This window comes from Spongiactinospora sp. TRM90649 (assembly GCF_029382225.1).
GTDB lineage: Bacteria > Actinomycetota > Actinomycetes > Streptosporangiales > Streptosporangiaceae > Spongiactinospora.
In genome coordinates, this window is record NZ_JARLTC010000032.1 from 1 (window position 1) to 57,671 (window position 57,671).

Below are 57,671 nucleotides of genomic sequence, written 5' to 3' on the forward strand. Positions count from 1 at the left end.
CAGATCCCGATCGTCTCCAACCTGGACGGCTCACCGGTCGCCGAGTACACGGCCGAGTACTGGGTCCGTCACGTCCGTGGGGCCGTCCGCTTCGCCGACGGTGTGGCCGCGCTGCGCGCGAGCAACGTCGTCCGCCTGGTCGAGCTGGGCCCCGACGGTGTGCTGACCGCGATGGCGCGGCAGTCCATCGACGACGTGACCATCACGCCCGCCCTGCGCGCCGAGCGCGGCGAAGCCGAGACCGTGCTCACCGCGCTGGCCGAACTCCACGTCGCGGGCGCGGAGGTGAACTGGGCGGCGGTCTGTGCCCCCTACGGCGGCGAGCGGATCGATCTGCCCACCTACGCCTTCCAGCGGGAGCACTTCTGGCCCGAGCCGGTCGCCGTCGCGCCGCGGGCCGTGGCCGCCGCCGAGGAGGGCTGGCGCTACCGGATCAGGTGGAAGACCCTGGCCGACCCCGCCCTGCCGGTGCTGTCCGGCACCTGGCTGCTCGTCGCACCGCCCGGCGAGGAGGACGCAGGGGCCGAGTGCGTCCGGGCGCTTGAGGCGCACGGCGCGACCGTCGTCCCGGTCGGCGAGCCGGACGCCACCGCGTTGCGCGCGGCGGCCGGAGACGCGGAGATCGCCGGAGTCCTGTCGCTGCTCGCCCTGGACGAGCGTCCGCACCCCGAGCACCCCGTGCTGCCCACCGGGCTGTCCGCCACCGTGGCGCTGATCCAGGCGCTCGGCGAGGCCGGGATCGATGCGCCGCTGTGGGCGGCCACCCGGGGCGCGGTGTCCGTCGGCGGCGCCGAAGACCTCTCCACTACGGCGGGCGCGCAGGTCTGGGGCCTGGGCAGGGTCGCCGCGCTGGAACTCCCGAAGCGCTGGGGCGGCCTGATCGACCTCCCGGCGGACTTCGACGACCGGGCACGGACCCGGATCGCCGCCGCCCTGGCCGGAATCGACGGCGAGGACCAGCTCGCCGTCCGGCAGGCCGGGCTGTTCGCCCGGCGGCTGGCCCCCGCGCCCGCCGCCCAGGCGGAGGCGGCCCCGTGGACTCCCTCCGGGACCGTCCTGATCACCGGCGGCACCGGCGCGCTCGGCGCGCACGTGGCCCGCTGGCTGGCCGGACGCGGCGCTCCCCGGCTGCTGCTGACCAGCCGCAGCGGCCCGGACGCCCCCGGCGCGGCGGCCCTGGTCGCCGAACTCGCCGAACTGGGCGCCGAGACGGTCGTGGTCGCCTGCGACGTCGCCGACCGCGCGGCCCTGGACGCCCTGCTCGGCGAGCACAGCGTGACCGCCGTCGTGCACGCGGCGGGATCCGGCGACTTCGGCCCGCTGACGGAGGCCACCCCCGAACATCTCGCCGCCGTGCTGAACGCGAAGGTCACCGGCGCGGCGAACCTGGACGACGCCCTGCGCGATGTGCCGCTTGAGGCTTTTGTGCTGTTCTCCTCGGTTTCGGCCGTGTGGGGGAGCGGCGGGCAGGCGGCCTACGCCGCCGCCAACGCCTACCTCGACGCGCTCACCGCCCGCCGCCGGGCGCGCGGCGCCGCCGCGACCTCCGTCGCCTGGGGGCCATGGGCCGGGGACGGCATGGCGGGAGCCGACTCCACCGCCGACTACCTGCGCAAGCGCGGCCTGATCACGATGGATCCGGCGCTCGCCGTACGGGCGCTCGGGCAGGCGGTCGAGCGCGGTGACTCGTGCGTGGCCGTCGCCGACATCGACTGGGCCAGGTTCGTGCCCGCCTTCACGGCCGCCCGGCCGCAACGGCTGTTCGACGACCTGCCCGAAGTGCGGGTGACCCGGCGGGCCGCCGCCGGAGGGGAGGGCTCGCCGCCCTCGGAGCTGGCCCGCCGGATCGACGGGCTGTCCCCGGCCGACCAGCGGCGTGCCGTCCTGGACATCGTGCGGACCGCCGTCGCCGCCGTGCTCGGCCACTCGGGGCCGGAGGCCGTCGAACCGGGCATCGCGTTCAACGCGCTCGGCTTCGACTCCCTGACCGCCGTGGAACTGCGCGGCCGTCTCAACGACGCGACCGGGCTGCGGCTGCCCGCGACCCTCGTCTTCGACTACCCGACGCCCGCCGCGCTGGCCGACCACCTGCTCGCCGAGATCCTCGGCCGGAACGACGCGGCCGGCGAGGCCGTGACGGCGGCGGGTCTCACCGACGAGCCGATCGCCATCATCGGCATGAGCTGCCGCTACCCGGGCGGCGTGGAGTCGCCCGAGGACCTCTGGCGGCTGGTGTCCACCGGCACCGACGCGGTGTCGGGCTTCCCCGACGACCGGGGCTGGGACACCACGTCCCTGTACGACCCGGACGCCTCGGGGGACGGCACCTCCTATGTCGGGGAGGGCGGTTTCCTGCGCGCGGCCGGCGACTTCGACCCGGTGTTCTTCGGGATCTCGCCGCGTGAGGCGCTGGCGATGGACCCGCAGCAGCGGTTGCTGCTCCAGGCGTCGTGGGAGGTGTTCGAGCGGGCCGGGATCGACCCGACCGCGTTGCGAGGGAGCCGGACCGGCGTCTTCGCGGGCACCAACGGACAGGACTACCCGGCGCTGCTGGCCGGGGCCCGGCACGGCAGCGAGGGCTACCAGGGCACGGGCAACGCGGCGGCGGTCATGTCCGGCCGCGTCTCCTACACGTTCGGGTTCGAGGGCCCGGCGATGACGGTGGACACGGCGTGCTCGTCGTCGCTGGTGGCGCTGCACCTGGCGGGTCAGGCGCTGCGGAACGGCGAGTGCTCGCTGGCGCTGGCGGGCGGTGTGACGGTGATGTCCACCCCGTCGGCGTTCGTGGAGTTCAGCAGGCAGCTCGGGCTGGCCAGGGACGGGCGGTGCAAGCCGTTCGCGGCGGCGGCCGACGGCACCGGCTGGGGCGAGGGCGTCGGCGTGGTGCTGCTGGAGCGGCTGTCCGACGCGGAGCGCAACGGGCACCGCGTGCTGGCGGTCGTCCGCGGGTCGGCCGTCAACCAGGACGGCGCGTCCAACGGGCTCACCGCCCCGAACGGTCCTTCGCAGCAGCGGGTGATCCGGCAGGCGCTGGCCAACGCGGGCCTGTCGCCCGCCGACGTGGACGCGGTCGAGGCGCACGGCACCGGCACCAAGCTGGGCGACCCGATCGAGGCCCAGGCGCTGCTCGCCACCTATGGGCAGGACCGGGACGAGCCGCTGTGGCTGGGGTCGCTGAAGTCCAACATCGGGCACACTCAGGCGGCGGCGGGCGTCGGCGGCGTGATCAAGATGGTCATGGCCCTTCGTGCGGGCGTGCTGCCGCCGACGTTGCACGTGGACGAGCCGTCCCCGCACGTGGACTGGACCGAGGGCTACGTCCGCCTCCTCACCGAGCCCCGCCCCTGGCCCGAGTCCGACCACCCCCGCCGCGCCGGAGTCTCCTCCTTCGGCATGAGCGGCACCAACGCCCACACCATCCTCGAAGCCCCACCCACCCCCACGAACCTGCCAGAGGCCCTTCTTCCGACCGGTCTCACCGCCGCACCCGATGGCGGCCTCCCGGCCGAATCGGCCTCCGCTCCCGAGGCCGCTCCCACCCCGGCCCCCGCCCCTTCTTCCCCTTCGGCCGTATCCATTCCCCTCCCGTGGGTGATCTCAGGGAAGACCGCGGAGGCCGTCCGGGCTCAGGCCGTACGGCTCGCGCCGCTCGTCGAGTCCGATCTCGCCGATGTGGCGTTCTCCCTCGCCACCACCAGGGCCGCGCTGGATTCGCGCGCCGTCGTCTTCGGCCGTACCGCCGAGGACTTCGAGGCCGGGTTGCGGGCGCTGGCCGAAGGCGAGACCTCCCCGTCGGCCGTCACCGAAGGCCGGACCGCCTTCCTGTTCACCGGCCAGGGTTCGCAGCGCGCCGGGATGGGCCGCGAGCTCCACGAGACCTTCCCGGTGTTCGCGGAGGCGTTCGACGCCGTCGCCGGCCGGTTCGAGGGCGACCTGAAGGAGATCGTCTTCGGCGACTCCGATCTGCTGGACCGGACGCGTTACACCCAGGCCGGGTTGTTCGCCCTGGAAGTGGCGCTGTTCCGTCTCTTCGAGTCCTGGGGTGTCACCCCGGACTTCCTGCTGGGCCACTCGATCGGCGAACTGGCCGCCGCCCATGTCGCCGGGGTGATGTCCCTGGAGGACGCCTGCCGCCTGGTGGACGCCCGTGGCCGCCTGATGCAGGCCCTCCCCTCGGGCGGGGCGATGCTGGCCGTGGAGGCCACCGAGGACGAGATCGTCATCGATGACCGCCGGGCGAGCGTCGCGGCGATCAACGGTCCCACCTCCGTGGTGGTCTCCGGAGTCGTCGAGGCGATCGACGAGCTGGACACCCACTGGCAGGGGCAGGGCCGCCGAGTGAAGCGGCTCACGGTCTCCCACGCCTTCCACTCGGTGCTGATGGAGCCGATGCTCGCCGAGTTCCGCGAGATCGCCGCCACCATCGGCTACCGGCCGCCGGTCGTCCCGGTCGTCTCCAACGTCACCGGCGAGCAGGTCACCGAGTACGACGCCGACTACTGGGTCCGCCACGTCCGCGAGGCCGTCCGCTTCGCCGACGGCGTCGCCACCCTCCAGGCCCAAGGTGTCACCCGCTACCTGGAACTCGGCCCCGACGGCGTGCTCACCGCGATGGCCCAGCAGTCCATCGACGCCATCGACACCGCCACCCTCGTCCCCGCGCTCCGCTCAGGACGCGACGAAGCCGAGACCGCGCTCACCGCCCTGGCCGCCCTCCACGTCACCGGCCACACCCTCGACTGGACCGCCCTTCTCCCCGCCGCCCGCACGATCGACCTCCCCACCTATCCCTTCGCCAAGGAGCGCTACTGGCCGGAGCCCGTCGCCTGGGTGGGGGACGTCGCCTCCGCCGGGCTCGGGGTGACCGGGCATCCGCTGCTGGGCGCCGGGGTCGGGCTGGCGCACGCGGACGAGTACCTGTTCACCGCGCGCCTGTCCGCGCAGACGCATCCCTGGCTGGCCGACCACGTCGTGATGGGCAGGATCGTCGTCCCCGGCACCGCGTTCGTGGAGCTCGCGATCCGGGCCGGTGACCAGGTCGGCTGCGGCCACCTGGAGGAACTGGTGCTGCGGGCGCCGCTGGTGCTGCCCGAGAGCGGGGCCGTGCAGGTGCAGGTCTCGCTGGGCGCGCCGGACGACGACGGCCGCAGGGAGATCGCCGTGCACTCCCGCGCGCAGGACGCGCAGGCGGCCGACGGCTGGTCGGACCAGGAGTGGACGCACCACGCGTCCGGGTTCGTCACCTCCGTCGCCGAGACGGATCCGCAGGACCTGACGGCGTGGCCCCCGCCGGAGGCCGTGGCCGCGCCCGTGGACGACATGTACGACGCGCTGGCCGCCGCCGGCCTTTCGTACGGCACGGTGTTCCAGGGCGTCGTGGCCGCCTGGCGGCGCGATGACGACGTGTTCGCCGAGGTGGCGCTGCCCGAGCGGGAGCACGAGGCGGCGGCCGGGTTCGGTCTGCACCCGGCGCTGCTGGACGCGGCGCTGCAGGCGCTGGCCGTTCAGGTGCGCGACGCCGGGGCCGCCGAGGGCGGGTCCGGGGGTGGCGCGGGGCTGCCGTTCTCCTGGGCGGGTGTGACCCTGCACGCCTCCGGGGCGACGACCCTGCGCGTACGGCTCTCGCCCGCCCCGAGCGGCGACGGCGTGTCCCTCCTCGCGGCCGACGGCGCCGGCGCCCCGGTCGCCTCGGTGGAGCGCGTCGTGCTGCGGCCGGTGACGGGGGAGGGGCTGTCGGCACCCGCAACGAACGGGACGAACGGCCTCTACCACGTCGAATGGAGCCAGGCCGCAGCCCCGCAGCCGACCCCCGGGACCACCTGGGCGATCTACGGCCCCGACCCGCTGGACGCGGGCGCGGCCATCGGCGCGGACCAGGTGCCCGGCGAAGGACCGGCCCCGGACGTGCTGGTGCTGTCCTGCGCGGGCGAGCCGGACGCGACGGCCTCGGACGTGACCGCGCGGGCGCTTGAGCGGCTGCGCGAGTGGCTGGGCGACGCGCGCTTCGACGACTCCACGCTGCTGGTCCTGACCCGTGGCGCGGTGGCGGCCGACGCGGGCGACGACGTGACCGACCTCGCGGCGGCGGCCGTCCGCGGCCTGGTGCGCTCGGCGCAGTCCGAGCACCCCGGCAGGATCGTGCTGGCCGACATCGACGCGGCGGAGTCGTCCTGGCAGGCGCTCGCCGGTGCCGTGGCGCTCGGCGAACCGCAGGTGGCGATCCGGGCGGGGGCGCTGCTGGTGCCGCGCCTCGCGCCGGGCGACGCGGTGGCGGGGCTGGCCGTCCCGGACGGCGGCGCCTGGCGGCTGGATGTCAGCGAACGCGGCACCCTGGCGAACCTGTGCCTGGTCCCGAACCCGGACGCGGAGGAACCGCTCCAGGACGGCGAGGTCCGTGTGGCGCTGCGCGCGTCGGGCCTGAACTTCCGCGACGTGCTGAACGCCCTGGGCATGTACCCGGGCGAGGTGCGGCTCGGCGGCGAGGCCGCGGGCGTGGTGACCGAGGTCGGCGCGGGCGTCGTGGGCGTCGAGCCGGGCGACCGGGTCTTCGGCCTGTTCGGCGGGGCGTTCGGGCCGGTCGGGGTGACCGACCACCGGCTGGTGACCCGGATGCCGGACGAATGGTCGTTCGTGCAGGCGGCGGCGGTGCCGATCGCCTACGCCACGGCGTACTACGGCCTGGTGGACATGGGCGGCCTTTCGGCGGGCGAGACCGCGCTCGTGCACGCCGCCGCGGGCGGCGTGGGCATGGCGGCCGTGCAGATCGCCAGGCACCTGGGCGCGCGGGTGCTGGGCACCGCCAGCGCCGGCAAGTGGGACGTGCTGCGCGACCTGGGCCTGGCGGAGGAGGACATCGCCTCCTCGCGGGACACCTCGTTCCGTGACCGCTTCCCGAAGGTGGACGTGGTGCTCGACGCGCTCGCCAAGGAACTGGTGGACGCGTCGCTCGAACTCGTACGCCCCGGCGGGCGCTTCGTCGAGATGGGCAAGACCGACATCCGCGACGCCGCCGAGGTGGCCCGGCAGTACCCGGGCGTCGCCTACCGGGCGTTCGACCTGGCGGAGGCGGGGCCGGACCGGATCCAGGAGATCCTCACCGAGCTGGTCGCGCTGTTCCGGAGCGGCGGGCTGTGGCTGCCGCCCATCCGCACGTGGGACATCCGCCAGTCCATGGACGCGTTCCGCTTCATGAGCCAGGCCAGGCACGTCGGCAAGCTGGTGCTGACCATGCCGCGCGCCCTGGACCCGGCGGGCACGGTGGTCGTCACCGGCGGCACCGGGACGCTGGGCGGGGTGCTCGCCCGCCACCTGGCGCGCACGCACGGGGTGCGGGAGCTGCTGCTGCTCAGCCGCCGCGGCGCGGACGCGCCCGGCGCGGCCGAGCTGGTCGCCGAGCTGGCCGGGTACGGCGCGCGGGCGCGGGCGGTGGCCTGCGACGTGTCCGACCGCGCCGCGCTGCGGCAGGTCCTCTCCGGCCACCGGGTGACGGGTGTCTTCCACACGGCGGGCGTGCTGGACGACGGCGTGGTCGAGGCGCTGACCCCGCGGCGGGTCGCCGGGGTCTTCGGGCCCAAGGCGGACGCCGCGCTCGCGCTGCACGAACTGGCCGCCGAGCACGATCCTGACGTGTTCGCGATGTTCTCCTCCGTGTCGGCCACGCTCGGCAGCCCCGGGCAGGGCAACTACGCGGCGGCGAACGCCTACCTCGACGCGCTGGCCCGGCACCGAGCCGCGCGCGGTCAGGCCGCCCTGGCACTTGCCTGGGGCCCGTGGGACGTGGGCGGCGGCATGCTGGGCGCGCTCGGCGACGACGACCGGGAGCGGATCGCCAGATCCGGGTTCCCCGCGCTGACCGGGCACGAGGGCATGGCGCTGCTGGACGCGGCGCTGCGGTCGGCCCTGGCGGTCACCGTGCCGACCGGGCTGAACCGGGCCGTGCTGGCGGCCCAGGCCGACGACCTGCCCCACCTGCTGCGCGGCCTGGTGCGCGGGCCCGCCCGCCGTACGGCGAGCGGCGGCTCCGGCCGTGGCGCGGGCGGCGGCCGGGCGCTGGCCGAGCGGCTTGCCGCCGTGCCGCACGCCGAGCAGGCCGAGATCCTGCTCGACCTGGTGCGCGGCAACGTGGCGACGGTCCTGGGCTTCGGCTCGGTGGACGCCGTCGGCCCCGGCAAGGCGTTCAAGGAGCTGGGCTTCGACTCGCTGACCGCCGTCGAGCTGCGCAACCGCCTGAGCGCGGCGGCGGGCGTTCGGCTGCCCGCCACGCTGGTCTTCGACCACCCCAGCCCGGCGGCGCTGGCCGGCTTCCTGCTGGCCGAACTGGTCCCGGCCGCGCCGACGCCCGCGATGCTGGTGCTCGGCGAACTGGACCGGATGGAGGGCGTGCTGCCCGGCCTGCCCGCCGAGGAGCGGTCGCGGATCCGGGCCCGGATGGAGGCCCTGCTGGTGAAGTGGGCCGAGACGGCGGGCGGCGCGGCGGCGGACGACAGCGACCTCGAACTGGCGACCGAGGAGAACATCTTCGCGCTGATCGACAGCGAGCTGGAGATCTCCTGACCAGGGTGTTTTCACCCGCTGGTCGTGTCCGAAGTTTCTTGACGCTTCACCCAGGAGAGGGGACGGCCCTGTGCGCCGCGCGCCCGCAGGAGGCGGCGCACGGCTTCCCGCAGCTCCTGTAGCTCCTCGGGCTCGCCGAGCGGGGTGATGGCCGCGTGCCGTACGGCGCGCGGCCCGGACAGGCCGAAGGCGACCTCGACCAGCCGCGCCCAGGACCGCCCGCGCGGCACGGTGTGGACGCCGACGCCGGGATGCGCGGCCAGCCACTCCTGGACCTGGTCGCCGTCCCGCGCGCCCGGCCCGGCGTCGTCGCGGACGACGTGCGGCCGCGCCCCCGGATGCAGCGCCGCCACCCGCGCGAGGAAGTCGCGCGGGCCCTCCGGCGCGGCGGGCCGGTCCAGCGCGGCCAGGAGCGACGCCGCCCCGACCTCGGCCGCGCGCGCCGTGGCCGTGGCGTCGTCGGTCAGGTCGCCCACGACGACCACCAGGACGCCGCCGGACGGCCCGAGATGGAGGCCGGTGACGGCAGCGACCCCGGCCGGCAGGGGCGGCCGGACCGGCAGCCCTGGCGAGGGCGTGCCGGGATGGACGCCCCAGGCCCGCCAGATCCGCGCCACGGTGGCGAAGGACACGCCGAGATGCGCGGCCAGCAGCCGGGACGACCAGTGCGTCGCGCCCAGCTCGGGCGGCGGGTGCCCCTGCGCGGACAGGGTGGCGATCAGCACGTCGACCTCGTTCACCTTCGGCGGACGGCCGGCCCGGTCCGCGTCGCGCAGCGCGTCGACGCCGCCTTCGCCGTAGCGGGCCCGCCACAGCGCCACCGTGGGCCGGGACGCGCCGACCCGGCGCGCGATGTCGGTGTTCGGCACGCCGTCGGCGGCCAGCAGGACGATCCGGGCGCGCTTGGCCAGCCCGGACGGCACGCTCGGCAGCCTGGCCAGCCTGCCGAGGCGTTCGCGGTCGCCGTCGCGCAACGCTAGAGGAGCGGCGGTGGACATGGTTTCATTGTGACCCGGCCCGCACTGTAAAGAGACTTCCGACACGAAATCTAGGGGTGGGCCGCCCCGGACGGGATCTCTAAGGTCGTAATGGACCCGCATGCGGTGAGTCGTCTTCACGGAGCCTTCCAGGAGAGGTCTGACGATGTCGCACCAAGACACAGCAGTCGCACTCGACCCGATCGAGTTGACCGCTCCGGTCAATTCGGCTGTCCCGGCCGAGTCGACCACCGCGGGCCGGATCGCCGACCTTGAGGTCCGCCGGGACGAGGCGGTGACCACCGCCGAGCGGCGGGCCGCAGGACGCCAGCACGCCAAGGGCAAGCTGACCGCCAGAGAGCGGATCGAGCGGCTGCTCGATCCAGGGTCCTTCACCGAACTGGACGAGTTCGTACGGCACCGCTGCACCGACTTCGGCATGGAGCTGAACCGTCCCTACGGCGACGGCGTCGTGACCGGGCACGGCACGATCGACGGCCGCAGGGTCTGCGTCTTCTCCCAGGACTTCACCACCCTCGGCGGCAGCATGGGCGAGGCGTTCGGGTCCAAGGTGCTGAAGGTCATGGACCTCGCCATGAAGATCGGCTGCCCGATCATCGGCATCAACGACTCGGGCGGCGCGCGGATCCAGGAGGGGGTCGTCTCCCTGGCGCACTACGCCGAGCTGGGCATGCGCAACGTGCGCGCCTCCGGCGTGATCCCGCAGATCTCGCTGATCATGGGCCCGTGCGCGGGCGGCGCGGTCTACTCCCCGGCGCTGACCGACTTCACCGTCATGGTGGACAAGACCTCCTACATGTTCGTCACCGGCCCCGACGTGGTCGCCGCGGTGACCGGCGAGCGGCCCTCCTACGACGAGCTGGGCGGCCCCGCCGTGAACGGCGAGGTGTCGGGCAACGCCCACTACGTCGGCGCGGACGAGGACGAGGCCATCGGGTGGGTGCAGACCCTCCTCGGCTACCTGCCGGGCAACAACATCGACGCCCCGCCGGTCTACGGGCACGACGGCGCCCCCGAGATCACCGAGACCGACATCGAGCTCGACTCGCTCGTCCCGGACGCCGTCAACCAGATCTACGACATGCACGAGGTCATCCGCCGGATCGTCGACGAGGGCGACTACCTGGAGGTCCAGCCCGGCTTCGCCCGCAACATCGTCTGCGCGCTGGCCAGGGTCCACGGCAACTCGGTCGGCGTGGTCGCCAACCAGCCGATGGTGCAGACCGGTGCGATCGACATCGACGCCTCGGAGAAGGCAGCCCGGTTCATCCGGTTCTGCGACTCCTTCAACATCCCCATCCTGACGCTCGCCGACGTCCCCGGCTACATGCCGGGCGTCGACCAGGAGCGCGGCGGCATCATCCGCCGGGGCGCCAAGCTGATCTACGCCTACGCCGAGGCCACCGTGCCCAAGGTGACCGTCGTGCTGCGCAAGGCGTACGGCGGCGGCTACGCCGTGATGGGGTCCAAGCACTTCGGGTGCGACGTGAACCTGGCCTGGCCGACCGCCGAGATCGCGGTGACCGGGGCAGCCGGGGCCGTGCAGGTGCTGCACAGGAAGACGCTCGCCGTCGCCCCGGAGGAGCACCGCGCCCGGCTGGAGCGCGAGCTGGTAGACGAATACCAGCAGAAGTTCAGTAACCCGTATTTCGCCGCCGAGCGCGGGTATATAGACCAGGTCATCCGTCCCGCCGAAACACGGTTGCAGGTGGCCGAGGCGTTCTCTCTGCTTCGTGAGAAAAGGGAGTCGCCACCCATCAGGAAACACGGCAATATGCCACTGTGAACCTACCCCCGTAAAATAGGATCGAGGAGATCTGAGTGAATGTGAGGACCGATCCGACAGGTGGTACCACGACATCCGTCGGGGATGACAAGGAAGCCGCCCTCAAGGTCGTCGGACTGCTCAAGGTCTTCGGCGATTACACCGCGGTCAAGAGGGCGAACCTGACCGTCCGGCCCGGTTCTTTCTACGGACTGGTCGGTCCGAACGGCGCGGGCAAGACCACCACCCTGTCCATGGCGGTCGGCCTGCAGCGGCCCGACGAAGGCAGCTCGACGGTGTTCGGGGTCGATGTCTGGAAGGACCCGCTGGCGGCCCGGCGGCTGATGGGCGTGCTCCCCGACGGCCTCGCCCTGCCCGAGCGGCTCACCGGCCGTGAGCTGCTGACCTATCTGGGCCGGCTGCGCGGCCTCCCGGCCGCCACCGTGGCCGAGCGCGCCGACGAGCTGCTCGGCGTGATGGAGCTGGACGGCGACGCCGAGCGCACCCTGGTCGTCGACTACTCCACCGGCATGCGCAAGAAGATCGGCCTGGCCACCGCGCTGCTGCACGGCCCGAAGCTGCTCGTCCTCGACGAGCCCTTCGAGGCCGTGGACCCGGTCTCGGCGGCCACCCTGAAGCGGATCTTGAACAGGTTCGTCGCGGCGGGCGGCTCGGTGATCCTTTCCAGCCACGTGATGGCCTTGGTGGAGCAGCTCTGCGACACGGTGGCGGTGATGGCCAAGGGCAACGTGGTGGCCGAGGGCCCGCTGGACACCGTCCGCGCCGGCAAGTCGCTTGAGGAGACCTTCGTCGAGCTGGTCGAGGTGGAGATCGGCGGCGGGGAGGGACTGTCGTGGTTGGCGTCCTGATCAGCATGAAGGTGGCGCTGACGCGCCACTCGGCCACGGGGCCCAAGGCCACGTGGATGCTCACCGGCGCGCTGATCGGGCTCACCGTGGCCGCGGGGACGATCTCCGTGGCCACCTTCGAGTACGGTCAGCCGACCGCCCTGATGGACCTGCTCGGCGTGGTGCTCGCGATCTGGATGTTCGGCTGGATGCTCGGCCCGGCCTGGACCGGCCAGCCGGTGCTGCGCGCCTCGCACTTCTCGCTCGAACCGGTCCCGCGCGGACGCCTCGCGGTCGGCCTGCTGGCCGCCGCGTTCGTCGGCGTCGGCGCGTTGGTCTCGCTGGTGGCGTTCGCCTCGCTGGTGGTGTTCGGCGCCAGGCTCGGCGTCGTGGCCTCGGTCGTCGTCGCGGTGCCCGCGATGCTCCTGCAGCTCGTGCTGGTGGTGCTGCTGGCCAGGGTGACGGCCTGGATCTTCGGCGCGATGGCCAGGTCGCGCACCGGCGCGGTCATCACCGGCCTGATCACGGCCGCCATGCTGGTGGTCGCGCAGTCCGGCTGGCTGGTGTTCATCGCCGTGGACTCGGTGCTGGCCACCGGGTTCTCGCCGGAGGTCTCCCGGGTGCTACGGGCGCTGCCGTCGAGCTGGGGGCTGCTCGCCGTCGAGGCCGCCTCGCGGTCCGACTGGCGGATGGTGGCCATCTCGCTGGGCGGCCTGGTCGTCCTGCTCGGGCTGCTGGTGCTGCTGTGGAGCTGGATGCTCGGCTCCGAGGGCCTGTCACGCACGGTCGTGCGGGGCACGGCCGACAAGCGCGCCACCGCCCGCACCGCCACCGGCGCCGTATACCTCAAGGAGCTGCGCACCTGGCGGCGCGACGCGCTGCGCGTGCAGAACCTCGTGGTCGCCCCGGCGTTCGCGATCCTCACCGCGCTGCTGCCGCTGCTGTTCGACTCGACGTCCTTCCTGCCGTTCGCGGGCGCGCTCGCCGCGCTGATGGCCGCCGCCACCTGCGGCAACCTGTACGGCCAGGACGGCACCGCGCTGTGGCTGACGCTGATGACGCCAGGCACAGAACGCGCCGACGTGCGCGGCCGGCAGCTCGCCTGGCTCACGTTCGTGGCGCCGATCTCCATCGCGCTGACCGTCGCCGGCACCCTGCTCCACGGCGACCAGGCGATGTGGCCGTGGGCGCTGGCCGCCGTGCTGGCCACGCTCGGCGCGGGCTCCGGCCTGATCATGACCGTGGGGGTCGACCAGCTCGTTCCCGGACCCGACCCGCACAAGAGCAAGGACAGCCCGCTCGACCACGGCGACGTGACCGGGCAGGGCTTCGTGATGATGCTCATGGTGACGGCCCTGGCGCTGCCCGCGGTGGGCACCACGGTGGCCGGCAGCATGCTCGGCATCCCCGCCCTGCTGTGGGGCGGCGTCGGCGTGGCCGTCGTCACCGGACTGCTGTACTTCTGGTGGCTGGGCCGTTCGGCGAGCAAGCACCTGGCAGAGCGCGCCTCCGACCTGCTCTACCTGATGCGCTCGGGCAAGGAGCAGCAGGCCAGGGTGACCGAGGGCGCCTCGGTGCTGAAGACGATGCCCAGGCACCGCCGCGCGCTGCTGTGGGCGTGCTTCTTCATCGGCTGCATCGCGCTGTTCCCGCAGGGCCTGGTGCCGCTGGCGATGAAGGTGACCGGCGAGATCGCGCCGGTGTGGTTCCTGGCGCTGCACCTGCCCGACGTGTGGCAGTGGCCGACGATCGCGATCATGATCGCGCTCGGCGTGCTGGCCTTCGTCATCGCGGGTGGCATCTACCTCACCGAGACCCGGGCGATGCGGGCCAAGCTGGCCGCGGCCCAGGCCGAGCGCGAGGAGCACAACGGGAACAAGGAGCCGGTGCCGGCCTGAGGCGTCGAGCTCGCGGGCGGCTCCGGCGTTCCCGGAGACCACGAAGGGCGGCGATCCCGTGGGATCGCCGCCCTCGCCTTGTGTCACTTCTCCAGCCGCAGTGGCAGGTCGGTCAGCCCGCGCAGGTTGAAGTGCTCGTGCCAGGTCAGCCGGTCGGTGGCGAGCTCGATGGTGCGGTACCTGCGCAGCAGCTCGCTGAACACCGTCGAGGCCTCCAGCTTGCCCAGGACCGCGCCCAGGCAGTAGTGCGGGCCCGCGCTGAACGCCAGTGACTTCACGCCGTCCCTGGTCAGGTCCAGCCGGTCCGGGTCGGGGTACTTGGCCGGGTCGCGGCCCGCCGCGTCGAACAGCGCGATGACCGTCGCCCCCTTGGGGATGACGGTGTCGCGGATGCGGGTGTCCTCGGTCAGGATCCGCGCGGCGAGCTGCACCGGCGGGTCGAACCTGGACAGCTCCTCCATGGCCGTGCCCATCAGCGAGGGGTCCCGGCGCAGCGCGAGCATCGCCTCGGGCTGCTGGAGCAACGCGAGCATGCCGTTGCCGATCAGGTTGACCGTGGTCTCGTGGCCCGCGTTGAAGATGAGCAGGATGTTGGCGACGATCTCCTCGTCGGTGAGCTGGGCGCCGTCGGCGTCCCGCTGCATCAGCACCGAGAGCAGGTCGTGCTCGGGGTCGGCCTCGCGCCTGCGCCGCATGTGCTCCAGCAGGTAGGCGCGGAACTCCGGCTCCGCCTTGTTCATCGCGATCCGGCGCTCGGGGGTGACCGCCGGGTCGATGACGTAGCCGACCTTGTCGGTCCAGTCGCGGCACTTGGCGCGGTCCTCCGGCGGGATGCCCAGCAGCTCGCCCACCACCAGGATCGGCATCGGCAGCGCCAGACCGGCGATCAGGTCGACCTCACCGTCCCCCATCTCGTCGATGAGGTGGTCGACGACCTCGGCGATCCTCGGCCGCATGCGGTCGATGTTGCGCGGGGTGAACACCCGCGCGACCAGCCGGCGGATCCGGCGGTGCGCCTGGCCGTCCTGCATGAGCAGCCATTTGCTGGTGCTCTTCACGACCGGGCAGGTGGGGCCGCCCCTGATCATCGCCCACATCGGGTCGGCGGGGAAGTTGCTCGACGAGTGCGGCGAGCGCAGCAGCTCGTCGATGTCGTCGTAGCGGGTCAGCACCCAGTAGCCGAAAGGCGTCTGGTGAATCGGTTCGGTCTCCCTGAGCCGGCGGTAATAATCGAATCGGTCGGATTTCAGGGCCGGGTCGTTCAGATCGAAGAGAACAGTCATAGCAGTCCGTCCGTCACGGTCACCGGTCAGGCTTCATAAGGTGATCCGAACTATGATCCGGTGATTTCGATAAGCGGGAGTACCCCTACGCCACCACAGACTCCGCTATGCTCGTAAAGCATGCCTCCCGGCCCTCCGCCGCGCGACCCCTATTACCACCGTCCTGGGTGGACAGCGCGCCTGCGATAGCCGTTCGATAATGATTGGAAGTCGGCAGGACTTAGCGTCCCTATCGTCACCTCCAATAGGAGAATCGAGCACAGGGGGGCTGATCATGGGCCTGATGGAGAGAGACGAGGCATTCGCCTCCCTTGAACGGCTGGTGGCCGACGCGCTCACCGGCAAGGGCAGGGTGGCGCTGGTCACCGGTGCGGTGGGCACCGGCAAGAGCGAGCTGTTGCACGCCTTCGCCGAACGCGTCGCCGAGCTTGGGGCGCTCGCGGTGATGGCGACGGCCTCGCGCGTGGAGCAGGACCTCCCGCTGGGGGTCATGGGGCAGTTGATCCAGGACGCCCCGCTCACCGCCGAGGAGCGCGAGCGCGCGCTGGCGCTGCTCGCCGAGGGCGCGGCCTCGGTCGCGCACGAACCCGACGGGGACAACGGGGGCGAGATCCTCGAACAGGTCGACGCCCAGGTCGTCCATGCGCTCTGCACCGTCCTGCTGGAACTTTCCGAACGTTATCCGCTGGTCATCGTGGTGGACGACGTTCACCTGTCCGACCGGCTCTCGCTGCTCTGCCTGGCCTACCTCTCACGCCGCGTGCGGTTCGCCAGGGTCGCCGCCGTGTTCGGTCACTCCGACCATGGGCGGTACACAGAGACGATCTTCCAGACCGAACTGCTCCGCCAGCCGCACTGCCGGCGCGTCCACCTCGACCCGCTGTCCCCGGCCGGCGTCACCGCCGTGGTCGCCGAGCGGCTGGGCGAGGACGAGGCCGTACGGCACGGCTCCACCTGGTACGACCTGAGCGGCGGCAACCCGCTGCTGGTCGGCGCGCTGATCGAGGACCAGCACCCCGCGTCGCGATCCGGCGAGCCCGACGAACCCGTCGTGGGCGACCGGTACGGCCAGGCCGTCCTGTCATGTCTGCACCGAGGCGAACCGCAGGCCCTGCACGTGGCGCGCGGGCTCGCCGTCCTCGGCGATCCCGAGTCGCTGGGCATGCTGCTCGGCGTCGGCTCGGCCACGGTCTCGCAGTCGCTGCACTCGCTGACCGCCGCCGGGCTGCTGGCCTTAGGCGGCTTCCGTCACGAGGTGGCGCGCGCGGCCGTACTGGCCGAACTGGAACCGCGCGAGCGGATGGATCTCTATCGCAGGGCCGCCGAACTGGCCCACGACGCGGGGGCGTCGACCACCGACATCGCCGACCACCTGCTCCAGGCGGGCCGCATCGAGGCCCCCTGGGTCGTGCCCGTGCTGGAGGACGCCGCCAGGAACGCGCTGCGCGAGGGTCGGGTCAAGCCCGCCGTCTCGTACCTGCAGCTCGCCTGGCGCGAGTGCGCGGACGAGCAGCACCGGATGCGCATCATGACGATGCTGGTCCGCGCCGAGTGGCGGATCAACCCCGGCGCGCCCGCCGGGCACCTGGCCGAGCTGACCGACGCCATGCAGCGCGGCAACCTGCGCGGGAGCGACGCCGTCGTGCTCGCGCGGGCGCTGCTGTGGCATGGCAGGACGGTCGACGCCCGCGAGGTGCTGGAGGGCGTTAGCACCGCCGCCGAGGACGTGGACGGCGAGACCTCGACCGAACTGGCCGTGGTCAAGCCGTGGCTGCGCTGCACCTACCCGCCGTTCCTGGCGGAGATGCGCGGCTCCTTCGGCACGCAGAACCGCTCGGCCATCATCTCGGTCGCGGCCAGCCGCCGCCTGGAGGCCACCCTGGCGCTCGCGGAGGTCCTCACCAAGGGCCCGCGCGAGCAGCTCATCGAAGGCGTGGACCGCATTCTGCGCGGCTGCCGCCTGGACGAGATGTCGATGGACACCGTCGAGAGCGCGCTGCTGGCCCTCACCTACGCCGGGCGTCAGGACAAGGCGGTGCCGTGGTGCGACCTGTTCAGCGTGGAGGCGTCCTCACGCCACGCGCCGAGCCGGCAGGCGCGGCTGGCCGCCATCCGGGCGGAGATGGCCGTGCGCCAGGGCGACATGCCGGGCGCCGAGCACCACGCGCGGCTGGCCATGGAGATCATCCCGCTGACCAGCTGGGGTGTCGCCGTCGGCGGGCCGCTGAGCAGCCTGATCATGGCGGCCACCGCGATGGGCGATCACGACGCGGTCCACGAGCACCTGGACCAGCCGGTGCCGGACGCCATGTTCGAGACCCGCTACGGCCTGCACTACCTCTACGCCAGAGGCCGCTACAGCCTGGCGACGGACCATCCGACGCTGGCGCTGCGCGACTTCCAGCTCTGCGGCGAGCTGATCCGCAAGTGGGACCTCGACGTTCCCGGGCTGATCCCGTGGCGGGTGGACGCCGCCGAGGCGTGCCTGCGCTCCGGGCGTCCCGAGCAGGCCCAGCAACTGATCGAGGGTCAGTTGCGCCGCTGCGGCCCGGCCACGCCCAGGGTCCACGGGATGGCCATGCGGCTGCTCGCCGCGACCGGAGAGGTGCGCCACCGCCCGATGCTGCTGCGTCAGGCCGCCGAGCTCCTGCAGACCAGCGGAGACCGGTACGAACTGGCCAGGGCGCTGCTGGACCTCGTCGAGGCCTACCAGGCGCTCGGCGAGTACCGTCGCGCCGGGATGATCGCCGGACGCGCCCTCAGCGTGGCCAAGGAGTGCCACGCGGAGCCGCTGAGCAGGACTCTGTTCAGGGACGGCGGGGACGACAAGGACGACGCCGAGGTTCCGGCGTCCATGACCACGGTGCTGAGCGACGCCGAGCGCCGCGTCGCCGTGCTGGCCGCGGCGGGCTACACCAACCGTGAGATCGCCGGGAAGCTCTACATCACGATCAGCACGGTCGAGCAGCACCTGACGCGGACGTACCGGAAGCTCAACATCTCCCGCCGCGCGGACCTGCCGCCGAGCCTGGAGTTCGGCGGCGCCGTCACCACATGACCTGAACGAAGGGGATCGCGTGCACACACACGAGAAGATCGGGAGTCTCCCGACGCCCACCACCGCGCTGCCGGCCGAGACCATGCGGGACCGGGTCGCCGAGCTGGAGCTCATGCGGGACAGCGTCCAGTCGGGGCCCGATCCAGACGCGACGGTGAAGCAGCACGCCAAGGGCAAGCTCACCGTGCGGGAACGCCTCGACGTTCTCCTGGACAGCGATTCCTTCGTCGAGATCGAGGCGTTCCGCAGGCACCGGGCGACCGGGTTCGGCCTGGAGTGGCGCCGGCCGCACACCGACGGTGTCGTGGCCGGCTGGGGCAAGATCTACGGCCGTGATGTGATCGTCTACGCGCACGACTTCCGGATCTTCGGCGGGGCCCTGGGCGAGGCCCACGCGGAGAAGATCCACAAGGTGATGGACCTGGCGGAGTCCTCGGGCGTGCCGCTGATCAGCTTGAACGACGGCGCGGGCGCCCGGATCCAGGAGGGGGTGACGGCCCTCGCCGGTTATGGCGGGATATTTCAGCGGAATGTGCGGATGTCGGGGGCGATCCCCCAGGTCAGTGTGATGCTCGGCCCGTGCGCCGGTGGGGCGGCCTATTCTCCCGCCCTCACCGACTTCGTTTTCATGGTGCAGGGCACCTCGCAGATGTTCATCACCGGCCCCGACGTCGTGAAGGCCGTGACCGGTGAGGAGATCAGCCAGGACGCGCTGGGCGGTGCCCAGGTGCACGGCACCATGTCGGGAGTGGCCGGCTTCGTCTACCCGGACGAGATCTCCTGCCTGGAGGACGTCCGCTACCTGTTGTCCATGCTGCCGGCCAACTTCCAGGAGATGCCGCCGTCGATCGCCTCGTCGGACCCGGCCGAGCGGTCCGGCGACGCGCTGCTCGACCTGGTGCCCGCCGACCCGGCGCAGTCGTACGACATGGCGGCGGTGATCGCCGAGCTGGTGGACGACGGCGAGTTCTTCGAGTTCCACGCGGGCTGGGCGGGCAACCTGCTGTGCGGCCTGGCCAGGTTCGACGGCCACGTGACCGGGATCATCGCCAACCAGCCGAGCGTGCTGGCCGGCGTGCTGGACATCAAGGCGTCGGAGAAGGGCGCCCGCTTCATCCAGATGTGCGATGCGTTCAACATCCCGCTGGTCAGCCTGGTGGACGTGCCCGGCTTCCTGCCCGGCGCCGACCAGGAGCACAACGGCATCATCCGGCACGGCGCCAAGCTGCTCTACGCCTACTGCGCGGCCAGCGTGCCGCGGATCCAGGTGATCGTCAGGAAGGCGTACGGCGGCGCGTACATCGTGATGGACTCCCGTTCCATCGGCGCCGACCTCTCCTTCGCCTGGCCCACCAACGAGATCGCGGTGATGGGCGCGGAGGGCGCGGCGAACGTGGTCTTCCGCAGGGAGATCGCCGCCGCGGACAACCCCGTCGAGCAGCGCGCCAAGCGCGTGGAGGAGTACCGCACCACCCTCATGCACCCGTACTACGCCGCCGAGCGCGGTCTCGTGGACGACGTCATCGACCCGCGCGCGACCCGGGCCACGCTGATCAGGTCCCTGGGCCTGCTGCGCGCCAAACACGCCCACGCGCCGCAGCGCAAGCACGGAAACCCCCCGATGTGATGGACGAGAGCGAACTGAGCGTCGTTTCCGGCGATCCGACTGAGGAAGAGCTGTGCGCGCTGATCTGCGCGCTGTACCTGGTGGCGGGTCCAGACGAGGGCGAGCCCGCCCCCAAGAGACCCCCCGGCTGGAACTCCCGCGGCCGCGCGCCCCGCTCCTGGTCAACGCCGTCCCTCCTGCGAAGGCTCCCTTCATGAACCGTCAGTTGCGGAAAGTACTGATCGCCAACCGAGGCGAGATCGCGGTGCGGATCGCCCGCGCCTGTAAGGACGCCGGCCTGGTGAGCGTGGCCGTCTACGCGGAGCAGGACCTGGAGGCGACGCACGTCAAGGTCGCCGACCACGCCTACTCGCTGGACGGCCAGACCCCGGTCGAGACCTACCTGTGCGTGGACAAGGTGCTGGCCATCGCCCGGAGGTCGGGGGCCGACGCCGTCCACCCCGGGTACGGGTTCCTGGCCGAGAACGCCGACTTCGCCCAGGCCGTCATCGACGCCGGGCTGACCTGGATCGGCCCGCCGCCCGCGGCGATCAGGGCGCTCGGCGACAAGGTGGCCGCCCGGCACATCGCGCAGCGGGTCGGCGCGCCGCTGGTCGCCGGGACCAGCGAGCCGGTGTCCGGAGCCGCCGAGGTCACCGCGTTCGCCGCCGAGCACGGACTGCCGATCGCCATCAAGGCCGCCTTCGGCGGCGGCGGGCGCGGCCTGAAGGTCGCCCGCACCATGGAGGAGATCCCCGAGCTGTACGAGTCGGCGGTCCGCGAGGCCGTCACGGCCTTCGGCAGGGGCGAGTGCTTCGTGGAGCGCTACCTGGACCGGCCTCGGCACGTCGAGACCCAGTGCCTGGCCGACTCCCACGGCAACGTCGTGGTCGTCTCCACCCGCGACTGCTCCCTCCAGCGCCGCCACCAGAAGCTGGTCGAGGAGGCCCCCGCGCCGTTCGTCACCGAGGAGCAGCGCGAGCGGCTCTACCAGGGTTCCAAGGCGATCCTGCGCGAGGCGGGCTACGTCGGCGCGGGCACCTGTGAGTTCCTCATCGGTATGGACGGCACCGTGTCGTTCCTGGAGGTCAACACGCGCCTGCAGGTCGAGCACCCGGTGACGGAGGAGGTCACCGGGATCGACCTGGTCCAGGAGATGTTCCGGATCGCCTCCGGCGAGCCGCTGGGCTACGACGACCCCGCGCCGAAGGGCCACTCCATCGAGTTCCGGATCAACGCCGAGGACCCGGGCCGCAACTTCCTGCCCACGCCCGGCCCCATCACCGAGCTGCGCGCACCGGGCGGCCCCGGCGTGCGGCTGGACTCCGGCTACTCCGCCGGGCAGACGGTGCCCCAGGAGTTCGACTCGCTGATCGCCAAGCTGATCGTCACCGGGGCCGACCGCCGTCAGGCGCTCGCGCGGGCCCGGCGCGCCCTGGGCGAGTTCGTCGTCGAGGGGCTGCCGACCGCGCTGCCCTTTCACCGGGCCGTGGTGGACGACCCGGCCTTCGCCGGCGAGCCGTTCACCGTCCACACCCGCTGGATCGAGACCGAGTTCGCCACCGTCATCACGCCGCACAACCCCGCGGCGGCCACGGCCGAGCCGCCCGCCGCGCGGGAGCGGATCACCGTCGAGGTGGCAGGCCGCCGCCTTGAGGTGGTGCTGCCGGAGGGCCGGCGTCCCGGTGGGGGCGGCGGAGGGACGGCCAACGGCGCGCTGAAGAAGGCTCCGCGCCGCGCCGCGACCTCGGTAAAGCGCGCCACCGCGAGCGGCGACGCGCTGGTCAGCCCGATGCAGGGCACGATCGTCAAGGTGCTCGCCGCCGACGGCGACACCGTCGTCACCGGTGACACGATCGTGGTGCTGGAGGCGATGAAGATGGAGCAGCCGCTCACCGCGCACAAGGCGGGCGTGGTGGCCGGCCTGTCGGCGAGCATCGGCCAGACCCTCGGCAACGGGGCCGTCATCTGCGACATCAAGGACGCCTGAGCGGCGGGCCGATGAGGTCAGCGAACGTGGGCGGGCACGACGATGGCGGTGAGGAGCAGGCCGTTCTTCACCAGCCAGCGGCCGGTCAGGCCGGTCAGCTCGTGGCCGTCCACGCGGGGCCCGCCGCGCAGCAGCCGCGCCTCGAAGGTGCCCGCCAGCGGGCTCACGCTCACCTCGGCGTCCTCGAACCCCAGCCAGCGGCCGGTCAGCGGGAACCACACCTTGTAGACGGACTCCTTGGCGCAGAAGAGCAGGCGGTCCCAGCGGACACCCGGATGGCCGCGCCGCAGCTCGTGGATCATCTCCCGCTCGGCGGGGGAGGAGACGGCGGGCAGCACGCCGTTCGGCAGCGGTTCGTTGGGCTCGGCGTCGATGCCGATCGCGGCGACCTCGGCCGCGCGGCTGAGCGCCGCCGCCCGATATCCGGCGCAATGCGTGATACTTCCCACTAATCCCATTGGCCACAGCGGCTCACCGCGCTCGCCCCGCAGCACGGGTTCGGCGGTACGGCCGAGCAGGCCCATGGCCTCGCGGGCGCAGGCGCGGCCGGTGGTGAATTCCCGGCGGCGTTTGTCGACCGCTTGGCGGATCAGCGCCGCCTCCTCGGGGAAAAGGCGGGCGTCCGGCGGATCGGCGGTGGTGTCCACGGCCGCGACGGAGGGGGGCAGGATGATTTCGATCAAGCAGGTCCCTCCAAGCGCAGGGCTTTCCCGATTTCCCGGGCCACGCCCCGGAGGGGGGCCACGGGGTTTGCCCGTGGCACTCCACAGCTCGTCTTGACAGAGGGCACTGTCGGATCGTAGGGGATGCGGTTTTCCCGCGCACCAAGCGCCGCTCTGACCGCATTTCTGACCGAAGGTCAACGCGATTGGCGGAACCCGGGAAACGACTTACTCGGCTATCCGGGTCCGCATGATCCAGCGGAATACCCAGTGCCCGGCGTCGGTGTCCGCCACGCGCTCGAAATGCTCGTAGCCGGCGCCGTTGGCGATTTTCAGCCTCCCGTAGGCGGCGGCCTCGCCCTCGACGCTCAGGCTCCTCGGGAGATGGGCGGGACCGCCCTCCAGCACGACGTCCACCGGCCCGGCGAGCGTCGCGGCGTGGTCGGCGGCGGGGGCGGTGGGCGTGATGGTCTTTCTCATCAGCGGGGCACTCCTCGTCACCTGGGCCCGCCGGGGGCGGGAGGGATCTTTTTCCGCACTGCCATGGTGACAAACGCTGATATCCAGGCACATCCCCTATCCGCCCCTAAGCTCGGAGCCACTTTGGAACGGTGCCGGTCAAATCTTCAAGCGTTTTATGAGTTCTGTTCGCATTCGCTCACCTATCGGTGAGTCAATGTCCTCGGTGAGGGTGACCGCACTGGTCAGGGCTTGTGTGGCGGCCTCGCCGTCGCCCGACGCGCGATGGGCATCGGCCAGCAGCGAGTAGGCCCGTGCCTCGTGCAGGGTGGCCTTCATTGCGCCGAACAGCGCCACCGCCTCCCGGATGTGCGGGATGCCCTGGGTGGCCCGGTCGTCGGCCAGGGCCAGCTCGCCCAGCGCGATCTGGACCTGCCCTTCGACCAGGCGATGGCTGGCGGCGGCGGCCAGCATCAGGGCCTGCCGCAGCGCGCCCTCCGCCTCGCCGTACTCGCCGCGCTGCATCCGCGCCAGGCCCAGTCCGTGCAGCACGTACGCCTCGCCCGCGCGGTCGCCCATCTCCCGTACCACGCCCAGAGCCTCCTCGAAGGAGCCCACGGCGAGATCGAAGTCCTCTGACTGCAGATAGGTCAGGCCCATCCGGTGCAGGACCTGCGCCGCCACCCGCCTGCCGCCGCTCTCCTGACACAGCCGCAGGGCCTCGGCCAGCAGCTCCTTGGCGCCGTCGAAGTCGTCCTCCTCCAGCCGGAGCTGGGCGATGTTGTGCAGCACGTGCGCGGCGGCGATCAGGTCGCCCCTGGATCGGAAGATGTCCAGCGCCTGCTCGTAATAGGCGGCGGCCTCCGCGAACCGGCCGTCCATCCGGTCGAGCAGGCCGATGTTGCGGATGACCAGCGCTATCCCCTGGTCATCGCACACCTCGCGGAAGAGCTGGAGCGCGGCGTCGAAGTGGCTGCGCGCCTCGTCGAAGCGCTGCTCGGCGATGTGCAGGTGCCCGAGCGAGTACAGCATCGCGGCCTGCCCGCGCTTGTCCCGCGCCTGGTGGGCCGCGGCCAGCGCGATCTCGTGCGTGTCGCGCCAGTCGTCGAAGTAGACGCGTGATTCGAAGAGCGTGACGGAGGTGATGGCCAGGTCCCACGAGAGGGCGGACAGCCCGGCCTGGGCGGCCTGGCGGATGCCGGAGACCAGGGTCAGCCGCTCCCGTTCGTACCAGACGAGCGGGTTGCTGACGAGCTGGTCCACCAGCTTGCCGGGCAGCGGCCAGCGCACCGCGTCGCTGTAGACCTGGGCGAAGTCGCCGCCGTACTCCTTGCGGTGCGCCGCCTCGGCCAGGAACAGCAGCGCGCCGAGCACCCGGCCGAGCGCGGCGCTGCGCTCGGCGCTGGATTCCTCGGCGGCGAGCCGCTCTCTGGCGAACACCCTGATCAGGTCGTGGAAACGGTACTGGCTGTGGATGCCGTGGCCGACCCCGGTGGTCTCGATGAGCTGGGCGTCGGCCAGGTCGTCCAGCAGGTCCTGGGTGTCGTCCAGCGGCTCGTCCAGCAGGGCGGCGCTCACCCACGCGGAGAAGAGCTGGGCGTCCAGGATGGCCAGCCTGCGGAACAGGCGTCTGGCCTGCTCGCTGGTGCTCTCGTAGGTGAGCGAGATGCTGGCCCTGATCCCCATCTCGCCGTGCTTGAGTTCGTCCAGCCTGCGGGTCTCGTCCTCCAGCCGGCCCGCGAGCTGCTCGATGCTCCAATGCGGCCGCGCCGACAGCCTGGCCCCGGCGATCCGTAGCGCCAGCGGGAGCTGCCCGCACAGTTCGGCGAGGTTGGCGGCGGCGTCGGCCTCCGACTGCACCCGCTCGGCCCCGGCGATCCGCGACAGCAGGTCGATGGACTGGTTGACGTCGAAGACGTCCACGTCGACGTGGATGGCCCCGGCCAGCCCGGCCAGCCTGCTGCGGCTGGTCACGATGACCGCGCACGCGGGGTTGCCGGGCAGCAGCGGGACCACCTGGCCCTCGTTGCCCGCGTCGTCCAGCACCACCAGCATCCGGCGGTCGGCGAGCAGGTCGCGGTACATCTCGGCGCGCTCGTCCAGGGTGTCCGGGATGGCGCTGCCGGAGACCCGCAGGGCGCGCAGGAAGCGTTCGAGCACCTGCATGGGGCTGATCGGCCGGGAGGCCGCGCCGTGCAGGTCGGCGTAGAGCTGGCCGTCCGGGAAGCGGTCGGAGACGCTGTGCGAGGTGTGCACCGCGATCGTGGACTTCCCGATGCCGGCCTTGCCGGCGATGACGATGACCGGCACGGCGAAGCGGGAGCGATCCTCGGCGGCCAGCACGAGCTGCTGCCGGATCTCCTCGACCTGCTTGGTCCTGCCGGTGAAGTCGGCGATGTCGGTGGGCAGCATGTGCGGGACGTTGCCACCCGGCTGCGGAGGGCGCGGCTCCTCCTCCACCGGCTGCGGGGCCGGTGCCGGGTCGGGCGCGGGCGCCTGTTTGACCGGGACGGCGAGCCGCTCGTCGGAGGTGAGGATCGCGTATTCGAGCCGCTGCAGGTGCTCGTTGGGTTCGAGGCCGAGCTCGTCGATCATGGTGCGCCGCGCGGTGCGGTAGACTTGGAGGGCCTCGGCCTGCCGTCCGGACCGATAGAGCGCCAGCATGAGCTGCCCGCGCAGGCGCTCGCGCAGCGGATGCTCCTCGACCAGCTCGGTCAGCTCGCCCACCAGATCCTGGTGCCTGCCGAGTTCGAGTTCGAGCTCGATGCAGTCCTGCTGGGCGGCGATGCGGTTCTCGGTGAGACGGCCCGCCGCCGACTGCACGAGCCTGCTCTCGATGCCGTCGAGTACCGGCCCCCGCCACAGTGACAGCGCCTCCCGGTACTGCCGTGCGGCGTCCTCGGCGTCGCCGGTCTCGCGGGACTGCCTGGCCCGCTGGAGCAGCGACTCGAAGCGGTGCGCGTCGATCTGCTCGGCGCCGGCCTGGATGGCGTAGCCCTGGGAGTGCGTGGAGATCAGGTCGTTCACGCCGTGCTTGGCGAACATGCGGCGCAGCGCCGAGATGCAGATCTGCACCTGTGACCGGGAGGTGGTCGGCGGGTTGTCGCCGTAGATGGCGACCATGAGCCGGCCGATGGTGACGATCCTGTTGGGATCGAGCAGCAGCAGGGCGAGAACCGTGCGCTGCCGAATGCCTCCCAGATCCAGCCGGCGGTCGCCGACGGCGACTTCAAGAGGACCGAGAACGCGAAACTCCACCCGCATCTCCCCGCAGAAGACTCACCCCGCCCCCGCGGGGTCCCCCGCACTGTCGCGCTACGCGGGACAAGCTCCAGGTGCTGTCAAGGAAGGTGTTCCTGCGATGCGGTCAGCCGCGGATACCAATGCGTAACGTACAGTTCCTTTAGCCGCAAACCTACCGCTTTCGCTATCTGGCGTTGCTGTGTGCGCAATCGTACAACTTGTGTGGTTTGAGATCCAGTGGAACTAAGTGCTGGTTTTGTTACTGGATCCCTGTCACCTTCCAGGCGGTAACGAGCCCCGGCCGGTAACATCCACGAAATCGGAAGTTACCCATATGTACGGCGAGACGTGGTAGGGGAGCGTCTCGCGGCTCTCCCGACAACGCCAACGGCCGGAGACGATGGTCTCCGGCCGGTGATGTATGCCCCCGTCAGGGCGTCGCGCAGGGGATAGGACATCAGCCCCAGGGGGTGCCGTCGGACGGCGAGAGCGTGGGGCCGGTCGGCAGCGGCGAGGGGGTCGCGACGACCACGATGTCGGCCGCTGCGGGCGTGACGGCGAAGGCGGCACCCGCCGTGACACCGCCGATGGCGAAGACGGTGGAGGCGACGATCTTGAAGATCCGGCTGTCGGTGGTGTGCTTCATGCTCTGCTCCTGATCCCCGTCGCGGTCCGGGCGGCGGCCGCGGGCTTCGTTTTCCTGCTGACCACGAACCTAGGAGCACCCGCCATCCGGTCGTTATCGGTTCGCTTCTGACCCGCCATCAAACCCTTAAGGGGTGGTTCCGGTCCCGCTCCGATAGCGCGTCGAAGGTGATCCGATAACCGGCTCTGCCAGTCTGTGCGCACGCGGGACGGGCCCGCCTCGTGACATTTGTTGATCATGGATGGGTGTCCTGGACATGAGCATTACTGCGCAGGCGTTGGACAGCGTTTACGGCCGGACGGCCGCCGGTCTGCGCGCGCGGTTGGAATCCGTGGTGGACGGTGTGTGGCACACCGTCGCCGCCGCGGAGACCGATAGCGAGGGCTACATCATGGAATGGCACGCGGCCAGGTTGGATCGGGGCCTTTATCGGATCGTCTTCGACAGCGACCACTATTTCGTGGGGCTGGGCATGAATGCGGCCTACCCGGAAATCACCGTGATGTTCAGGATCTTGGACTCGGTCGATTCCTATCAGATACAGGTGACCATGTCGCCGTATTCCTATTCCACGTTCTTCGGTTCCAACAGTTGACGGGCGGTATGAGGTCACGCTGCGGCTGACCGCCCGTCAGGCAGAGAAAGGGAACTACCGGTGAAACAGAAGTCGAACGCGGTGGGGCGCTACGGTGCGCCACCGCCGATACCGTTCCCGAATCGCCGGTGGCCGGGCAACGCCATCACCTCGGCGCCGCGCTGGCTCTCCACCGACCTTCGTGACGGGAACCAGTCGCTCGCCAGCCCGATGGACCTGGCGCGCAAGACCACCATGTTCGACCTGCTGGTGCGGATGGGCTACAAGGAGATCGAGGTCGGCTTCCCGGTGGCCAGCCAGGACGACCACGCCTTCCTGCGCTCGCTGATCGAGAACGACCTGATCCCGGACGACGTGCGGATCTCCGTCCTGGTGCAGGCCCGCGACGAGCTGATCAGGCGCACCGTGGAGAGCCTGGCCGGCGCGCCCCGCGCCACGATCCACCTCTACAACGCCACCTCGCCGCTGTTCCGCCGCCTGGTGTTCGGGATGACCAGGGACGAGTGCAAGGACCTCGCCGTCCAGGGCACCCGGCTGATGATGAAGTACGCCGACAAGACGCTGGCCGGCTGCGACCTCGGGTTCCAGTACTCGCCCGAACTGTTCAACGACACCGAGCTGGACTTCTCCCTGGAGGTCTGCGAGGCCGTCATGGACGTCTGGCAGCCCGGACCCGACCGGCCGATCATCCTGAACTTCCCCACGACGGTCGAGCGCAGCACGCCCAACGTGTTCGCCGACCAGATCGAGTGGCTCGACCGGCACCTGTCCCGCCGGGAGCACCTGTGCCTGTCGATCCACCCGCACAACGACCGGGGCACCGGGGTGGCCTCCGCCGAACTGGCCCTGATGGCCGGCGCGGAGCGGATCGAGGGCTGCCTGTTCGGCAACGGCGAGCGGGCCGGGAACGTCGACCTGGTCACGCTCGGCATGAACCTGTTCAGCCACGGGCTGGACCCGGGCATCGACTTCTCCGACATCAACGCCGTGCGCCGGATCGTGGAGCACTGCAACGGGCTGGCCGTGCACCCCCGCCACCCCTACGTCGGCGACCTCGTCTACACCGCCTTCTCCGGCTCCCACCAGGACGCCATCAAGAAGGGCTTCGACGCCCTCGAACGCGAGGCCGCGCGGACCGGCACGCCGGCGCGGGAACTGCCCTGGGACATGCCGTACCTGCCGGTGGACCCCGCCGACGTCGGGCGGACCTACGAGGCCGTGGTGCGGATCAACAGCCAGTCCGGCAAGGGCGGCGTCGCCTACGTGATGAGCGCCTGGCACGGCATGCACCTGCCGCGCGACCTGCAGATCGACTTCGCCCAGGTGGTGCAGCGCCGCGCGGACGCCGAGAGCATGGAGATCGCCACGGACCGGGTCAAGGACCTGTTCGACGCCGAGTACCTGTCGCCGACCGCGCTGCCGCTGCCGCTGACCTTCGGTCCCACCCCGGTGGCGGCCGTGCTCCACCTCGACGACGGCGGGTTCGACGTCGGCGGCGAGCGGATCGACCTGGTCGAGGCGCTGCGCGCCACCCTTGCCGGGCGGGGCGTGGACGTCCGCGCCGTGCACCGCACCGGGATGGACACCGGCCTGGAGCGGGCCGAGGTCGCCGTGTACGCCGAGTGCCGCCTGGACGGGACCGTCTTCTGGGGCGCGGGCGTGGACCGCGACGTCGAGGTCGCCGCGCTGCGCGCGGTGTCGGCGGCCGTGGACCGGGCGAGCGGCGCACGCCACGTGCCGCGTGCGCGCCGTCCCGTGGGCGAGCCGGTCGGCACGCTCGCCGCGCGCAACGGCCGTCCGATGGCGACCGCCGTCCGCTGACCGGGAGGGACGAAGGACATGCGGAAGATCCAGCTCAGGAAGCCCCGGCGTCCGGGGCGCGATCCCCGCGAGCAGACGCCCGACCTGCGCACCCCTTCCGGCCGCCTGCTGCGGTTCTGAGCGGCGCGCCACCCATGACCCTGACCACCGACGTTCGAAGACGGAGTGACGATGACCACCACTGACGACGACCTGTGGATCCGGCGGTTCCACCCGGCCCCCGACGCCGGGGCCCGCCTGGTGTGCCTTCCGCACGCCGGCGGCTCCGCGAGCTACTACCATCCGGTCTCCGCGGCGCTGTCGCCCGCCATCGACGTGCTCGCCGTGCAATATCCGGGCCGCCAGGACCGGCGTGCCGAACCATGTGTGGAGAACATCGAGGAATTGGCCGACGGCATCGTCGGGGCGCTGCGCCCCTGGACGGACCGCCCGTTCGCGCTGTTCGGCCACAGCATGGGCGCGGTCCTCGGATTCGAGGTGACCCGGCGGCTGGAGCGCGAGGACATCGCCCCGCTCATGCTGTTCGCCTCCGGACGGCGGGCGCCGTCCACCCGCCGCGCGGAGAGCGTCCACCTGCGCGACGACGACGGGCTGGTGGCCGAGCTGAAGCGGCTCAACGGCACCGACAGCAGTGTGCTCGCCGACGAGGAACTGCTGCGCATGGTGCTCCCCGCCACCCGCAGCGACTACCGGGCGATCGAGACCTACGCCGGTGACCCCGGCGCGGTGCTGAACACCCCCATCACCGTGCTGACCGGCGACAACGACCCCAAGACCACCCTGGACGAGGCCCGCGCCTGGTCCGGGCACACCACAGGTGAGTTCGAGATGCGGGTCTACCCCGGCGGCCACTTCTTCCTGACCAGGCACGCCCGGCGGATCAACGCCGAGCTGACGCGCTTCTTCGCCGAGCGGAAGAGCCTGATCTGATCCTGATCTGATTCTGGTCTGATCCTCTGGCCGGGCCGCCCGCCGCCCCCGCAAAAATCATGGCGGCGGGCGCGCGCGGACGGCCCATCCGGGGGAAGTCTGGGTAGGGGGGACACGCGCCCGAGAGGGGGTCCGATGAGACCCGAAGATCCCAGCAGGCCGGTGGCGACGGGTTACGACGGATCCGCGGCGGGGGAGGCAGCGTTGCGCTGGGCTGTCAGGGAGGCCCAGCTTCGTTACGCTCCGCTACTGATCTTTCACGCATGGCAGGTGCCGCTGCCCCGGCTCGCGAGCGACCCGCCGGTGGTGGCGGCGGTTCGTCACTCGGCCGAGCTGGTCCTGCGGCACGGCGTGGAACTGGCCCATGACATGGCCGGGCGGCTCCAGGTCCAGCCCCGGCTCGAACGCGGCACGGCCGCCGGGGCGCTGCTCATGGACGCCTGGGCCGCGCAACTCGTGGTGCTCGGCACCAAGGCCGGGAACGGAAACGGCGACGGCGGGCCGGAGCGGATGCGGCTGGGCTCCACCGCCGTCCACGTCTCCTCGCACGACCCGCGCCCGGTGATCGTCGTCGGGCCGGGGGCCGTGCCGCCCAGGCGGGTCGTGCTCGTCGGGGTGGGGGAGGAGCCGTGCTCCCGGGCGGTGGCGTTCGCCTTCGAGGAGGCGCGGCTGCGGCGGTGCGAGCTGCACGCCGTACAGACCTGCGCGGCCGGGGAGGAGACCTGGCGCGAGACCGGCCGCCGGTTCCAGCGGATGATGGCGCCCTGGTGTGAGCGCCACCCCGAGGTCCAGGTCTACACGCGGGTGGACCAGCGCCCGCCTGTCGAGGCACTGGCCGCCGCCACCGGCGGATCCGCGCTGGTCGTCGTGGGCGAGCCCGCCGCGCCCTCCCTCGGCGCGGCCACCCAGGCGGTCATGCACGGCACCTCCCATCCGGTCGCGGTCGTCCACGGCACGGCCCGCCCCTGACGGGGTGGTTCACAGGCGCGGTGGCGGGTCGGCCCCGGCTCCCCAGGGGGCGCAGGCCACCGGCTCGTGGTCGCGGACGGCGAGGATCCTGGCGAACTCCCGCTGTCTGGCCGCGAAGCCGTGCACCAGCATCACCTCCCGCGCCGCCACCTCGTCGGCGACGTCGAGCAGGCCGCGCTTGTCGGCGTGCGCGGACAACCGCATCATCTCGATCCGCGCCTTCAGCGGCACCTTGCGCTCGACGCCGTTGTCGTCGAGCGTGAGGTGCCCCGCGCTGCCCTCGGCCAGCCTGAGCAGCCGGGCCCCGCCCGACTCCTCGTCCTGGTAGCCGGACAGAAACAGCGCGCCGTTCGGCTCGGGCAGGATCCGCGCCGCCCACTGCACGGCCGGGCCGCCGGTCATCATGCCCGAGGTCGTGATCACCACGCCGGAGGTGAACCGCTCGAAGTCGGCCGGGCGCTCGGCGCGGGCCACCGCGCCCCGGAAGATGCGCAGCGGGACGGCACGGTCGGCGGTGATCCGCTCGAAGGCGTCGGCGACGTCGGCGGCCATGCCGTCCAGCAGCACCGGCACGTGCGGCAGGCGGTCCTGGAGGATCAGCGCGATCTCCTGGGCGCGGCCGAGCGCGAACGCGGGCAGCAGCACCCGCCCGCCCGCCTCGTAGACGTCACCGACCGCCTTGACCAGGTCGGTCACCCTGGCGTCGCGCGGGCCGTGCGTCTCGGCGCAGCAGGTGGACTCCAGGACGAGCAGGTCGGGCTCGCGGGCCGACGGGGGGATCGTGTAGCCGTCCACGGTCTTCTGCCTGAAGCCTGATATGTCGCCCGAGATCACGACCCGCTGGTCTCCGGCGCGCAGCACCACGCCCGCCGCGCCGAGGATGTGACCCGCCGGGAACAGCTCCACGGTGAGGTCGCCGACCCGCTGCGGCGAGCCGTACGGGATCTCCTCGCAGTTCCGCGTGGCGGCGTCCACCTCGGCGCGGCCGTACAGGGCCTCCGCGCCGTCCGCGCCCCACTGGCGGTACGTGCGCTCCCGCCTGATCATCAGCTTCGTCGAATCCGCCCACATCACCGGCATGAGCCGGGCCGTCGGCCCGGTCGCCAGCACCCTCAGCCCCGGAAAGCGCCCCACCAGCGCCGGGACGTATCCGCAGTGGTCGGTGTGGGCGTGCGTCACCACCACCGCGTCGATCGGCTCGTCCAGCGCCGCCTCGATCTCGCGCGGCGGCCGGGCCGGGTCGCCCGGCCGCAGGCCCGCGTCCACCAGCAGCCGCGTATCGCCCGCCTCCACCAGCACGCACGACCCGCCGATCTCCGTGTCGCCGCCCAGCGGCACCACCCGCAGCGACCGCTCGCGCACGAGCGGCATGGTGAGCGGCACCGTCGGCAGCTCTACGGACGGCTCCGCCTCCTCCGGCGGGGCGACGATCGCCTCGACGGCCGTGACCAGGGCCTCCGGCGTGATGCCCGCCGCCGAAGCGGCCTGCCCGGCGAGCGGCGTCTCGCCCTCATCCGGCTGCCGCAGCGCGGCGAGCAGGCCGGTCGCGGCGGTATGGGGATCGTCGAGCCGCCGCCGCAGCGTGGACACCTGGGCGTCCAGCTCCTCGACGCGCCGCTCGGCGTCCGCCAGCGCCGTGGTGATCGACCGCAGACTGGTGAGGGCGTGCTCGTGCCGACCGTTCGCCCGCTCCAGCCTGCCGCGCAGCTCGTTGGCCTTGTCCTGCTGCCGCCGCAGCCGGACCTGCTGGGTCCGGTCCTCCCGGTGCAGGTACTCAGCCAGCCGCAGCCCCGCCCGCACCACCTGATCGTCGGCGGCGAGCACCAGCGTGGCCATCGCCTGCACGTCGGGCTGGTCACGGCGGATCCGCAACTGGTCGCGGACCCGCTCACGCAGCTCCCCGACCCGCATCAGCGCGTCGATCAGCATGGTGCGCTGCTCGATGGCGAACCGCTCGACATCGTGCCCCGCGTGCGCGAACGCCGGGCGCGACAGCACCACCCGCGCCGTGGCCTGGAGGATCGGCAGCAGCGGATCCGTGCTCACCGGCCCGCCCCCAGCCGCCGGGTGGCGGCGGTCAGCACGTCCTCGCGCTCCAGCCGGCCGTCCGGACGGGGGACCAGCGCGCCCAGCATCCGCAGCACCTCGACCAGATCGAGCGGCGAGGCGAACCCCTCGGCCCGCAGCGCCGCCTCCGACAGCGGGTGGTCAGGCTCGTCCGCCCCCGCCAGCGCGAGCAGGTCGGCGAGCGTCTCCGGGCTCTCCGCGATCTCCGTCTGCGCGGCCAGCAACCGCCAGGCCGCCCCCAGCGCCGCCCCCGCCAACACTCCCGTAGACCGAACGAACTCCCCAGGACACGCCTCCACCCTCCCGCTCTCCCGGCCGCTCTCCCGGTGGGGTTCGCAGTCGGTCTTGGTGTCGGGTTCGCGGGCGGAGCCGGGCCTGGTGAGGTCGGTGACGGCGGCGCTGATCAGCGTCGGCCAGCCGCCGGTGGCACGCAGGAGCTCGTGCTGGGCGGCCTCGTCGGTGAGGTCGGGTTCCTCCTCCAGCATCCACTGGCGGATGGTCCGCCGGTCGAAGCGGCACAGTTCGGTCACCTGAACGGCGGCCCACGCCTGCCGGGCCGCGGGCGGCCACAGGACGGCGTGCTCCGGCGGTGCGACCAGCGCCACCGCCAGGGTCCCCTTCCGGGACGCCGAGAGCGCCGCCGTCGCCTCGCGCAGCAGCGCCTCGGCCTCGTCGGCACGCCGTCCGGCCAGCTCGACCACGATCACGTCGTGCCCGGCGCTCTCGCCGGTACGGCGGCGCGCCCGCTCGAACGTCAGCTCCCGGCCGACCCGCCAGACCCGCGCCTGGCGGTGCCGTTCCGCGGCCTCGGCCAGCGCCGCCGCCACCCGGTCGATGCCCAGCGCGGCCGAACCCGTGACCAGATGCACCGCGTCGTGCGGGCGCAGCAGCCGCGTCACCTGCTCGCCGGTCAGCGGCGAACGCTCGATCCCGCCCAGATGGGATGAACGGTAGGAGCGCGCGTCGAAGGAGCCCGGCTCCTCGAAGCCCTCCGCCCGCTCCAGCACCGCCTCGATCTCGCCCGCCCCGCCCAGCAGGCTCAGCACGTGCGGCGTGCGCAGCCGGTAACGGCCGCCGTCGACGGCCAGCACGCCCAGGTCGACGCACTCGTCGAGCAGCCCAGGGAAGACGTCGCCGGTCGCGTCGCGAAAGCCCTTCGGCCACCAGCCCGCGCACTCGGCGCGCAGCTCGCCCGCCGTCATCGTGGCGTCGGCCCCCGCGTCGAGCGCGTGGAACGCCACCGTGTAGGTGATGACCTTGTAACGCTTGTCCAGGTTGAGCGTCCACTCGAACCGGTCGCGGAACCCCTTGGCCACCTTGGCGTCCCGCCAGACCGCGTCCACGTCGGCACGCGTGATCGGGTACGGCGGCGCGGTCCGCGCCACCGGCATCCGACGCAGCCGCGTCAGCAACGCCCCGGCGAACAACTGGATCAGTGCCGGGGCGTTGTTCGCCTCCGCGATCACCCGCGCCGCCGACGCCGGATCGAACCGCAGCCCCAGCGCGGCCAGTGGCCGGGTGAGCAGGTCGAAGGCGTCCTGCGGGTCCAGCGGGCCGATCGCCACAGGCGCGCCGAGCTGCGCGAACGGCTGGTTGGGCAGGCTCTGGAACCGGGCCGTCCGGTGCAGCCCGGCGAAGACCACCTTCACCCGCCCGCCGGTCTCCGCCATCAGGTCGCGCAGCGCGGTGACGTTGGCGAACGAGGCTCCGGCGGCGTCCCCGTCGAGGAAGGCGTCCGCCTCGTCCAGGAGGATCAGCACCTGCCGGGCGGGGTCGCCGTCGATCCAGGTCTTCACCTCCAGGCGGATCTCCGCCGGATCGGTGCTCGTCCGGGCGCTCTCCGGCAGGATCCCGGCCTCGGCCAGGTGCGCCGCGAGCACCGGCCAGATCGCCGAGACCGGAACCAGCCTGCCGATCTGCTGGACGGTCTCGAAGATCACCCGGTGGCCCGGGTCCGTCCGGCCGAGCCGCCGGACGGCCTGGCGCAGTAACGCGGACTTGCCGAGCTGCCGCCCGCCGTACACGAACGACGAACCGGTGCGCCCGACGACCTCGGCGAGCTGCTCGGAACGGCCGTAGAACATCTCCTCCGGCACGTCGCCGGCCGGGGCATAGGGGTTCGCCGAGCCGAACGGGGCCAGCAGCCCGACCGTGGTGGTCCAGCTCGCCTCCGGCAGGCAGGCCAGGTAACCGATCAACGCGTCGTCGAGCACGCCGGTCACCGGCGCCGGCCGCTTGCGGGACGCGGCGGCGAGCTGACGGCGCTGCTCGGCCGAGAGCACGCCGAAGTACAGGACGAGGACGGTCTGGTCGCCCGGCTGGTCCCGCAACCACTCGACGAGCTGCTGCGGCCCCGGCGACCGCCACACCAGCAGCACGCGCAGCCGGTCGCCCGACGGGCTCATCCGCGACCCGAACGCGGGCAGCACCGGGTCGTCGTCGCTCCGCACCCGGTGCAGTTCGACCCAGCTCCGGTCCGGCTCCTTGCGGACCCCGCCATACTGGGTCCCCTCCAGGCCGATCATCCGCAGCAGCGAGGCGATCGCCGGTTCGCGTACTTCCGCCGGTTTGGGGCCCTCGGCCAGCTCCTGCCACATGCCCAGACCGGCCGCCGCCGCCGTCCTTCGGCTCTGAGGGAGGCCGGACGGCGACAGCCCGCAGCCCGCGAGCAGCGTGGCCAACTCCGGATCGGCGACGCCGGAACCGGCGTGCAGCGCCCGCTCGATGCCGCGCAGCCAGGTCTCGCCCTGCTGCGGGCGTTCGCGTGTGGAGGCGTCGTCGAAGGCCTGGGGGAAGCGGGGGAAGAACCGCGCCAGGTGATCGACGGCGTCGCCGGACGGCTCGGGCAGGTCCTTGCGCTCGCGGGCCTGGGCCATGAACTCCCGCGCGGTGATCAGGTCGCCCCGCTCGGCACACGCCCGGATCCGCCCCGCCACGGCCGCCACCGCGTCGCTCTCGGCGGCGAGGGCGGTCAGGCGTCCGAGCACGCGGGCGATCTCGGCGTCGCGGATGGCGTGCGCTCGCCGCTCCAGGTCGCCGAGGGCGCGGTCGATCACGCCGAAGTCGTCACGGCGGTCGTCGCCGAAGGCCCGCAGTTCCCCGGTGAACGTGGTCACTTCGGTCTCGGGCAGCACGCCGTCTCGGTGCCACTCGGCCAGCCGGTCGGTGATCGCCTCGATCCGATCCCGGAGGTCGTGCCGGGCCTCGTCCACCAGCTTGTCGCGCCGCTGCCGCAACTCGGCCGCCAGCCTGCGGTCACGCCAGGCCAGCACGGCGAGCAACGAACGGGTCCCCTCGTGGTCGCCGAGGCGCGCGCGGGCGCTGAAGGCCGCCCGCCAGTCGCGCCGCTCGGCCCGGCACAGCGGGGCCAGGTCGGTGGGGGAGGGCGGGGTCAGGGGGGCGAGCGTACGGGGTTCAAGGCGTAGCGAGGGGCACAGCAGGAGGTCACCGTTCAGCACCTGCACGACGGAGGGTTCGGCGGTGGCCAACGGCCCGCCGTCCACCAGCCGCATCGCCTCCCCGACCAACACCGCCACCCCACGCGCCGCCGCCCCCAACGCCATCCCGGCATCCAGGTCGCAGGTCATGCCCCACGCCGCCACTTCTTCCTGCGTAGCCCCTGCCCGTGCCGCCGCCTCCTGGGCTGCGGCTTCCTGCGTTGCGGCTTCCTGGGCCGTCGCATCCTGTGCCGCGGCTGCCTGCGTTGCGGTCTTCTGGGGCGCGGCTTTCTGGGGTGCTGGCTCCGGTGCTGCTGTCGCCTGTGTGGCCGCTGCGTGCGTCGCCGCTTGCTGTGCTGCCACATCCTGCGTCGCCGCGTCCTGGGGCGCTACTGCCTGTGCCGATGCGTCTGCCCTGCTGGTCGTGCTTGTCGCATGGTTCACTGTCGCGCTCGACGCCATCCCAGGTGCCGCGTCGTGGGCCGTGCCGCACGTGGCCGCTTTCTGCGTTGTGGCTCGGTGGGTCGGTGCCTTCTGTGCTGCCGTTGACCGGGGTGGGGCCTGCGGTGCCGTTGTGTCCGCGCTGCTCGTCGTGCGGTGTGCTGTCGCGCCTGCCGTCATCCCAGGTGTCGTGCCGCACGCCGGCACCCTCAGGGGGGCCGTACCGGCCGCTGTGTTCTGTGGTGCCGCCTCGGAGGGGGTGGACAGTGCGCGGAGTTCGGCCTCGGCGCGGGCGCGGTGGCGGGTTACCGAGGTGCGCAGCTCGTCCAGAGGCTTGACGGCCCATGCCACCTCGGCGTCGGCCGCGCGCAGCGCCTCCAGTTCGTGCGTCGCCGACACCCAGGCCGTCACGAGGTCGAAGGCTTTGCCGATCTTGTCCACCAGCTTGGCGCGCGCGCCTGAGTGGATGCGCCCGCCCGGACGGTTCGCACGGCGGATCTTGGCGGTCGCGTCGATCATCCGCTCTACCGTGTCGCCGGTACGTAACCGGTCGAGTTCCTCGGCGGCGTCCGCTGCCCGGGCGGTGTCGCCGCGTGCCGCGATGCCCAGCAGACGGCCGAGCGGCTCGTCCTCCTGGAGCAGCGTCTTCCACACCTCGGTGGCCAGCGCGTACTTGATCGTCTGGGTCGGGCTCTCGGCGAGGAACCGCTCCGCCGCCTCGGCCGCGGCCTCCTGACCGGCCGCGGCCTGCGCGGTGTTCCGCATCCGGACGGACAGGTCGGGCACCAGGTAGGCTCCCGTGTGCGCCATCTTGGCGAACGCCTCGCCCAGCGCGGTGAGTCCGGGGTACGGCGAGATCGCGGGGGCCAGGTCCTCAAGGAGCCGGGCCGTCTCGGGGGTCGGGTTCACCAGGCCCGCCCGGAGGGCCGACGCCCAGGCGAGCAATCGGCCGGACGGGTCGTCGGCGAGCGCCTGTGCCGTCACCGTGGTCGCGGCCTCGGCGTAGGCCGCCGACAGCCGTCCGCCGAACTCGCCCATCTCGGCCGCGATCGCGGCACAGCGCCGCGCTGCGACCTCCGCCTCGGGCCGTCCGGCCGCCTGCCGCATCCACGCGGCCAACGCGAACTTCCCACCCCGCACCGCACATGCCTCTGCCCCCACATCCCCTGGTGCCCCCGCCCGACCGTGCCTCGCGCCATTCGCCGAAGCTCCTCCGGCTGCGTCGCCGCCGCCGGTCCCCCCTGAGACCTTCCCGTCACCTGCCGCCTGGAGTGCCTCTCCGGGGGCGTTGCCGGTCGCGCGTTCGCGTTCCGTCTGGTGCGCGTCCCTGCTCGCGGTGCGGGTTGCGTGCCGCTCGGTGCCGCTGCTGATCGTGTTCCCGTGTCCGTTGTGCGTCGTACGCCCGGCTACGGTCTGCGGTGCGTCCCCGCCTGCGGTGTGGGGCAGGCGTTCGGTAGGCGTCTCGTTCGTCGTCTGCTGTGTCTGTGGAACCTGCTGGTCGTCGGCGCCGTCGCCGCGCCGTTCGTGTTCGGGGCCCCCACCCTCCATCCCGCCCCCGGCGACGCCGTTCGTGGCGCCGCTGCCGACTCCGGTGCGGCCCCCGCCGCGTCCCCGGGTCGTTGGTTCTGGTGGGTGTGCGTAGACCTCGGCGAGGAAGGCGTCGAGGTCGGCCAGGTCGGGGGGCGGTGGTGCCGGGGGTGGGACGCATGGCCGGTCGGGGACCGTGAGGAGTCCTTCGGCGGCGGCTCCGGCGATCGGCGCCCATCGGCCGGGGGCCTGTTCCCTGAACCGCTCCTGGAGGCTGAACCTCTCCAGGAACGCGTCGGGGGCGCCGCCGAGGTTGATCAGGTCGGCCAGGGTGTCGAGGCCGGGCGCGCCGCAGCGGGCGCCCTCGCGCACCTCGCTGAGCAGGTCTTCGAGCATCGGCGGGCCGGTGACGTGCGCCAGGGCGAGGACCCTGTGCTGCTGGGAGAACATGGACGCCGCCCGGTCGAGGGCCTGGCCGACGGCGTCGGCGGTCGCCTCGGGGAGCGGTGCACCGGACGCGGACTCGGCGCGTGCGCGCAGCGCGTCGAAGTCCTCCGCGAGCCGGAGCACCGCGCGCAGGTCGGCGTCGGCCGGGCGGCGCTCGGTGGCGCACGCCTGCCGTACGCGCTCGGCGGATCCCGACGCGTCCGCGAAGCGGGCGCGCACGCGGCTCAGTTCCTCGCGCAGTTCGCCGAACACGGCGGTGTCGTCGTACACCGGGGCTTCCGCTACGGCCGGTACGACCGCAGGTACGGCCGGTACGGCGGCGGCCTGCGGGGCCGCCTCCCGGGCGTCGCCGGGCACCTCGGGCACCTCGGGCACCTCGGGGGCGGCGGTTACCGGGGACTCCGGTACGGCAGCCGGTGCCGCCTCCTCCCGTTCGTCCTCCGGCACCGGAGCCAGCGCCAGGGCGCGCAGTTCGGACGGCGAGATCGGCGCCTCGGGCAGGTCGGCCCTCGATTCGCGCAACTGCCCCCAGGCATCGCGAATCACCGTGGCCACCTGTGGCCGCATCCGTTCGGCCGAAGGAACGAGCAACCCCAGGGCCACCGGCGACAGGGCGTGGTCGTGCCGGAAGATGTCCATCAGGACGAGATCGACGAACTCGTCTGACAGGCCCTCCATGCTCTTCAGGGCCTCGGCGACCCTGGGGGCCGAGGTCAGGGCCTCGGCGGCGGTGTCTCTGTGGAGGAGATTGACGCAGGCCTCTGCGGAGAGTCCATCGGCGTTGTCGAAACCCCGGCTAAAGCGGGTACTCAGCGCACATATAAGTGAAGAGCCCCTTTTCTTGTCACTTCCGCGCAGTGTCCGGGTAAGAGTGATCGCGGCCATTTTACTGATCGTGCGCATGTCACGAAGCCGGACATGGGCCAGGATCTGCTTTCGATCCGCCTGCGTATAAGCTTGATCGGCGGAGAGTAAGTCGTCCGGGCCGATCCTCCCCACCACCTCGGCCAGCACCAGGCCGACGTCGGCGAAGGCCGGCAGCGCGCCCACGGCGCCCAACGGCACGGCATGGCGCGGACCGGACTTGTCATCCTTCCCCATACTGTGCCGAACCATCAGATACCTCCGCTAGCACAATGCCACCCACATGGTAGGGGGAGAAGGTCATGAATCCTTCATAAAGCAAGGAATCAGGCGCTGTACTTCGGAAGTCTTATCCAATAGAAGGTGCCGCTGACCATGTCAGGGTAAAAGCGGGTCCGTATTGGGGAATATAAGCGTGCTGTGAAAAAAAGGATGGTCGTGTCCCGACGTTTCGGTCGGGACACAACCCAGGGTGCGGTGTGGTATTTCAGTCCGGACGACCCGTGTCAGACCTTCCTGCCGACCCCGCAGAACTGATAGACCTCATCCGGAACCCCGAACGGCGACTCGCTCGGCCGCCACAGCGAGCACGAGACGACCCCCGGCGGGAGCAGTTCCAGGCCGTCGAAGAACCGCGTGAGCCGTTCGCGGTCGCGCAGGCACATCTGGGCGACGCCCGCCTCGTTGCCGATGCGCACCGCCTCGCGGGCGGCGTCGCCGTTGACCTCGGCGGTTGGGTGCGCGATCGCCAGGTGGCTGCCGGACGGCACGGCGTCCAGGAAGCGCCGCACGACCGCGTCGGCCTGGTCGTCGTCGGTCACGAAGTTGAGGATGCCGAGCATCATGATCGCGACCGGCCGGGAGAAGTCCAGGGTCGCCTTGGCCGCTTCGATGACCGCCTCGGGTTCGCGCACGTCGGCGTGGATGTAGTCGGTGCGGCCCTCGGGGGAGCCCACCAGCAGCGCGCGGGCGTGGGTGAGCACCAGGGGATCGTTGTCCACGTAGACGATGCGGCTCTCGGGCGCGATCGCCTGGGCCACCTCGTGGGTGTTGTCGGCCGTGGGCAGGCCGGTGCCGAGGTCGAGGAACTGCCGGATCCCGGCCTCGCCCGCGAGGTAGCGGACCGCGCGGCCCAGGAACAGGCGGTCGGCGCGGGCGGAGTCCACGATGTCCGGGATGACCTGCCGGATCTGGTCGCCCACGGCCCGGTCCGCGGCGTAGTTGTCCTTGCCCCCGAGCCAGTAGTTCCAGACACGCGCGGTGTGCGGGATGTTCGGATCGAGTTTGGGAGGCGGGGCGTGCTGCTCGGCCATGGTCGTCTGTCCCTTCGGGCCGGGTCTGTCCCGTGCTGGGCACAGCTTTTCACGGGACCCCCACGAAGATGACCTTGACAGTCGGCGACTTAGATCACGATGTCATGCCATATAGCGCTTTGGTGAGAAATTCCGGTGCACATGAATACCCTTAGTGCTCCTCCGGTACAAAGCCCTCGCCAGGCCGATGGGCGCGGCGCCCATGAGCCGCATGATCTGGGCGAACAGCCAGACCTTCGCCCGGGTGGCGGGCACGAGCCGCTCTGCCATGGTGACGGCGAACGCGCGGCTCCCGCGCACGTAGTCGGCCAGCTCACGCTCGTAGGCGGCGAACGCCCGCGCGGGGTCGCCGCCCGCCGCGTGCAGTTCGCCCGCGAGCACGTACGCGCCCGCGACCGCCAGGCTGGTGCCCCCGCCCACCGCCGGTCCCGGGCAGTATCCGGCGTCGCCCACCAGGCTCACCCGGCCGCGTGACCAGGTGTCCATGCGGAGCTGGGTGATCGAGTCGAAGTAGAAGGCCTGGGTCGCGTCCGCCTCGTCGAGCAGCCGGGGGATCTCCCAGCCGAGGCCGGCGTAGTGCTCGCGCAGCAGCTCCTTCTGGCGCTTCACGTCGCGGTGGTGGTAGTCCAGCGGGGACGGCGTGCGGAACAGGAACACCGCCCTGGCATCGCCCATGCGCCGCGCGCCGTACAGGCCCACCAGCCGGTTCGGCGCGGACATGGTGATCATCCGCCCGTCCAGGCCGAGGTGGTTGGGCACGGACGCCACGGCGATGTACCCGCCGATGAACGCCGAGTACCGCTCCTCCTCGCCGAACACCAGTCGGCGCACGTTGGAGTGCAGCCCATCGGCCCCGATCACCAGGTCGAAGTCACGCGCCGCCATCCCCTCGAAGGCGACCCGCACGCCGTCGCCACGGTCGTCGATGGACGTGATGGAGTCGCCGAAGACGTACTCGCAGTCGTCGCGGGTGGCGTCGTAGAGGATCTCGCTCAGGTCGTCGCGCATGATCTCGACATGCCGCCCGGGGGTGGCTCCGAAGAGCCTGGACAGGTCGAACTCCACCTTGTCCGCGCTGCCGTGCCGCAGCATGGTCAGCCGTTCGGTGCCGGTCTCGCGGGCCTGGATCCGGTCGAGCAGGCCCATCCGCTCGACGATGTCCACGGCCGGGGCGAACAGATCGACGGCGTGCCCGCCGGTCTTGCGCAGCGCGGGGGCCCGCTCGACGACGGTGGGGCTCATGCCGCAGCGGGCCAGCCAGTAGGCCAGGACGGGGCCGGCCACGCTGGCCCCGGAGATCAGAACGCGCATTCTCCGCCTCCTTACTTAACGATAGGTAAGCACATCGGGGAGCGGGATCTCAAGGGCTTACTTAACGTTAGGTAAGCGATAGGCTGTCGTCGTGGCGAGATCCGGGTCCTCCGACACCAAGGCGCGCATCCAGCAGGTCGCGCGTGAGCTGTTCGCGCGCCAGGGCGTGCAGCAGACCAGCCTGCGCCAGATCGCCGAACGGCTCGGCATCACCAAGCCCGCGCTCTACTACCACTTCGCCTCGCGCGAAGACCTGCTCAACAGCATCATCCAGCCCCTGGTGGACGACGTCGAGGCGTTCCTGGCCGAGCGCGAGCCCGCCGGGCGGCAGGAACCCCGGCGGCTGCTTGAGGACTACTTCGACCTGATGTACCGCAACCGGGAGATCAGCACCATGGTGGTTCGCGAGCTGACCGCGCTCGCCTACCTCGACCTGGGCACCCGGCTGCTGGACTGGCGGCGGCGGGTCAACGCGCTGCTGGTGGGCCCACAGCCCGACCTGGAGTCCGAGGTCAGGGCCGTCGCGGCGGTCGGCGGCCTGGTCGACTGCACCGTGGCCTTCCCCGACGTGCCCGCCGACCGGCTCCGCCCGATCGCGGTCGGCACCGCCTGCGCCGCCCTCGGGATCGACTGATCCGCCCCGCCCGGCGGACGGGGCTAGACGGGGCTATACGTAACTCGTCCGATGCGTCATCGCGGACGTCGGTCTACATTCCGGGCGTCGAATCCCGAGGTGAGGTCATATGCGCAAGCTGACCGTGCTGCTGTTATCGATGTCCATGCTCGCCACACCTGCCGTGGCCCAGGCCGCCACCGGGGCCGCCATCGCGGATCCCCCGCCTCCGCAGGTCGTCTACCAGCGCGCCGATTTCGCGGGCGGCGCGCACGAGGGGACCGCCGCCAAGCGGACCCTGGCGTTCCGCAGGCCCGTGGGCAGCGCCGAGTACACCGACGCCCTGGGCACCCGCGTCTGGGAGTACGCCCGCTGGACGAGCCCGGAGCACGCCGTCGGCTTCCCGGCCACCGAGCTCGTGGCCTCCTGGACCGCCGACACCCCGCCGGGCACCTGGATCCAGGTGGACATGCGGGGCACGGCCCCCGACACCAAGTGGTACATCCTGGGCCGCTGGGCGGAGGGCGACGCCGACATCCGCCGCACGTCCGTGCGCGCCCAGGGCGACGCCGACGGCAGCGTCTCGGTGGACACGTTCGTGGCCGCGAACGGCAGGCCGATCGACTCCTACCAGTTGCGCGTCAGCCTCTACCGCAAGCCCGGCCAGTCGCGCGGGCCCGAGATCCGCACGCTCGGCGCGATGGCCTCGGCGGTGGGGGAGCGGCCCGCCGTACCGGTCAGTCCGGGCGGCGGCGCGTGGGGCGTGGAGCTGAACGTCCCGCGCCGCTCGCAGAACGTGCACGAGGGGCACTATCCGGAGTGGGACGGCGGCGGCGAGGCGTGGTGCAGCCCCACCTCGACGACCATGGTGCTCGGCCGCTGGCACAAGTGGCCGAGCAAGAAGGACACCGCCTGGGTGAATCCGGCCGACCCCGACCCCGAGGTCGACTTCGCGGCCAGGTACACCTACGACTACACCTACCAGGGCGCGGGCAACTGGCCGTTCAACACCGCCTACGCGGGCCGGTACGGCCTGGACGGCTTCGTCACCAGGCTGCGCTCCCTCACCGAGATGGAGAAGCTCGTCAAGGCGGGCATCCCGGTCATCACCTCGCAGTCGTTCCAGGCGAGCGAGCTGCCGGGGGCCGGTTACAGCACCAACGGGCACCTGATGGTGGTGATCGGGTTCACCCGGTCGGGCGACGTGATCGCCAATGATCCGGCCTCGCCGGACAACGACGCCGTCCGCCGTGTCTACCCCCGCGCGAACTTCGAGAACGTCTGGCTGCGCAGCACGGGCAGCGGCGGCGTCGTCTACGTGATCCACCCGCCCGGCCGCAAGCTGCCGCCGACCACCCCGGGACTGCCCGCCAACTGGTGATCGGCGGTCACGCCCCGGCGACCGTCAGGGCGAACGCCGCCAGGAAGCCCACCACCAGGATCAGCCCGATCAGCAGATGGGCGTCCTCGAACGCTACCGGGACGGCCCGGCGCCCGGGCCGTCCCCTTTCGTTGTACACCAGAACGCGTCCAGGGCGTCCACCAGGTGCTTCTCCTCGAAGGCGAAATGCGCCTCCAGCTCCTCGATCAGGCCGTCCAGGTCGGCCAGTACGGTCGAACCTGCTGACCACCACCTCCGCCGTGGGGGTGACCCTCCTCGCCGCGCTGGCGGCCGAGGCGGTCGGGCTGCGGTTTCTGCTGTTCGGCCCGTTCGCGCTGGTGGCCTTAGAGGTGGCCGTGCACGAGGTGTGGTGGCGGCGCTGGTGGGGCGCGGCGCCCGGGGCGCTCGCCGGGCTGCTGATCTACTTCGAGGGACGGCTGATGCTGGCCGAGGTCCTGCCCGCCGAATGGGCCGGTCACATCGCCTACGTCACGGCTTGGGCGGTGTTCGCCGCCGTGTTCGCGCTGGCCTCCCGCTGGCCGCGCACCGCGTTCCCTGTCCGCCTAGCGGGGGTTATGTGTGCTTGGTGGGGGAATAGCGGTCCTGGGGGTGCGCTATGGGGGAGTGGCCGAGCCTGCGGGTGGACGAATGGGCTCCGACCCGCGAGACGCTGCACATGTGGGCACAGATCATCGGCAAGGTGCGCCTGGCGCAGGCGCCCATGGTCAACCACTGGTGGCAGGTGCCGTTGTACGTCAGCGCCCGGGGGCTCACCACGTCGGCGATCCCCTACGGCGACCGCGTCTTCGACATCGAGTTCGACTTCAACGACCACGTGCTGCGGATCCGGTCGGGCGACGGCCGCACGGGTGAGATCCCGCTCGCGCCCACCCCGGTCGCGGAGTTCTACGACCAGGTCATGCGGATGCTCGCCGAGCTCGGCCTGGAGGTGCACATCCTGCCCAGGCCGAACGAGGTCGAGCCCGCCATCCCGTTCGCCGAGGACTACCAGCACCGCTCTTATGTGCCCGACCAGGCCCACCGCTTCTGGCTCCAGCTCGTGCAGGCGCACCGGGTGCTCAGCCGGTTCCGCTCGTACTTCATCGGCAAGGTGAGCCCGGTCCACCTGTTCTGGGGCGCGATGGACCTCGCCTGCACGCGGTTCTCCGGGCGCACCGCGCCCAGGCACCCGGGCGGGGCCCCCAACGTCGGCGACTGGGTGATGGTCGAGGGCTACTCCCACGAGCTGAGCAGTTGCGGCTTCTTCCCGGGCGGCGGCGAGGAGGGCGCGTTCTACTCCTACGCCTATCCCGAGCCGGAGGGCTACGCCGACTTCCGGGTGCGGCCCAAGGAGGCCTACTACAGCACCGACCTGGGTGAGTTCCTGCTGCCCTATGAGGTCGCCCGCGCGTCCGACGACCCCGACCAGACCGTGCTCGACTTCCTCCAGGACACCTACGCGGCCGCGGCCGACCTGGCCGACTGGGACCGCGCGACCCTGGAGGACGATCCGGCCCGCCGTGCCGCGCCACACTGAGAGGACGCGGAGCCGCCCGCGAGGGGCGGCGGAAAAGGAGAACAGATCTTGTTCGGCAACACCAGGGCGTTCAGCGGTTTCGCCGTCGATGACATCGCCAAGGCCAAGGGCTTCTACGCCGGCACGCTCGGACTCGACGTGACCGAGGAGCACGGCCTGCTGCGCCTGCGGCTGGGCTCGGGGGCCGAGGTGCTCGTCTACCCCAAGCCGGACCACACTCCCGCGACGTTCACCGTCCTCAACTTCCCGGTCGACGACATCGACACCGCGGTGGACGAGCTGACCGGCCGCGGCGTCACCATGCTGCGCTATCCGGGGTTCGAGCAGGACGAGCGTGGCGTGATGCGGGCCGGAGGGCCGTACATCGCCTGGTTCACCGACCCGGCGGGCAACGTGCTGTCGGTGCTGCAGGACCGCTGAGGCTCAGCGCTCGCGGGCCCGCTCGACGATGGACGCCAGGCGGGGCCGGTGCGCGCCCGGCCAGTAGGCCCGGCCGCACGACCGGCAGCGGGCGAAGGAGTCCTGGGTGCGCCTGGTCCCCGGCTCCAGCAGGTGTTCTACCACCTGTTTGGCGACCGGGACCAGCGTGCCGTTGCACGCCGTGCAGCGGGTCCACGGCGCGGTCTCCGGGGCGAACCGGTCGAGCACGTCGGCGAGCTGGTCGTCGGGACGGTGGCCGCGCACGTAGGCCCCGGCCCACAGCCTCCTGCGGCGCAGCAGGCCGCGGTCGCGGGTCAGCAGGATCCGGTGCCCGGCGTTGGCCTCCTCCACCAGCTCCTCGTCGTCGCGGTCGTTGTGGTAGACGGTGTCCACGCCTAGCACCCGCAGCCGCCTGGCGAGCGTGCCGAGGTGGACGTCCAGCAGGAACCCGGCCGCCTCCACCCGCTGCGGCCGGTCCACCGGCCCGACCTCGACGTTCTCCGGACCGGACGGCCGGTACGACGGCGGCTCGGCCCGTCCGTCCACGAGCAGCGTGCCGATCTCGGTCAGCGGCACCCCGGCGGACTCCACCAGATGCCCGAGTGTGGAGGTGCCGTCGGCGCGCACGGTGACCTCGCCCGCACGCCGTACGCGGGCGGCGAGGAACAGTCGTAGCTCTTCGGAGAAGCGCAACATGACCACCTCCCCACTATGACCCTTTCCTCCGTCAGGTGCGGGCGGCGGCCCTCACGCGGGCACCTTACCTGGCCGCCCTCGCGCGGACCACGGCCGACGACATCGACTACGCCGGGATCGTGCTCTTCGGCCCGCGCGGCCCGGTGACCAGGCTGACCAAGCGGTTCGCGCTGATGGCCGGACCGCTCACTCCGCGCAGGCGCGGCGCAGCCGCCGCAGCCCTTCCGGGATCCGTTCCGTGGGGATCGCGCCATAGCCGAGCACGAGGCCCTGCGGGGTGCGTCCGTCCGCGGCGTAGCCCGCGAGCGCCTCGGTGTGGACGTCGAGTTCGCGGGCCCTGGCGCGGACCCGCTCGACCGGCAGGTCCGGGGCCGCCAGGGCGCACACGTGCAGGCCCGCCGCCGAGGGCACGAGGGTCAGCCGGTCGCCGAAGTCGGCGCGCAGGGCCGAGGTGATCAGCTCGTGCCTGGCCGCGTAGACGCGGGTCGCCCGCCGGACGTGCCGGGGCAGCTCGCCGTCGTCGATGAAGCGGGCGAGCGCGCCTTCGGCGGTGGGGTCGCCGTGCCGTCCGGACAGCAGCCGGGCCATCAGCAGCGGCCCGCGCAGCGAGCCGGGCGCGACCAGGAAGCCCAGGCGCAGCATGGGCAGCAGAGTCTTGGAGAAGGTGCCGACGTAGATCACCCGCCCGGCCCGGTCGAGGCTCTGCATCGGCTCCAGCGGACGCTCCGAGTAGCGGAACTCGCTGTCGTAGTCGTCCTCGACGATCACCGCGTCGTGCCGGTCGGCCCAGTCGAGCAGCGCCGTCCTGCGGGCGAGGGACATCGGCGTGCCCAGCGGGAACTGGTGCGACGGCGTGACGTAGACGACCCGGGCCGCCGGCGGCAGCGCGGCGACGTCGAGCCCCTCGGCGTCCACGGGGACGGCGGCGACCCGCGCCCCGTTGCCGGCGAACACCAGCCGCGCGGGCGGGTAGCCGGGGTCCTCGACCGCCACCAGGTCGCCGGGCTCGATCAGCACCCGGGCGACCAGGTCGAGCGCCTGCTGCGCCCCCTGGGTGACGAGCACGTCGTCGGCGCGGGCGCGGACGGACCTGGACACCCCTGCGTAGCGGGCGATGGCCGCACGCAGCCCGGGGTGCCCGGCGGGTTCGAGGTAACGGGTGCCGGAGACCGCCGAGGAGCGCAGTTCGCCCGAGATCAGGCGCCGCCAGGCGGCCAGCGGGAACAGCCCGCCGTCGGGTACGCCCACCCCGAAGTCGTAGGCGGCGGGCGGCCCGGGGTGCGCGGGCGGCGTGAACGAGTCCCATCCGGGGCGGGCGCGCACCGCACCCCGGCGCGGCGCGGACGGCGGCGCGCTCGTCACCGGCCGGTCGCCCACATACGTGCCCGAACCGACGCGCGCCACCAGGACGCCCTCCGCCACCAGCCGCTCGTAGGCGACCGACACCGTGTTGCGCGAGACGCCGAGCCGCCCGGCCAGCTCCCTGGTGGGCGGCAGGCGCTCACCAGGACGCAGCCGTCCGTCCAGGACGGCGTCGAGCACCTGCCGGTAGATGCGTGCCGCCCGGTCGCCGGGCCCGGCCAGGTTGATGTGGAGGTCCACCGTCACCTCCCATTGGCCCAATCGGTTTCCCCAATATTGGCACTTCTGTGTGCCAATTGGTGGGTCTTCAATGGTATTTAGCCATTCACGAGGAGTCGTCCAAGTGATCCGAATCCTGCCCGAGCCCGGCCCGCCGCGCGTGCTGGCCGTGGCCCAGTTCGTCAACTCGCTCGGCGACGGTGCGTTCTACGCCTGCTCGGCGCTGTTCTTCACGCGCATCGTCGGCCTGCCGCCCGCCCAGGTGGGGCTGGCCCTGACCGTGGGCTGGGCGACCGGCATGGCCGCCGGGGTGCCGCTCGGGCACCTGGCCGACCGCTGGGGGCCGCGCCGCACATCGGTGGTGCTGGCCCTGGCCACGGCGGCGATGATCGCGACCTTCCTGGTGATCAGATCGTTCCCGGTCTTCGTGGTCGCGATCTGCGGCTACGCGTGCTGCCAGGCGGGTCTCACCTCGGCCCGGCAGGCGCTGCTCGCCGCCCTGGTGGCGGCGGGCGAGCGCACCCGGGTGCGGGCACGCCTGCAGGCCACGCTCAACGCGGGACTCGCGCTGGGGGCCGGCCTCGGCGGGCTGGCCCTGGCCGCCGACACCCCGGCGGCCTACCTCACGGTCTTCGCGGTGGACGCGACCGGGTTCCTGGCCGCCGCGCTGGTGCTGAGCCGTCTGCCGGAGCCCGCGCCCGGCCCGCCCGCGCCTCCAGGGGAGCCCCGGCTGGCCGTGCTGCGCGACCGGCCGTACGCGCTGTTGACGATCATCAATGCGATCATGTACCTGAACATGCCGCTGCTGAGCCTCGGCCTGCCGCTGTGGATCGTCCAGCGCACCGACGCGCCCGCCGCCACCGCCGCCGCGCTGCTGGTGGTCAACATGATCGCGGTGGTGCTCTTCCAGGTACGCGTGGCCCGCCGCGTGACAGGGCCGCACATCGCCGCGGTGGTGACGCGCCGCGCGGGGCTCGTGATGTTCGCCGCCTGCGCGGTCTACGCACTGTCCGGGTTCTCCCTCGGCCTCCCGCTCACTCTCGCGGTGCTGATCGTGGCCGCGCTGATCCAGGTGTTCGGCGAGATGATGCAGGGCGCGGGCGGGTGGGAGCTGAGCTTCGCGCTCGCCCCCGAGGGCAGGCACGGGCAGTACCAGGGCTTCTACGGCATGGCCCCGCAGCTCGCCAGGACGCTCGGGCCGCTGCTGATGACCACGCTGCTGCTCGGCTGGGGCACCCCCGGCTGGCTCGCGCTGGGCGGCCTGTTCGCGACGGCCGGGCTGGCCGTCATCCCGGTGATCCGTTACGCCGAGCGGCGGGCTCAGGCCAGCGCCAGCTTGAAGCCCTCGTGCGTGGCGGCGAAGCCCATCCGCGTGTAGAAGCGGTGCGCGTCGTCCCGCTGCCGGTCGCTGGTGAGCTGTACCAGGGCGCACCCCCGGCGGCGGGCCTCGTCGATCGCCCACGAGATCATCGCGCCGCCGTGCCCGCCGCCGCGGTGGTCCTCGTGCACCCGGACGGCCTCGATCTGGGCGCGCAGCGCGCCCCGCCGGGCCAGGCCGGGCAGGAACGTGAGCTGCATGGTCCCGGCGACCTGCCCGCCCGGTCCCTCCACCACGGCCAGCAGGTGCGCCGGGTCGGCGTCGATCGCCTGGAACGCCCGTTCGTAGGGGGCGAGGTCGCCGCCGTCGCGGGTCGCGCCGAGCTGGTCGGCGGCCAGCAGCGCGACGATCGGCTCCACGTCGCCGGGGACGGCCCGGCGGAGCACATACGATCTTTCGCCTATCGTGAGATTCGCCAGAGTTCGCACGGTGATCAGCATGTCATGACGGGAGGGACGCACCTCGTGGCGGTCACGCTCGTCTACGAGACCCATTCGATCACGACGGACAACGAGGCGGGCATCGCCACCGGATGGCTGCCCGGCGAACTCTCCCCGCTGGGCCGCTCTCTCGCCGCCGAGCTGGGCGAACGGCGGCGCGGTGGCGGGATCGACGTGGTGTACACCTCGGACCTGCGGCGCGCCGTACAGACCGCGGAGATCGCCTTCGCGGGCTCGGCCGTCCGGCTGCGGCAGGACGCCCGGGGGCTGGACCTACACCGTGCCCGTGCCCTTCACGTTCACGGCTGCCGGCGGTCGCCCCGCGCAGGTGTGACCGACGAGACCGCCACCTGCTGCTCGGCCCTGATGATGTGGATGATCGCGTTGATCAGGGCCAGGTGGGTGAACGCCTGCGGGAAGTTGCCCAGGTGGCGGCCGTTGACCGGGTTGATCTCCTCGGCGTACAGGCCGAGCGGGCTGGCGAACGACAGCAGCTTCTCGCACAGCCGCCGCGCGCGGTCCAGTTCGCCGATCTCCACCAGGGCCGAGACCAGCCAGAACGAGCAGATCGTGAAGCTGCCCTCCTCGCCGGTCATGCCGTCGTCGGTCTCCTTGGTGATGTAGCGCAGCACCAGGTCGTCCACGGTCAGATGGTCGGCGATGGCCAGCACCGTGGCCTTCACCCGGGGGTCGTCGGCGGGCAGGAAGCGCACCAGCGGGATCAGCAGCAGCGAGGCGTCCAGCGCGTCGGTCTCGTAGTGCTGCTTGAAGACGCCCTCGGGGGTGATCCCGTGCGTGCAGACGTCCTCGTGGATCTCGTCGGCCACCCGCTGCCACTCCTCGGCCAGCTCCGGCTCCTCGCGCAGCCGGGCCAGGCGGGCGCCGCGGTCGAGGGCCACCCAGCACATCACCTTGGAGGAGGTGAAGTGCTTGGGCTCGCCCCTGACCTCCCAGATGCCCCGGTCGGGCTCGTGCCAGTGCTCGATCGCCGCCGCCACCAGGCGCTTGAGGATCGGCCAGATGCGGTCGTCCAGGCCGTCGCGCGAGTTGGTGTGGATGTAGAAGGAGTCGAGGATCGCGCCCCACACGTCGTTCTGGCGGTGGTTGTAGGCGCCGTTGCCGATCCGGACGGGCCGCGCGCCCTCGTAGCCGTGCAGGTGGTCGAGGGTCTGCTCGTGCAGGTCGCGCTCGCCGTCCACGCCGTACATGATCTGCAGGTCGTGGTCGCGCTCGGCGACGTCGGCGATGAACCAGAAGAAGTCGTCGGCCTCCCAGTCGAAGCCCAGGGTGTAGAGCCCCCACAGGGCGAACGTGGAGTCGCGGATCCAGCTGTAGCGGTAGTCCCAGTTGCGGTGGCCGCCCGGGGTCTCGGGCAGCGAGGTGGTGGCGGCGGCGACCAGCGCCCCGGTCGGGGCGAACGTCAGCCCCTTCAGGGTGAGCGCGCTGCGCTCCAGGAAGCTGCGCCACGGGTGGTCGGGGAAGTCGCCCCTGGCCAGCCAGTGCTGCCAGTGGTGGGCCGTCCAGACCAGCCGGTCGTAGGCCTCCTTGAAGGAGTGCGGCGGCTCGTGCTCGGTCCAGGACAGCGCGACGTAGCGGGTCTCGCCCTCCTTGAGCAGGGTGCGGGCCATCGCCCGGCCCGCCTCGAAGCCAAGGCGCATGTCGGTGGTGAGCTTCAGCTCGACGCCCACGCCGTCGGCCCCGGCGATGCCCTGGTGGTAGCCGCGATCGGTGTAGTACCAGGTGGCGGGCTTCCTGCCGTAGTCGAAGACTGGCTCGCAGTCCAGCGTGACCTGCACCTCGCCGCTCACGCAGCGCACGGTGCGCAGCAGCACGTGCTCGGCGTCGTAGTCGGTGGGGGCGCGGCGGTGGGTGTTGGACAGCTCGTCCTCGTGGTGCCAGGGGCCCATCAGCAGCACGTCGCGGACGACGATCCACCCATTGGCGGTGCCCCAGCTCGTCTCCAACACCATGGTTCCGGGGATGTACCGGCGGGCGGCGGGCACGGAGATGTCGGCGGGGCCGAGCCGGAATCCGCCGGCGCCCCGGTCGAGCACCGCCCCGAAGACGCTCGGCGCGTCGAGCCTCGGCAGGCACAGCCACTCGATGTTCCCACTCGGCGCCACCAGTGCCGTGACCTCGCAGTCCGACAGGAAACCGTAGTCTCCGATGGGTGGGAACGCCGAAGACCCGCTCAAGCCGTCCATCTTGACAATGCCCCCATCACCCTGATGCAGCGGCCCGTGGTGATCCGCCTGATTCGCCTGATTTCATCGTGCCCGAACGTTCATGTCGACCCGAAGCGCGCCCCGTAGCGACCCCAGATGTGACCACCGTCACAAGAGACGGCGTCCATTCCCCAGAGTAGGACGGATCCCTCGTGTCCGGCTGGTGGGAGAGTTTACGGCCTCTTGGTGATGTCATGACGGATGTCGCGTGCCGTGGTGGGTAGGGCCATGCGTCATGAGCGTCGACAGGGTGCTGCCCAACATCGTCACCGATCGGGTCTCCGAGACCCGCGACTTCTACGTCGACCTGCTGGGATTCACGGTCAACTTCGCCGCCGACTGGTACGTGCAGATCTCCGCGCCCGGCGACGTGCGGCGTGAGATCGGCATATGGCGCCGTGATCACGAGCTGATCCCGGACGAGGCCGGCGGCCCGCCGGGCGGGGTCATCCTCACCGTCGTCGTGGACGACGTGGACGCCGTCCACGAGCGCGCGGTCGGCATGGGCGTGCCGGTGCTCGCCCCGCCGCGCGACCTGTTCTACGGCCAGCGGAGCTGCCTGGTACGGGATCCCAACGGCCTGGTCGTGGATGTTTCCACGCCTGTCGGGGACGACTTACCAAAGTAGGAATTGTCTCATTTTAGAGTAATTAAATTCCTTGCCGTGCGGGATCGGACGACGTTCTTGGCCATTGCTGAATGTTCTTCCGACCCGCCGCGGCATATTATCGGCTCGTGCCGAACCTGGGGCCCGTCGAGCTGCTGATCATCATAGTGGTCTTCGGATTCATCGCCGCCGTGACGGTGGCCCTGGTGCTGCTGGCCGTCCGCCTGGCGGGCGGGCGCAAGCCGCCGCCCCGCGAGCCCGACCTGGCCGCACGCGCCCGGGCACTGAAGTCGTCCGGTCATCCGGACCGCGCGATCATGCTCGTCCGCGGCGAGACCGGTATGTCATACGATGACGCGAGCCAGTTCGTGCACGGCCTCTGAGCCAGGCTCCATTTGCCTTTCCCCGAAGAGGAAGACCGCATGCGCAAATACGTCATCATGGGGGTGCAGGGCAGCGGCAAGGGCACGCAGAGCGCGCTGCTCGCCGCCGATCTCGACCTGGTCGACATCAGCGTCGGCGACATCTTCCGATGGCATGTCAAGAGCCACACCAAACTCGGCGCCCAGGTTCGCCGGGTGATGGCCAGGGGCGAACTGGTCGGCGACGACCTGGTCGAGGCCGTCGTGCGCGACCGCCTCCAGCAGCACGACTGGAACTACGGCTTCGTCATCGACGGCTTCCCGCGCAACCGCCGTCAGGCCGAGTTCTTCCTGGAGAGCTACGACATCGACGGCGTCATCCACCTCGACCTGCCCGACAAGGAGGTCTGGCGCCGCGTCCTGGCCCGCCGCCTGTGCTCCGGCTGCGGCATGGACTACAACCTGATCGCGCACCGCCCGGAGACCGACGGCCGCTGCGACGTCTGCGGCGGCGAGCTGGTCACCCGCGAGGACGACACCCCCGAGGCCCTCACCCGCCGCCTCGCGGAGTACCACGACAAGATCGACCCGGTGATCGACCTGTTCCGCGGCAAGGAGTACGTGATCACGGTCGACGCCCGCGCCGACCGGGCCACCGTGCAGCGCGAGATCCGCGAGCGGCTGGGGCTTCCGGCGTACACGCCCGCCGCGTGATCGTGCCATAGCCTGAGTCGCATGAGGTTCGGTGTCAACATCCTCAACTTCGGCGCCGGAACCGACGCCAGGGCCCTTTCCGCCTGGGCGCGGTTCGCCGAGGACGAGGGTTTCCACTTCGCGATGATCTCCGATCACGTGGCCGTGACCCCCGACGTCGCCGCGCAGTACCCGGCGCCGTTCTACGACCCCTTCACCGCGCTCGCCTGGCTCGCCGGGCGCACCTCGCGGATCGGGCTGGGCACCACCGTCGCCGTGCTCCCCTTCCGCTCCCCGCTGCTGACCGCCCGGATGGCCCAGGACATCGACGAGTTCAGCGGCGGCAGGATGATCCTCGGGGTCGGGGTGAGCTGGGCCGAACGCGAGTACGCCGCCCTCGGCCTGCCCTTCGGGCGGCGCGGGGCGATCACCGACGAGTACCTCGCGGTGATCAGGCGCTGCTGGACTGAGGACGAGACCTCGTTCGCGGGCGAGCGGGTCGCGTTCGCCTCCGTGACGGCGGGGCGCGCGGCCCCGCCCATCTGGGTGGGCGGCGCGAGCCCGGCGGCCATGCGGCGTGCCGTCCGCTTCGGCGACGCCTGGCACCCGCTGAACGTCCGCCTCGACCGCCTGCGCGACACCGAGCTGCCCACCCTGCGGCGGATCGCCGCCGAGGCAGGCCGTCCCGTGCCCGCCTTCGCCCCGAGGATCCCGCTGCACATCAGCCCCGAGCCCCTCACCGGCCCCGACCGCCTGGCCGGCCAGGGCACCCTCGACCAGATCCACGACGACTTGCTCGCCCTGGCCGCCCTCGGCGCCGAGCACGTCCTCTTCGACACCTACCGCGGCCCCGGTCACCCGCCCACCCCCGAAGCCGACCGCCAAGCCCTCCGCACCCTCGCCGGCCAAGCCCTCGACCTCCCCACCGGCACGATCCACCCCCGCTGACGTCGCGGACGTCAGGGGCGGGCGGAGGTGAGGATGTAGGTGGCGGTCAGGGCGGCCACGATGGCGGCCATGACCACCAGGGTGGTGGTCAGGCCGGTGTGGCGGAGGACCAGGCCGGCCGCGCAGGCGCCCGCGACGAGGGCGGCGATCTGGGCGGCGCAGCGGCCCAGGCGTGAGCGGTCCGGGCCGGGGATGAAGGGATCGGCGCCGAGCTTGGTGAGCGTGCCGGTCATGGTGGTCGTGACGATGTCGGGGATCTTCAACGGCCTGATGACCGCGTTGCGCACGCCCATGGAGAGCGCCAGCGTCGCGATCAGCGGATAGCGGGCGGCAGGTGCGGCGATCGGCAGCAGCACCGACTCCAGGGCGGTGAGGGCGTTCATCGCGAACTCCACGCTCATCCCCGCGATCAGCCTGCGGCGCAGGTCGCCCACGCGGGCGGTGAGCTGCCCGCCGAGCGCCGCGCCCACGAGGAAGCCCACGACGGAGACCAGCGAGGCGATGATCGAGAACGGCTGGGTGCCCGCGGCGGCGAACCCCACGATGAGCAGGTTGCCGGTCATGTTCGAGGTGAACACCTGGGCGATGCCCAGATACGTGGCGGCGTCGACCATCCCGCTCACGAAGGTGAGGCCGATCAGGACCGGCGGGGACGGGACGCCGCCGCCGTCCGACGCCATGATCGATCCTCCCTGCGCCCGTGCGGGTGACGGTCCGCCCCGAAGACTGCCGGGGAGATCCGCCGCGCGCACCGCCCGAAACGCCGGTCCCGCCGGCTCCTTTGCCGAACCTTCCACCGGGCTGGGAGTTCGGCCCCGGCGGCTACGGAGCGGACGGCAGGGCGTCCTGGAGCCTCTGACCGAGCCCCACCGCGTAGGCGGCCGTGAACGACTCGGCGCCCAGGACCTGCTCGGCGCGGCGGCGGACGCGGTCCTCCTCGTGGATGTCGGAGGCGGCGGCCGGAGTGCCGTGCTCGGTCCTGGCGGCTTGGGCGATCCCCAGCAGCCGGGCCGCCTCCGCCGGTTCGGCGACCGCCGCCAGCGCGCTGACGGCGCTCGCCACGGTGAACGGATCACCGATCCTCCACGCCGCCGCGTGCGCCTCCAGGAACAGCTCCCGCGCGGTGTCCGGGTCGTCCCGCCGCTCGGAGATGAACCCGAGTTCGATCAGCACCGTCGGCAGATGCAGTTCCGGCACCACGCCGGGACCCCTGGGAACCCCTTCCAGCATGGAGTTCAGGTGCTCCTCCGCCACCTCCAGCAGCCCGGCGCGGCGGGCGGCGAACCCGAGCCCCATCTGCGCGAAGAGCTTCCCCTGCCGGTTGCCCTGGGAGAGCGCCAGCCGCAGCGCCCGCGTCGAGTGGTCCATCGCCTGGCCGTAGTCGGCCCGCATCATCGCGCCCCAGCCCAGCCACGACAACCGGGCCGCCGCGTCCTGCCACAGCCCCAGCTCCTCGGCGATGGCCAGGCCCTCGGTGAACAGCCGCTCCGCCCGCTCGCGCTCACCCCGGAACTCGGCCAGCCCGCCCAGCCACTCCGTGGCCTGCAGGCGGCCCCACCGGTCGCCCAGCTCCCCGAACAGCCGCTCGCACTCAAGGCCGGTGCGTTCCAGCTCCGCGTGGTCGCGCAGGGTGAACGCCTCGCGGGCCAGGACGATCAGCGCCGCCGCGACGCCCCACCGGTCGTCCAGCTCGCGGAACGTGGCCAGCGCGCGCTCCGCGAGCGCGCGGGCGGCCGGCAGATCGGTCATGGTCAGGGCGATGAGCCACTGCGCGTGGGCCAGGTCGCGCGGGTCGTGCACGGCCCGCAGCGCCGCCTCGTGGTCGGCGTCCTCGCCGAGCATCCGGGTGAACGCGGCATGCCAGGCCGCCGCCTTCGCCCGATCGGCGTCCGGGGCCGGTCCCGGCGCGGCCAGCGCGATGTCCAGCGCCCGCCGCGCCTCGCGCAGCCTGCCCCGCAGGTACCAGTACCAGGCCAGCGCGTTGACCAGCCGCAGCGCGTCGGCGGCGGGCGCCGCGTCCAGCGCGCCGCGCAGGTTCGCCGTCTCGGCGTCCAGCAGG

The 57,671-nt window shown here is 72.1% G+C and carries 37 protein-coding genes and 1 pseudogene (1 of these 38 running past the window's edge); 21 read left to right on the forward strand and 17 right to left on the reverse strand.

The annotated features are described in order from the left end of the window. The first annotated feature begins 102 nt into the window (after positions 1–102). Positions 103–8,553 (forward strand): type I polyketide synthase, encoded by an 8,451-nt coding sequence (locus P3X83_RS31635; protein ID WP_277308963.1) that lies wholly within the window; start codon positions 103–105, stop codon positions 8,551–8,553. A gap of 11 nt (positions 8,554–8,564) precedes the next feature. On the opposite strand, the gene P3X83_RS31640 is transcribed toward P3X83_RS31635, so the two are convergent. Next, complete coding sequence (locus P3X83_RS31640) at positions 8,565–9,551, reverse strand: helix-turn-helix domain-containing protein (RefSeq protein ID WP_277308964.1); 987 nt, start codon at positions 9,549–9,551, stop codon at positions 8,565–8,567. Positions 9,552–9,696: 145 nt separating this feature from the next. Between P3X83_RS31640 and P3X83_RS31645 the strand changes: the two genes are divergently transcribed. The 3 genes from P3X83_RS31645 to P3X83_RS31655 are packed head-to-tail and all read left to right on the forward strand — an operon-like array spanning position 9,697 to position 14,062. Next, on the forward strand, positions 9,697–11,337 hold the full coding sequence (locus P3X83_RS31645) for an acyl-CoA carboxylase subunit beta (protein WP_277308965.1): 1,641 nt from the start codon (positions 9,697–9,699) through the stop codon (positions 11,335–11,337). 41 nt (positions 11,338–11,378) lie between these two features. Next, positions 11,379–12,185, forward strand: a complete 807-nt coding sequence (locus P3X83_RS31650) for an ABC transporter ATP-binding protein (protein ID WP_277309082.1) — start codon at positions 11,379–11,381, stop codon at positions 12,183–12,185. Further along, complete coding sequence (locus tag P3X83_RS31655) at positions 12,170–14,062, forward strand: hypothetical protein (RefSeq protein WP_277308966.1); 1,893 nt, start codon at positions 12,170–12,172, stop codon at positions 14,060–14,062. Before P3X83_RS31650 ends, P3X83_RS31655 begins: the two co-directional genes overlap by 16 nt. Before the next feature lie 83 nt (positions 14,063–14,145). On the opposite strand, the gene P3X83_RS31660 is transcribed toward P3X83_RS31655, so the two are convergent. Then, positions 14,146–15,345 carry a cytochrome P450 gene (locus P3X83_RS31660; protein WP_277308967.1) on the reverse strand — a complete coding sequence of 400 codons (1,200 nt, stop codon included), beginning with the start codon at positions 15,343–15,345 and terminating at the stop codon, positions 14,146–14,148. A gap of 283 nt (positions 15,346–15,628) precedes the next feature. Here P3X83_RS31660 and P3X83_RS31665 point away from each other — a divergent pair, with 283 nt between their 5' ends. The 3 genes from P3X83_RS31665 to P3X83_RS31675 all read left to right on the forward strand — a co-directional run bounded on the left by P3X83_RS31665 (position 15,629) and on the right by P3X83_RS31675 (position 21,999). Further along, positions 15,629–18,403: a LuxR family transcriptional regulator gene (locus tag P3X83_RS31665; RefSeq protein WP_277308968.1), complete on the forward strand. Its 2,775-nt coding sequence runs from the start codon at positions 15,629–15,631 to the stop codon at positions 18,401–18,403. Between the two features lie 82 nt (positions 18,404–18,485). Beyond that, on the forward strand, positions 18,486–20,030 hold the full coding sequence (locus P3X83_RS31670; RefSeq protein WP_277309083.1) for an acyl-CoA carboxylase subunit beta: 1,545 nt from the start codon (positions 18,486–18,488) through the stop codon (positions 20,028–20,030). 205 nt (positions 20,031–20,235) lie between these two features. Then, a complete protein-coding gene (locus tag P3X83_RS31675; RefSeq protein ID WP_277309084.1) occupies positions 20,236–21,999 on the forward strand; it encodes a biotin carboxylase N-terminal domain-containing protein in 1,764 nt (587 codons plus the stop codon). Between the two features lie 17 nt (positions 22,000–22,016). Here the strand turns inward: P3X83_RS31675 and P3X83_RS31680 are convergent, their stop codons facing one another. From P3X83_RS31680 to P3X83_RS31695, 4 genes are all read right to left on the reverse strand, one after another. Beyond that, the gene (locus P3X83_RS31680) at positions 22,017–22,682 is read right to left on the reverse strand and encodes a 4'-phosphopantetheinyl transferase superfamily protein (protein WP_277308969.1); all 666 of its coding nucleotides are present in this window, start codon (positions 22,680–22,682) and stop codon (positions 22,017–22,019) included. 207 nt (positions 22,683–22,889) lie between these two features. Further along, entirely contained in the window at positions 22,890–23,141 is a 252-nt protein-coding gene (locus tag P3X83_RS31685) for a DUF5988 family protein (protein WP_277308970.1), read from the reverse strand. A 138-nt stretch (positions 23,142–23,279) separates the two neighbouring features. Next, complete coding sequence (locus P3X83_RS31690) at positions 23,280–26,378, reverse strand: BTAD domain-containing putative transcriptional regulator (RefSeq protein ID WP_277308971.1); 3,099 nt, start codon at positions 26,376–26,378, stop codon at positions 23,280–23,282. A gap of 442 nt (positions 26,379–26,820) precedes the next feature. Then, positions 26,821–27,009 (reverse strand): hypothetical protein, encoded by a 189-nt coding sequence (locus P3X83_RS31695; RefSeq protein WP_277308972.1) that lies wholly within the window; start codon positions 27,007–27,009, stop codon positions 26,821–26,823. A gap of 241 nt (positions 27,010–27,250) precedes the next feature. Between P3X83_RS31695 and P3X83_RS31700 the strand changes: the two genes are divergently transcribed. The 4 genes from P3X83_RS31700 (at position 27,251) to P3X83_RS31715 (ending at position 31,324) form a co-directional block, all read left to right on the forward strand. Further along, positions 27,251–27,604: a hydroxyisourate hydrolase gene (locus P3X83_RS31700; protein ID WP_277308973.1), complete on the forward strand. Its 354-nt coding sequence runs from the start codon at positions 27,251–27,253 to the stop codon at positions 27,602–27,604. 60 nt (positions 27,605–27,664) lie between these two features. Next, complete coding sequence (locus tag P3X83_RS31705) at positions 27,665–29,425, forward strand: 2-isopropylmalate synthase (RefSeq protein WP_277308974.1); 1,761 nt, start codon at positions 27,665–27,667, stop codon at positions 29,423–29,425. 171 nt (positions 29,426–29,596) lie between these two features. Then, the gene (locus tag P3X83_RS31710) at positions 29,597–30,355 is read left to right on the forward strand and encodes an alpha/beta fold hydrolase (RefSeq protein WP_277308975.1); all 759 of its coding nucleotides are present in this window, start codon (positions 29,597–29,599) and stop codon (positions 30,353–30,355) included. 135 nt (positions 30,356–30,490) lie between these two features. Continuing rightward, positions 30,491–31,324, forward strand: coding sequence for a universal stress protein (locus P3X83_RS31715; RefSeq protein WP_277308976.1), 834 nt, complete (start codon positions 30,491–30,493; stop codon positions 31,322–31,324). Between the two features lie 9 nt (positions 31,325–31,333). On the opposite strand, the gene P3X83_RS31720 is transcribed toward P3X83_RS31715, so the two are convergent. The 4 genes from P3X83_RS31720 to P3X83_RS31735 form a co-directional block, all read right to left on the reverse strand. Beyond that, positions 31,334–33,370, reverse strand: a complete 2,037-nt coding sequence (locus tag P3X83_RS31720; protein ID WP_277308977.1) for an MBL fold metallo-hydrolase — start codon at positions 33,368–33,370, stop codon at positions 31,334–31,336. Next, the gene (locus tag P3X83_RS31725) at positions 33,367–40,344 is read right to left on the reverse strand and encodes a hypothetical protein (protein ID WP_277308978.1); all 6,978 of its coding nucleotides are present in this window, start codon (positions 40,342–40,344) and stop codon (positions 33,367–33,369) included. The genes P3X83_RS31720 and P3X83_RS31725 overlap by 4 nt, the downstream gene beginning before the upstream one ends. A 269-nt stretch (positions 40,345–40,613) precedes the next feature. Then, positions 40,614–41,420 (reverse strand): SAM-dependent methyltransferase, encoded by an 807-nt coding sequence (locus P3X83_RS31730; protein ID WP_277308979.1) that lies wholly within the window; start codon positions 41,418–41,420, stop codon positions 40,614–40,616. Between the two features lie 102 nt (positions 41,421–41,522). Next, positions 41,523–42,731: an FAD-dependent monooxygenase gene (locus P3X83_RS31735; protein ID WP_277308980.1), complete on the reverse strand. Its 1,209-nt coding sequence runs from the start codon at positions 42,729–42,731 to the stop codon at positions 41,523–41,525. Positions 42,732–42,822: 91 nt separating this feature from the next. Here P3X83_RS31735 and P3X83_RS31740 point away from each other — a divergent pair, with 91 nt between their 5' ends. Together P3X83_RS31740 and P3X83_RS31745 are read left to right on the forward strand one after the other, a co-directional pair. Further along, positions 42,823–43,365, forward strand: a complete 543-nt coding sequence (locus tag P3X83_RS31740; RefSeq protein WP_277308981.1) for a TetR/AcrR family transcriptional regulator — start codon at positions 42,823–42,825, stop codon at positions 43,363–43,365. Positions 43,366–43,474: 109 nt separating this feature from the next. Continuing rightward, the gene (locus P3X83_RS31745; protein ID WP_277308982.1) at positions 43,475–44,725 is read left to right on the forward strand and encodes a C39 family peptidase; all 1,251 of its coding nucleotides are present in this window, start codon (positions 43,475–43,477) and stop codon (positions 44,723–44,725) included. Positions 44,726–44,732: 7 nt separating this feature from the next. On the opposite strand, the gene P3X83_RS31750 is transcribed toward P3X83_RS31745, so the two are convergent. After that, on the reverse strand, positions 44,733–44,864 hold the full coding sequence (locus tag P3X83_RS31750) for a hypothetical protein (protein WP_277308983.1): 132 nt from the start codon (positions 44,862–44,864) through the stop codon (positions 44,733–44,735). 477 nt (positions 44,865–45,341) lie between these two features. Between P3X83_RS31750 and P3X83_RS31755 the strand changes: the two genes are divergently transcribed. After that, on the forward strand, positions 45,342–46,262 hold the full coding sequence (locus P3X83_RS31755) for a DUF5996 family protein (RefSeq protein WP_277308984.1): 921 nt from the start codon (positions 45,342–45,344) through the stop codon (positions 46,260–46,262). A gap of 48 nt (positions 46,263–46,310) precedes the next feature. Next, positions 46,311–46,682 carry a VOC family protein gene (locus tag P3X83_RS31760; protein ID WP_277308985.1) on the forward strand — a complete coding sequence of 124 codons (372 nt, stop codon included), beginning with the start codon at positions 46,311–46,313 and terminating at the stop codon, positions 46,680–46,682. Between the two features lie 3 nt (positions 46,683–46,685). On the opposite strand, the gene P3X83_RS31765 is transcribed toward P3X83_RS31760, so the two are convergent. Next, entirely contained in the window at positions 46,686–47,378 is a 693-nt protein-coding gene (locus P3X83_RS31765) for a Mut7-C RNAse domain-containing protein (RefSeq protein ID WP_277308986.1), read from the reverse strand. A 35-nt stretch (positions 47,379–47,413) separates the two neighbouring features. Here P3X83_RS31765 and P3X83_RS31770 point away from each other — a divergent pair. After that, positions 47,414–47,542, forward strand: a pseudogene (locus tag P3X83_RS31770) (DUF2000 family protein); the annotation flags it as partial. 22 nt (positions 47,543–47,564) lie between these two features. Here the strand turns inward: P3X83_RS31770 and P3X83_RS31775 are convergent. Beyond that, positions 47,565–48,980 (reverse strand): PLP-dependent aminotransferase family protein, encoded by a 1,416-nt coding sequence (locus P3X83_RS31775; protein WP_277308987.1) that lies wholly within the window; start codon positions 48,978–48,980, stop codon positions 47,565–47,567. Between the two features lie 103 nt (positions 48,981–49,083). Between P3X83_RS31775 and P3X83_RS31780 the strand changes: the two genes are divergently transcribed. Next, positions 49,084–50,337, forward strand: coding sequence for an MFS transporter (locus tag P3X83_RS31780; RefSeq protein WP_277308988.1), 1,254 nt, complete (start codon positions 49,084–49,086; stop codon positions 50,335–50,337). Here P3X83_RS31780 and P3X83_RS31785 read toward each other — a convergent pair. Both P3X83_RS31785 and P3X83_RS31790 read right to left on the reverse strand, forming a co-directional pair. Next, complete coding sequence (locus P3X83_RS31785; protein ID WP_277308989.1) at positions 50,280–50,723, reverse strand: GNAT family N-acetyltransferase; 444 nt, start codon at positions 50,721–50,723, stop codon at positions 50,280–50,282. The two genes, P3X83_RS31780 and P3X83_RS31785, sit on opposite strands and share 58 nt — an antisense overlap. Before the next feature lie 353 nt (positions 50,724–51,076). Beyond that, the gene (locus P3X83_RS31790) at positions 51,077–52,972 is read right to left on the reverse strand and encodes a glycoside hydrolase family 15 protein (RefSeq protein WP_277308990.1); all 1,896 of its coding nucleotides are present in this window, start codon (positions 52,970–52,972) and stop codon (positions 51,077–51,079) included. Between the two features lie 265 nt (positions 52,973–53,237). Between P3X83_RS31790 and P3X83_RS31795 the strand changes: the two genes are divergently transcribed. The 4 genes from P3X83_RS31795 to P3X83_RS31810 all read left to right on the forward strand — a co-directional run bounded on the left by P3X83_RS31795 (position 53,238) and on the right by P3X83_RS31810 (position 55,612). Beyond that, positions 53,238–53,630 (forward strand): VOC family protein, encoded by a 393-nt coding sequence (locus P3X83_RS31795; RefSeq protein ID WP_277308991.1) that lies wholly within the window; start codon positions 53,238–53,240, stop codon positions 53,628–53,630. A 107-nt stretch (positions 53,631–53,737) separates the two neighbouring features. Further along, a complete protein-coding gene (locus P3X83_RS31800) occupies positions 53,738–53,992 on the forward strand; it encodes a hypothetical protein (protein WP_277308992.1) in 255 nt (84 codons plus the stop codon). Positions 53,993–54,031: 39 nt separating this feature from the next. Further along, a complete protein-coding gene (locus P3X83_RS31805; RefSeq protein WP_277308993.1) occupies positions 54,032–54,685 on the forward strand; it encodes a nucleoside monophosphate kinase in 654 nt (217 codons plus the stop codon). A 21-nt stretch (positions 54,686–54,706) separates the two neighbouring features. After that, positions 54,707–55,612, forward strand: a complete 906-nt coding sequence (locus P3X83_RS31810) for a TIGR03619 family F420-dependent LLM class oxidoreductase (protein WP_277308994.1) — start codon at positions 54,707–54,709, stop codon at positions 55,610–55,612. Positions 55,613–55,623: 11 nt separating this feature from the next. On the opposite strand, the gene P3X83_RS31815 is transcribed toward P3X83_RS31810, so the two are convergent. Both P3X83_RS31815 and P3X83_RS31820 read right to left on the reverse strand, forming a co-directional pair. After that, positions 55,624–56,292: a YoaK family protein gene (locus P3X83_RS31815; protein ID WP_277308995.1), complete on the reverse strand. Its 669-nt coding sequence runs from the start codon at positions 56,290–56,292 to the stop codon at positions 55,624–55,626. Between the two features lie 142 nt (positions 56,293–56,434). Next, positions 56,435–57,671, reverse strand: partial view of a BTAD domain-containing putative transcriptional regulator gene (locus tag P3X83_RS31820; RefSeq protein ID WP_277308996.1) — the end only. The gene runs 1,850 nt beyond the window's last position; the window shows 1,237 of its 3,087 coding nt (coding positions 1,851–3,087); its start codon lies beyond the right edge, outside the window; it ends in the stop codon at positions 56,435–56,437.

Bases quoted from the DNA above. Each gene is read 5' to 3' on its own strand.
- P3X83_RS31640 (WP_277308964.1), bottom strand. From the start codon at position 9,551: ATGTCCACCGCCGCTCCTCTAGCGTTGCGCGACGGCGACCGCGAACGC.
- P3X83_RS31645 (WP_277308965.1), top strand. From the start codon at position 9,697: ATGTCGCACCAAGACACAGCAGTCGCACTCGACCCGATCGAGTTGACC.
- P3X83_RS31660 (WP_277308967.1), bottom strand. From the start codon at position 15,345: ATGACTGTTCTCTTCGATCTGAACGACCCGGCCCTGAAATCCGACCGA.
- P3X83_RS31665 (WP_277308968.1), top strand. From the start codon at position 15,629: ATGGAGAGAGACGAGGCATTCGCCTCCCTTGAACGGCTGGTGGCCGAC.
- P3X83_RS31670 (WP_277309083.1), top strand. From the start codon at position 18,486: ATGCGGGACCGGGTCGCCGAGCTGGAGCTCATGCGGGACAGCGTCCAG.
- P3X83_RS31685 (WP_277308970.1), bottom strand. From the start codon at position 23,141: ATGAGAAAGACCATCACGCCCACCGCCCCCGCCGCCGACCACGCCGCG.
- P3X83_RS31695 (WP_277308972.1), bottom strand. From the start codon at position 27,009: ATGAAGCACACCACCGACAGCCGGATCTTCAAGATCGTCGCCTCCACC.
- P3X83_RS31700 (WP_277308973.1), top strand. From the start codon at position 27,251: ATGGGTGTCCTGGACATGAGCATTACTGCGCAGGCGTTGGACAGCGTT.
- P3X83_RS31710 (WP_277308975.1), top strand. From the start codon at position 29,597: ATGACCACCACTGACGACGACCTGTGGATCCGGCGGTTCCACCCGGCC.
- P3X83_RS31715 (WP_277308976.1), top strand. From the start codon at position 30,491: ATGAGACCCGAAGATCCCAGCAGGCCGGTGGCGACGGGTTACGACGGA.
- P3X83_RS31725 (WP_277308978.1), bottom strand. From the start codon at position 40,344: ATGGGGAAGGATGACAAGTCCGGTCCGCGCCATGCCGTGCCGTTGGGC.
- P3X83_RS31730 (WP_277308979.1), bottom strand. From the start codon at position 41,420: ATGGCCGAGCAGCACGCCCCGCCTCCCAAACTCGATCCGAACATCCCG.
- P3X83_RS31735 (WP_277308980.1), bottom strand. From the start codon at position 42,731: ATGCGCGTTCTGATCTCCGGGGCCAGCGTGGCCGGCCCCGTCCTGGCC.
- P3X83_RS31745 (WP_277308982.1), top strand. From the start codon at position 43,475: ATGCGCAAGCTGACCGTGCTGCTGTTATCGATGTCCATGCTCGCCACA.
- P3X83_RS31755 (WP_277308984.1), top strand. From the start codon at position 45,342: ATGGGGGAGTGGCCGAGCCTGCGGGTGGACGAATGGGCTCCGACCCGC.
- P3X83_RS31765 (WP_277308986.1), bottom strand. From the start codon at position 47,378: ATGTTGCGCTTCTCCGAAGAGCTACGACTGTTCCTCGCCGCCCGCGTA.
- P3X83_RS31795 (WP_277308991.1), top strand. From the start codon at position 53,238: ATGAGCGTCGACAGGGTGCTGCCCAACATCGTCACCGATCGGGTCTCC.
- P3X83_RS31805 (WP_277308993.1), top strand. From the start codon at position 54,032: ATGCGCAAATACGTCATCATGGGGGTGCAGGGCAGCGGCAAGGGCACG.
- P3X83_RS31810 (WP_277308994.1), top strand. From the start codon at position 54,707: ATGAGGTTCGGTGTCAACATCCTCAACTTCGGCGCCGGAACCGACGCC.
- P3X83_RS31815 (WP_277308995.1), bottom strand. From the start codon at position 56,292: ATGGCGTCGGACGGCGGCGGCGTCCCGTCCCCGCCGGTCCTGATCGGC.